This is a genomic window from Kibdelosporangium aridum (genome assembly GCF_900176515.1).
GTDB classification, from domain to species: Bacteria; Actinomycetota; Actinomycetes; order Mycobacteriales; family Pseudonocardiaceae; genus Kibdelosporangium; species Kibdelosporangium aridum.
Genome location: NZ_FWXV01000003.1, coordinates 1 through 57,671 on the forward strand (window position 1 = coordinate 1; position 57,671 = coordinate 57,671).

Genomic DNA, 57,671 nt, shown 5'->3' on the forward strand with positions numbered 1-57,671 from the left:
GATGTCATGAAAGTCATGCTCGGCGAACAGCGACGCCTCCCACAACGCCGACTCCACCAACGCCTCCGGCGTGGCCTTGCCGTACTTGGCCAACAACCGCGGATCCAACGAACCCGCGTTCACCCCGATCCGGATCGGCGTGCCATGATCCCTGGCCGCCGCGGCGATCTCCTTGACCTTGTCGTCGAACTTCTTGATGTTGCCCGGGTTCACCCGCACCGCCGCACACCCAGCCTCAATCGCGGCGAACACGTACTTCGGCTGAAAATGAATATCCGCGATCACCGGGATCTGCGACTTCTTCGCAATCGCCGGCAACGCCTCCGCGTCATCCTGCGACGGACACGCCACCCGCACAATGTCACAACCCGACGCAGTCAACTCCGCGATCTGCTGCAACGTCGCGTTGATGTCCGCGGTCACCGTGGTCGTCATCGACTGCACCGAGATCGGATGATCACTGCCCACGCCGACCGTTCCGACGCGCAGCTGACGGGTTTTGCGGCGATCAGCCAGCACCGGCGGCGGCAGCGCTGGCATGCCCAGTGCGATCGTCACGACGGTTGTCCTTTCTCGACGGCGACCCGGCACGCTTCGACGATCGCTTCGGCGGTGAGACCGAGGTCGGCCAGCAAACGGGCGCGTTTCGCGGTTTCGTGGAACACCTGGGGAATGCCGAGCTCAGTGACCGGTGTGGACGCTCCCGCGTCCCGGATCGCTTGCGCCAAAAGGCTTCCAGGGCCACCGGCACGGCCGCTGTCCGCGGCCACCACCACGGCGCGATGCGCCAGCGCCATGCTGACCAGCGCCGCGGGTACCGGCTGGATCCAGCGCGGATCCACCACAGTCACCCCGATCCCCAGTTCCGCCAGGCATGCCCCGGCTTGCACCGCCGCACCTGCCAGCGGACCGATGCCGACCAGCAGCACGTCGGCACGCGAGCCGCGGCTGAGCACGTCGACCGGCCCGTGCCGTTCGATCGCCTCGATATCCGTGCCCACCGCGCCCTTCGGGAAGCGCACCACGGTCGGAGCGTCCCGCACCTCGATCGCTTCACGCAGTTGGGCGCGCAGCTGCGCGGCGTCGCGCGGTACCGCGACTCGCAGGCCGGGAACCAGTTGCAGCAGCGACAAATCCCACATGCCGTTGTGGCTGGGGCCGTCGTCGCCGGTGAGGCCCGCGCGGTCCAATACGAACGTCACTCCGGCACCGTGCAGCGCGACGTCCATCAGCACCTGGTCGAAGCAGCGGTTCAGAAACGTCGCGTACACCGCCACCACGGGATGCAGCCCGCCATAGGCCAGCCCGGCGGCGGCCGCCGCCGCGTGCTGTTCCGCGATTCCGACGTCGAAACACCGGCTGGGGTACTGCTCAGCGAACGGGGCAAGCCCGGTGGGCCCCAGCATCGCGGCCGTGATGGCGACGACGTCCTCGCGTTCGTTGCCCACCTTGATCATCTCGTCGGTGAACACCGACGTCCAGGACGGCTGCGTCGTCATCGGTACGCCGGTGTGCCGGTCGAACGGGCCGATGGCGTGGTGCCGGTCCGCCGGATCCGTTTCGGACGGCAGGTATCCGGCGCCTTTCCGGGTCACGCAGTGCACAACGACGGGACGGCCCCGGGACCTAGCGTCCCGCAGTGCCACCTCCATCGCGGCGATGTCGTGTCCGTCCACCGGGCCCACGTAGTCCATGCCCAGTGCGGCGAAAACCCCGCCGTCACAAGGTTTTTCGCGCAGTGCCGTCAGGTGCCGGGCCAGACCGCCGACGGTCGGGTCGTACGCGCGGCCGTTGTCGTTCAACACCACCACGACCGGTCGCCCGGCACCGGCGATGTTGTTCAACGCCTCCCACGCCATCCCACCGGTGAGTGCGCCGTCTCCGACGATGGTCACCACCGCGCGGTCTTCGACCTGCCGCACCTCGTGCGCCCTGGCGATGCCGTCCGCCCAGGACAGTGCGGCGGAGGCGTGCGAGTTCTCGATGACGTCGTGCTCCGACTCACTGCGGCTCGGGTAGCCGGACAACCCGCCTGCGGCGCGCAACCCGGTGAACCCGCCCTGCCTGCCGGTCAGCACTTTGTGCACGTAGCACTGGTGGCCGACGTCCCACAGCAGGATGTCGCGTGGCGAGTCGAAGACCCGGTGCAGAGCCAGCGTCAACTCGACAACACCGAGGTTGGGCCCGAGATGACCCCCGGACCGGGAGACCGCGTCCACCAGAAAGGTGCGGATCTCGCCCGCCAGCGCGATGAGTTCGGGCCCGGAAAGCCCATCAAGGTCGCGCGGCCCTTGAATTCTTTTCAACAAAGCCATGCGTCGTCCTCCTCGAGATGAGCGGAACGTACGACCCCGGCACGGCGGGCGACAAGGACGCGAAGTGGCCGCTCAATGTTTCCGCAACAACACGTATTGCCTGGTGTTGCAGCGTTGTTGACCCGGCATTGAGCCGACCGCCGCTGCGCCGTTGGACACCGTTGTCGCCGAGTGCTCGTGCTTTCTACGTTCGGCAGGCTGACGAACTCATCGGTGATGGGACGGTTATGGAAAGCATTTACAGTACGGGGAAACAGGATTTCGGCACGGCGATCCTCGACCGTTCCGACCGGATCGAGTACCTGGTTTCCCTCGTGGGCAGTCACTTGGAGAGCACCTGGAACGGCAAGGGTGTCCCCCTCGAACGGATCTGCCACTACGCGCTGGTGCCCGGCGGAAAGCTGTTCCGGCCGCTGTTGCTGCTCGAGTCGGCTGGCGCGGTGGGGGCGAACATCGCGCTGGTGGTGCCCGCCGCGGCCGGTGCCGAGGCGGGACACGTGGCCAGCCTCATCCACGACGACATCATCGACGGCGACACGATGCGCCGCGGCCGGCCGTCGGTGCACGCGGCCTTCGGACGTGACGACGCGATCGTGGCCGGTGACGCGCTGATCTTCTACTTGTTCGCCGCGCTGGCCGAATGCGGGGAACGCGGAGTGCCGGACGACCGTGTGGCACAAGCGATGGCCGCGGTCGCCGCGGCGGGGATCGACCTGTGCCGCGGCCAGAGCATGGAGGCTCAGCTGTGCGCGGGCTACGTATGTGACGTTCCGTCCTATTTGGAGATGATCAGGCTGAAGACGGCGGCGCTGTTCCGCGCTGCCTGCGCCAGCGGCGCGATCCTCGGCGGTGGCCCGGCCGAATGGTGCGCCGCGCTCGGCAGTTACGGCGAACTGCTCGGCTCGGCGTTCCAGATCCACGACGACCTGCTCGCGTACACCAGCGATGGCGACGCCATGGGCAAAGCGGTCACCAGCGACATCACCAACCAGCGGCTGACGCTGCCGTTCCTGCTGGCGCGCGAACTCGGCGGCGAGCCGGTGGCCAACGAGCTCGACCGGCACATGCGCGACAGCGGGGATCCGGCCGAGCGGCTGGCCGCGGTCTCGGCGCTGGTGCGCGAAGCGGGAGGCGTGGCGGCTGCCACGGATGCCGCGCGGGGCTATGCCATCCGGGCTGTCGAGGTCCTCGACGTGCTGCCCGAATCGCCTAGCAAGGAAACGCTTTCGTACTTCGCCCAGGCGGCTGTGAACCGATGCGGCTGAAGCAGATCGTCTTCGCCCACGTCGAAACGTGGCGGCCGTACACCGCTTGTTACGTGGGTCTGGTGGGGTTGGCCGGTGCCGCGCTGACCGATCCGCACGCGTCGACGCTGCGGTTGTTGTGCGCATGGGCCGTACCGACGGTGGGCTGGCTGGCCGGGCTGTACGGCGGCGACTACTTCGACCGGAAGCTGGACGCGACTGCCAAACCGCACCGGCCGATCCCGTCCGGGCGGATGCGTGCAGGCACTGCGCTGGCCATGCTGATCGGCCTCACTGCCGCAGGTGGGGTGATCGGGCTCGCGGTGAACTGGCGAACTATAGGCCTGGTGCTCATCGCGCTGCTGCTGGGCATCGCCTACAGCGCCTTCTTCAAGGGCCGTGGCCTGGCGGGCAATGCGGTGCGCGGGCTCATCTCGGCGTTCGCTTGTCTGTTCGGGGCGATGACCGTCGCCGACCTCCCGCCGGTGACGGTACTCCCCCTGGCTGCGGCGTTTTGGTTGCACGACACCGGATCCAACTTGGTCGGCGCTTTGCGCGATGTGGACGGTGACCGCGCCGGGGGCTACGAGACGCTGCCTGTGCGCCGGGGAATGGCGGTCGGCGCCCGGGTGGCTACCAGTGCCATCCTGGTGGCCTATCTGTTCGCGGTGCTGCAGGTGGTGGTCTCGACCGAGGTGACCGCCGCGGCCTTTGTGGTGTTCGCCCTTGCTGTCGTGACCGCGATGGCTGCGATTGTTCCACTATGGACGGACGAGGTGACCCGGCTGCGGGCCTACCGGGCGCATACCGTGCTCGTGATCGAGCGGGTGTTGCTTGCTGGCGCGTTCGTCACGCTGGGCTTCGGGTTCGCGGTCGGCATCCCGGTCACCGCGCTGGCGTTGTGCTGCGCATCGGTCAGCCAACGGGTCCTGCGCGCACGGCACGAGCTCACCGGTGAAGAGCGCGCAGAGACAGTCGGCGCTGACACCGTACTTGCCTTTGTGGATAGTCAGGTCGCCGAGCTGGCGGCCCGCCCGGCTGGGCTGCGCGCGCTGACCGGCTGGGAACGGCTGATCGAAGTTCGTCTGTCCGAACCGGACCTGGTGATCGTGTTGAGCACCGCGGGCGGCACGGTACGGCGGCTGACCGGCGTCGAGCCAGAGCTGCCGCGGCTGACGATCACGACCACCGGCGCGGTGTTCGCGGCCATTTTCTTGCACGGCACCAGCAATCCTCGCCGCGCCTACCTGACTCGGGCACTGCGCATGCAAGCGCCACCGCGCGACATGATGCTGCTCAACCAGTTGTTCAACGAGTTCCGCGGACACACCGGCCGGGTCACCACGGCGCCGCGCGAGCCGCTGCCCACCGGTGAGCTGCCCGAACGCGTGGTCATCAGCGACACCACACTGCGCGACGGCGAGCAGATGCCCGGTGTGGCGTTCAGCCCCGCGCAGAAGCTGGATCTGGCGCGACAACTGGTCGCGCTGGGCATCCCGCTGATCGAAGTGGGCTTCCCGGTGGTGTCCGAGGAGGAGAGCGCCGCGATCCGCGCCATCGTGGACGCCGACTTGGACGCGGTGATCCAGGTGATCGCCCGGCCAGCCGACGCCGACGTGGACGCCGCGCTGCACGCTGGGGCGCACAGTGTCGCGGTGTTCATCGGCACGTCCGAGTCACACCTGCGGCACAAGCTGCGTATCGACGTGGACGAGCTGAAACGGCGAGTAGACCGCGCGGTGCGGCGGGTCAAGGCCGCGGGCAGGCAGGCGGTGTTCGCCGCGGAGGACGCCACCCGAACCGACCCGGACGTCCTGGTCGCCGTGTACGACGCGGCCGCCGAAGCAGGCGCGGACGCGCTGGGTCTGGCGGACACCGCAGGCGTCGCCCAGCCGTGGACGATGCGTGAACTGGTGGAGAAAGTGGGCGCGAGCTGCCCGCTGCCGCTGGCCGTGCACTGCCACAACGACCTCGGCCTTGCCACGGCGAACTCGCTCGCCGGTCTGCTGGGCGGCGCTTCGGGCGTGCAGTGCTCGGTGCTGGGTATCGGCGAGCGGGCCGGAAACGCCCCGCTGGAGCAGGTCGTGATGGCGCTGGAGGCAGCCATGGGGCATTCCACCGGCCTGGAGCTGCCGCTGCTGGAGCCGCTGGCACGGCACGTCGCCGGTCTCATCGGCGGCCGGGTGCCGCCTTATGCGCCTGTCGTTGGGGCGCATGCCTTTGTGCATGAAAGCGGTCTGCACGTGGACGGGATTTCTCGTGATCCCAGTACTTATGAGCCGTACTCGCCGGAACTGGTGGGACGGCAGCGCCAGATCGTGCTGGGCAAGCACTCCGGCCGGTCGGCTGTGGTGGCCGTGGCCGCCGAGTGCGGGCTGACGGTCGACACCGCGGACGTTGACGCCGTGTTGGCGGAGATCAAGCGTGGCTCGGTGGACACTGACCGGGTGGCCGAGTTGCTCACCCACGCCCGTGGGTCTGGTGCCGGACAGCTGTGGCCAGTGCGCGGATGCCCCGGGTGATCTGGTGCTCGCTGACGTTGCCGAAGCCGAGCACGAGGGCGGGCAAGTGCGGGTCTTCCGCGTCCCCGGACCGATAATCGGCGAGTCCGTTGACCCGGACGCCCATGGCCGCCGCTGTCTCCACGACGGCCCGCTCGGACGTCCCGTCAGGGAGGCGCAGCAGGGCGTGACAGCCAGCCGCCAGCCCTTGCAGGCGGCCCGGCCCGAAGGCGCGTTCGGCTTCGGCCGCCAGCACGTCCCGGCGTGCCCGGTAGATCTCACGCACGCGTCGCAAGTGGCGGTCGAACCGGCCCGACTCCATCAGCAGCGCCAGCGCTTCCTGGTCCAGCCCGGGGGCGCCGCGGCAGCTGAGCCGTTTCTCCTCGACGATTCCCGGAGTGAACCGCGGTGGCGCGAGCACCCAGCCCAGCCGGATCGCGGGAGCGAGCGTCTTGCTGACCGATCCCAGAGCGATCACGCGGGCCGGGGCGAGGCCCTGCAGTGAGCCCACCGGCTGACGGTCGTATCGGAACTCGGCGTCGTAGTCGTCCTCGAGGATCACGCCGTCGACCTCGTCCGCCCAGGCAACCAGGTCGCGTCGCCGTGATGGGCCGAGCGCGACACCGGTGGGGCACTGGTGGGCTGGCGTCAACAACACCGCCCGTGCCCCCGTTTCACGCAGGCGGCCCACGTCCAGGCCGTGGTCGTCGACCGGAACCGGCACGGCGTCCAGACCCGCGCGGCGCGCGATGACGTCGTGCTCGCGAGGGCCCGGATCCTCCAGCGCGATGCGCTGGATGCCGTGCTGTGCCAGGGTCGCGAGGGCGAAGGCCAGTCCCTGCCGGAAACCGGAGACGACGACGGCATCCTCAGCGACCGCGCAGCCTGACCGAACGCGACGGTGGTAGGCGGTGACAACCTCTCTCAAATGCCGCAACCCAGCCGGGTCCTCGTCACCCAGCTCGGCGGTCGGCAGGGACCGAGTCGCCTCCGAAACTGCCCAGCTCCAGTCGGTCAACGGCACCGAACCCAGATCAGGGATGCCGTACTCGAAGTCGACCTCCGCCGGCCGGGACGGCGAGGCCGCGACGACGTCGGGCGAGTGCCGGACTGGCCCGGCCGGCATCTCAGCCACCCGCGTCCCGGAGCCGACCGTCGACTCGACGTACCCCTCGGCCAGCAACTGCTCGTAGACGTCGACGACCGTGCCGCGGGAGACGCCGAGCAACTCGGCCAGGCGTCGAGTCGACGGCAAGCTCTCTCCGGCACCGAGCCGTCGATCGCGGATCGCTGCCCGCAACTGGTCCTGGATCTGGATTCTCAGCGGACCAGCGCCGCGGTCCAGCACCACCAGAAGGTCGGGGCCACCGCGCGCCCATTCCACCGTCATGCCACCAGTACACCAAATGGTCCGCTCCGCAGGTCCGGAAGTGGACCTTCAGAGTGGACCGCATCGGCCCCAGGCTCGATGCCATGAACCTCGGAATCGTCCTGGCACTCTCGTCGGCTCTGGCATACGGCGCCGCAGACTTCATCGGCGGCGTCGGTTCGCGACGGCACTCCCCGTGGCAGATCGTTCTGGTCGGGCAGGCCGCTGGCGCGCTCGCCATGCTCGTGGCCGGTCTGCTGCTGCCGGGCAACCCGGCGACACCGGACTTCGCCTGGGCGCTGCTGGCCGGAGTCGGCTCCGCGACCGGCAGCATCTTCCTGTTCCGCGGGCTCGCCCGCGGACGGATGGGTCTCGTGGCGCCGATCTCGGCGGTCGGAGCCGCGTTCTTCCCCGTACTGGTGGGAGTTGCCCTCGGTGAGCGTCCCAGTTGGCTGGTCTGGGTCGGTGTGCTCGCCGCACTCGCGGGGATCTGGCTGGTCTCCCGCGAAACCGCGTCGGATCAACCAGCGCGCGTGCGGGGAGCGCTCACCGACGGCGCCATCGCGGGCGCGGGCTTCGGGATCCTCTTCATCGCACTCGCCCAGATCCCGGATGACGCGGGCCTGCTGCCACTTGCCGCCAACCAGCTGATCGGCGCGATCCTGACCATGGGCACCGCGACGCTCCTCGGACAGCCGTGGCGGCCCCGCCGTGGCGTGCTCGGCTGGGGCAGCGCCTCCGGTGTGCTCGGCGCCGCAGGCACCCTCGCGTTCATGATCGCGACCGGAGCGACCAGCCTCGGCATCGCCGGAGTCCTCGCCTCCCTATACCCAGCCGTCACCGTGCTGCTCGCGGCCACCGTGCTCCGTGAGCGGATCAGCACCGGACAGCGAACAGGCATCGGGATCTGCACCCTCGCGATCGCCACCCTGGCGCTCGGCTGAATCATGACGCCGCGCAGGTATTAGGTCAGGAATGGACCGCCTTGGCCTTCCCGGCGCCCTTCTTCGGCGACAAGCTCAGGTTGAGGCCCATCCGGCGGGCACGGGGAATGACCACGGAAGCCTCGCCGAGGAACGTCAGGCCCAGCAAGATGCCCACCATGTCGGTGCCTCCGGCCACGTCGGCGTGCCAGTGCTGGGCCAGCACCACCATGATGACCCGCAACGGGATCAGTGACAGCCAGATGGTCACCGTGAGCCAGTTGTACTTCTGGTGTGGGACACCGTCTTGCTCGTAGAGCCGGATGGTGGCGCCGCGCGCCAGGCCTTCGCCGTACGCCGCGAGCACGAAGACTCCGAGCAGTTCCCAGTCCAGCGCGGTCGCTTTGCCCACGTCGCTCGCGGCCATGTAGATGCCGATGGCGAAGCAGACGATGGGCAGGATGAACAGCCGCTTCGTCGACATCGGCGTCCCGCGCAGGCGGCGCACGATCGACCAGACGATGTACGCGCCACCGGCCACAATGGCCACGATGTCCGAAATCTTGTCCAACGTCTCCAACATCGCGCAGTCCATTTCCTCGGAGTTGATCGCAACGGTAGGAAGCGCACCCCTGGTGAGGCATCAACCCGGGGGTGCAACCGGGGTGGAATCCGGCCTTGAACCCGCGGGTTGACCGCCGCGTTTCACCAGGTCACGACCAACGCCGTGACACCGCCGGTGACAGACTCCGAACGCCGCTGCAGCCGGTCCTCAGCGAGCCGCAGGCCGGGAAACCGCTTGGCCAAAGCGCCAAACACGGCACGTAGCTCAATCCGGGCGAGCGTGCTGCCGACGCAGTAGCGCATGCCGTACCCGAACCCGAGGTGTGGGTTGGGCGACCGGGTGATGTCGAACTCGTCTGGGCGCTCGAACACGCGGGGATCCCGGTTCGCGGCGTGGTACGCGAGCAGGACGGCGTCCCCCGAGGAGATGGTCGTTCCGGCGATCGGGATGTCCTCGGCCGCGTATCGGACGGCACCCCCGGTGTCCTGGATGTTCGTCGTCACCATCCGCAGGATCTCCTCGACGGCACTGGTGACGAGGCCAGGTTCGGCGGTCAGCTTGCGCCACTGCGCGGGATTGCGAGTGAACAGCAGGGTGCCGAGGTCGATCCGGCTCATCGTCGTCTCGTAACCGGCGAACAGCAGCGCGGCCGCGAGCCGGGCGGCTTCCGGGAGATCGGCCTCGCCCGCCAGGTCCGAGAAGACGTCCTCGCTCGGCTCGTGCTTCTTGCGTTCCAGAAGCTCGGCCATGTAGATACCGAACTCGATCTGGGCGGCCCGGCCGGCGTCGGCGTCACCGGTGCCCGACAGCCGCGAGGTCCAGGACCGGAACAGCTCGTAGTCCTGGTGCGGGGCACCGACCAGGGCGCAGATGACCATGGCGGGCAACTGTTCGGACAGCCCGGCGTGCAGGTCGACCGGCGGGGCGGCCAAGCCGTCGAGCAACGAGTCGACCCGTTGTTCGATGCTGTCCTGCAGTGCCAGCATCCGTTTCGCGGAAAAGGCAGGCGTGAGGAGCTTGCGCATGCGCCGATGGCGTTCCAGTTCGCCGTCGAACTCCTCCGTCGGGCCACCCTGGACCACCGAGTTGTTGATCCGCGCGGCCGACTCCGGGTTGCGGTGGCCGCGCCGCAGCGAGCTGCTGGCGGCGAGTTCCCGCACGAGGTCGTATCCGCACACCAGCCACGCTTCGTCGCCTGCGGGCGTGCGGACCTTGGTCAGCGGCTCGTTGTCGAGCAAGTCGTAGTACCGCGGTGGCAGCTTGGCTGAATCGTCACCCGGCGGAAACGGCAATTCGTACACGGCACCTCCACTGTGGACTCGCCTTTCAGCCTCTCCCTTCCACCGGCAGGAGTGCTCGATCGTCCACGCGGACTCAACGTCCACCCAATAGCGGCGCCGTACGGTCGGTTCGACCATTCGTGAGGGGAGGGACCAGGTGAACCTGTACGTCGCGGGTGTCGGCACCTGCCTGCCGGACCGCCAGACAGCCGAGGAAGCGATCGCGGCGAACCGATACGACGCCGAGTCGGCACGGGTGGACGGAGTCCGCTCGGCGTGCGTCGAGACGGAGCGCTATCCGGCTGAGCTCGCCGCCATCGCCGGGCAGGGCGCGCTGGCCATGGCGTCCGGCCGTGACATCGGTACGTTCCGCGCGGTGTTTCACTCCTATGTGGACTATCAGGGTGCGCACTACTGGCAGGCGGCGCCGTACGTCGCTCTGCACACGGTCGGCCGACAGGTGCCGTCTTTCGACGTGGTCCAGGAGTGCAACGGGGCCATGGGAGCGCTCGAGCTCGGCCGCCGTTTCGTCACGGGCCCGGACGACGCCGTGCTCGTCACGACCGGCGACCGGTTCGACAGCCCGTGGGTCAGCAGGTGGTACGGCGACCAGTCGGTGCTCGCCGACGGCGGCAGCGCGCTGGTGCTGAGCGGCGCGAGCGGTTTCGCCCGGATCCTGTCGTTGTCGACGATGGCGGACAACTCCCTGGAAGGGGAGGCGCGCGGCGGCGAGTTCGCAGGCGCCCAGCAGCCGCCCGTCGACTTCGACGCGATGCGTAAACGCTTCCACGCCAAGGATCTCCCCATGCTGGAGCATTACGGCAGGATGGCCGCGTTGTTCTCCTCGTCGCTGCGCCGGGTGCTCGACGAGGCCGGGATCACCGCGGCGGACCTGGCATTCGCGATCCCCGTGGTCACCACCGCGGCCAGGGCAGCGGACATCGCGGACCGGTTCCTCCAAGTCCCGATCGAGCGCACCAACTGGGAGTTCGGCCGTACCACCGGTCATCTCGGCACCGGCGACCAATTCGCCGGTCTGCACCACCTGATCACCACCGGCAAGGCACGCAAGGGCGACCGCATCCTGCTGCTCGGCGGCGGCACCGGCTACACCATCACCTCGGCGGTCCTGGAAATGCTGGAGGACAGCGAGGACATCGCATGACCGATGACGCGCTGCTCGCTCTGTCCACACTCCCGCTGCTGTACTCCCGCTGCGAGGTGGCCATGCAGCCGGTGAGAGCCGGTGGCGTGGTTCGTGAACACACTGGACGACGGGCGACCGGGTTGCCGTTGCGTGCGGCCGCGTTCGACGCCAGGGCGCGGATCCTCGGCGTACTGGCCTCCTGGGCAGGCTTGGTGTCGGCCGAGCGGGAAGTGCCCGCGCCACGCCGCACTGTTCCCGAACTCGCCCGGTTTCTCGCCGCACACCGCGACTGGCTGGCCGGGCATCCCGGCGGCGCCGACTTCGTCGCCGAACTGTCGGAGCTGGTCGCGTCGGCGTACGAGGTGCTACAAGAACCGGGCCACGCGGTGCTCACTGGCCACTGCCCGATCGACGGATGCCAGGCTCCAGTGCGCATCCAGCCGTCCGGAGCGGCCGTCGGATGCGAGGCAGGGCACGAACTTCAGCCGGTGCAGTGGCTTGTCTTGCGGCCGCGAGACGCACAGCGGCGCACCGTCCCGACTAAGGAAGCTGCCCTGGCCGTTGGCGTACCCGAAGCCACCGTCCGGCAATGGGCCCGACGAGGCAAGCTGACCCGTTACGGTTCGGCGCGACGCGCGGAGTACTGCCTGGACGAGCTGACCGCCCTCGCCGACACGACATACGACCGGACGCCGTCGCGGTGAGAAGAACCGGCGTGTCAGCTGTTTCCGTTGCCTGAAAGTCGTCGTGTGACAAGGCTGATCGCGTTCGCGGTGTGATCGCGGTGCCGGTCGATGGTTTCGAGGGTGATGCGTTCGTTCGCCGTGGCTTGGGCGAGGTGGTCGGTCGCGATTTTGAGCGCGGCGTTCATCGCCGCGGCTTGCACCCGGACTTCGAAGGTGTCTGACGGCAGACCCATGCGTTCGGCGAGCACTTCAGTGAACGTGTCTTCCGAGCGTTCGCGCAGCATCAGATACGCGGCGCGCAACGCCGGTTCGTCATGGGTCATCCGGACCACAGCGAGCACTGCTGCGATGTCCGCGCTGGACGAGTCGAGGACGGGCATGTAGGCCGCTCGCAGGTGCTCGATCAGGTCGAGGTCGGGCGGCCATGCGCGCAGGACCGACTGGAAGGCGTCGATCATCTTCGTCAGCAGCGGCTCCACGCAGCTTTCCTTGGTCGGAAAGTAGCGCCACAGCGTGCGTTCGGAAACTCCAGCTGCCCGTGCGATCTGCTCGCCGGAGGTGGCGGCGACTCCTTGTTCGGCGAACAGCCGCACCGCGTGCCGTGAGATTTCGAGGCGTTGCTGCTGCCGTTGCTCATCGCTCACCGGCGGCCGCCCCCGTCGCGGCACGTAGCCGCCGTCCGCCACAGCCTCCACCCGGTGATCTAAGCATGCCTTTTATTGGCAGTGACTGCCAACAAAGTGCTACGGTGAGTGGTAGGAAGATCACCGGAGGAGAACCATGAGCGTTGCCGCCGAGCGTCTGCAGTTGCCGTTCCCCAGGCCGAACGTCCTCGACCTGGCCCCGCTGTACGAGGTGTTGCGCCGCGAGATGCCGATCACGCCGGTCACCACACCGGCCGGGGATCCCGCATGGCTGGTCACCCGCTTCACGGAGGTCCGCGACCTGCTCAGCGACAAGCGGCTCGGCCGCTCCCATCCCGAGCCGGACAAGGCGTCGCGCATCACCACCGCTGCGGTACAGGACGGGCCCACAGGCAACTACGAGACCGAAGAAGCCGACCACACCCGGATGCGCCGGCTGCTGACCCCGGCATTCTCCGCAAAGCGGATGCGAATGCTGCACGACTACATGCAGCAGTTGGTCGACGGCTACATCGACCAGCTTCTCGTCGAGCACGCCGCCGCGCCGGACGGGGTCGTCGACCTGCACACCGGCCTGGCCTTCCCACTGCCGGTGTCGGTCATCTGCCGACTGCTCGGCGTACCCGAGGACGACCGCGAATACTTCCACACGCTGTCCGAACGCATGGCCAACCTCGCCATCGGCGACGACGCCCACAAGGCGCGCGAGGAGTTCAGCCGCTACATGGTGGGCCTGGTGGAGACCAAACGCTCCCAGCTCGGCGAGGACGTCATCTCCGACCTCGTACGAGCACAAAGCGCCGACGAGACCTACGACTACGCCGAGATGATCAGGCTGTGCGTGGGGCTTCTGTTCGCAGGCCACGAAACCACGGTCAACCGCATCGGCCTCGGCACACTGTTCCTGCTCACCCGCCCCGACCAATGGCAGGCTCTGGCCGCCGACCCGGACGGCCGGGTCAACGCCACCGTCGAGGAGATCATGCGGCTCGGCGCGCCCGGCGACCTCGGTCTGCTGCGCTACGCCCACGTCGACCTCGACGTCGCCGGCGTCACGATCAACCGCGGTGACGCCGTGATCCTGTCGGTCAACGCCGCCAACCGCGACACTTCGGTCTACAGCGACGCCGAAACCTTCAACCCGGACCGTCCGGAAAAGCCCCACCTGGGGTTCGGCCACGGCGGGCACTTCTGCATCGGCGCGAGCCTGGCCCGCACCGAGTTGCGCGTCGTCTTCGCCACCCTCGCCCGCCGCCTGCCCGGTCTACGCCTCGCGAAACAGCTCGACGAGTTGGAGGTGCGCACCACCCTCACCGGCGGTGTCACCGCGCTGCCCGTGACCTGGTGATTTCCGCGCAACAGCAACGTTTTCAACAACCGTGAGCCCCTGCTCGGCGAGCAGGGGCTCATTGGTCGGCAGCTCTTCCGACTACCAGGAAACCTCGCCGTCCTGTTCGAAAAAGCCTCCGGTCGGCCCATCGTCCGGCAGCGTGGCGAGGCGAACGATGATCTTGGCTCCTTCTTCCGGCCCGCGTTCCCCGGCGAATTGGCTGAGCGCGCTCTTCACCAGACCCGGGTTCGCGGCATTCACCTTGACGCCGTCTTTTCTGAACGCATCCGCAAGGAGCACAGTGGCGGCGTTCAATGCCGTTTTCGACGTGCAGTAACCGAAGGGCTTGACCATTTCCGCGCCCCAGCGGCTCGACAAAGCGCTGTACTTGCCCCGGCCCACGAGATAGTCGAAACTCCCCGCACTGCTCGAGACATTCACGATCCGAGCCGCCTTGGCCGCCCGCAACAAGGGGGCCGCGAGCTGCACCAGCACGACCGGGCCCCAGACATTGGTCTCGAAAAGAGACTTCACGTCGTCCATCTCGGTGGTCAGGATGTCGTTTCCCACTCCGCTCGCAGCGGCGTTGTTGACCAGCACATCCAGACAGCCGTGATTGGACCGAACGAGCTCGATGGCCGCTTCCATGGTCTCGCGGTCTGTGACGTCAAGACGGACAGGGCGGACATCACCCTCGTCCTTGAGAGTTTCCGCAGCGGCGTGGCCCGCCTGCTCATTGCGGCTACCCAGGTAGACCGTCATTCCGCGGCGGGCGAGTTCACGGACAACCTCGTATCCGATGCTCTTGTTCGCACCCGTCACCAATGCAACCGAACCAGTCATTCTCATCTCCTAGTCTCAATAGGACCGTATGCGCAACAGTCATGCACGTCCACGTCCCATTGAGTCGCGCTCTATTGCCCAGACCGCAATAATTCGGCGGTGGAACTGAGGCACCTGCGGTACTTCCTCGCGGTCGCGGAGACCCTGAACTTCGGGCGGGCAGCGCAACGGCTGCACCTCGCGCCATCGCCCTTGAGCAGGGCGATCCAGCAGCTGGAAGCCGAAATCGGTGGTCAGCTGTTCACCCGGCACACCCGCAAGGTCGAGCTCACGGTCCTGGGCATGGCCTTGGTGCCACGGGCCGAGCGCGCGATCACGGAGGTGGACTCACTGGCCCGTGAGATGCACAAGCGAGCGCGCGGCAGGGCGGATGTCACCCTTGCCTTTCGATCCGTTCCGCACGACGTGCTCCGCCAGATCGCGACCGCTGCCAGCGGCGATGACGCCGAGGTCGACGTGCGACTGCGCCCGTTGATCTCACACACGCAGCTCGGCGCGCTCCTTGCCGGCGACATCGACCTCGGAATCGTCCACGCGCCGGTGGACCATCGAAGTCTGTCGTCCCTGCCCATCCTGGTCGAAACCATGGGAGTCGCGCTCCCCGCGGAGGAGAGGTACACGCAGCTGAGCGCCGCGTCAGTGGAGACTCTCGCGGAGCTGACGCTGCTCCTGCCAGCCGCGACCGACATCAGCAACGCCGCGATGGAACGGTACGGCGCCGCGGCACGGGACGTCCTCGCGGTCGAGTTCGACATCGTCGGCGGGTTCGCGGCCCTGATCGCGGGCGGCGGTCACTGCTGCTTCGTCCCCGTGGACCCTGCTGCGCCTTGGCACCAGTACGTCGTCGTGCCAGGAGTGGTGGTCAAGCCTCTCGCTCCGAGGACAGCCACCACGACGTTCCTAGCGTGGCGTTCGTCCCGCGACAATGACGGCGACCTCGGGCAGGTCTTGCACCGGATCCGTGCCGCCTTCCCCGAGCCGGTCCAGCGATGATCCGTTGCTCGCGGCGCTCAGTGCGTTGTGTCTGATACTGGCTGAGCCGCTTGGGCGATGAGCGCCGTGGTCAAACCGGCGCGGCGAAAGGGAAAAGTGTGCGCACCGGGAACGGTGACCAGCTGCCCGTCTCGCGCGGCGCTGACCAGTTCACGGCACCAGTCATCGGTACTGAAAGCGTCGTACCGGCCTCGCAGGACTGTGACTGGGCAGGCGATGGACCCGATCAGTTGCTCGGGTTCGTCCCGTTGCGCTGACCGGATATACCGCGCCCGTCGAGTGTCCGAACAGGACAACCGGTCGACTGGAGACTGATCGCAACCAGGCGCAGACAAGATCGGTGATGGCAGGCACCTCCGGCGCGCACGGCTTGGGCCCGCGGTAGCCGAAACCGGGCACGTCCACCAGGAACGATTGGGAACGTGCCGAACAGCCGAGCAGCGTGTCGATCAGGTACCCCAGCGCAGCCAGGCCCGGGATCAGCACCACGGGTGGTCCGGCGTGACTTCCAGTGTCCGCGCGGAGACCGACTCACGCCAATTCCGGAAAGTAGAGAGGTTTGCCGCCCACAGCCACGGGTAATCGCGCGAGGTCGCTGCCGTATCACTCGGTTGGAGAGTGCCGTGACCATCGCACCGAAACCTGTCGAGGTTCACTCCGTGACAAGCAGGCCGGTCAAGGGCAAGGCGTTCCTTCAGTGGTTCCGGACGACCGATCACAAGCAGATCGGCGTGTTGTACCTGATGACGTCGTTCGGGTTCTTCATGGCCGGTGGGCTGATGGCGTTGCTGATGCGCACCGAGCTGGGCTGGCCGGGCCTGCAGTTCCTCTCGCCGGAGCAGTACAACCAGCTGTTCACCATGCACGGCACCATCATGATGCTGCTGTATGCGACGCCCAACGTGTTCGGGTTCGCCAACTTCGTGCTGCCGCTGCAGATCGGCTCACCGGACGTGGCCTTTCCGCGGCTCAACGCCATGTCGTACTGGCTGTACCTGTTCGGTGGGCTCATCACGCTGTCCGGGTTCCTCACGCCGGGTGGCGCGGCGGACTTCGGCTGGACTGCGTACACACCGCTTTCGCTGGACACGCATTCGCCCGGGGTGGGCAGCGATCTGTGGAACGTCGGGCTGATCATCGGTGGCCTGTCCACGATCCTCGGCGCGGTCAACATGATCACCACCGTGGTGTGCCTGCGTGCGCCGGGGATGACGATGTGGCGGATGCCGATCTTCACCTGGAACATCTTCTTCACCAGCATCCTCGTACTGATCGCGTTCCCGGTCTTCACCGCCGCGTTGTTCGGGTTGCTGGCCGACCGGCACCTCGGGGCGCACGTGTTCGACCCCGCCAACGGCGGCGCGATCATGTTCCAGCACATGTTCTGGTTCTTCGGCCATCCCGAGGTCTACATCGTCGCCCTGCCGTACTTCGGCATCGTGTCCGAGATCATCCCGGTGTTCAGCCGGAAACCCTTGTTCGGGTACAAGGCCCTGGTGTGGGCGACGGTGTCGATCACGACCCTGTCGGTGGTGGTGTGGGCGCACCACATGTTCGCCACCGGCGCGGTGTTGTTGCCGTTCTTCGCGTTCATGACGTTCCTGATCGCGGTGCCGACCGGGGTGAAGTTCTTCAACTGGAGCCTGACCATGTGGAAGGGCACACTCACCATGCGGACGCCGATGCTGTTCTCGGTCGGCTTCCTGGTGACGTTCCTGCTCGGCGGCCTGACCGGGGTCCTGCTCGCGTCACCGCCGATCAACTTCCACGTGCACGACACGTACTTCGTGGTCGCGCACTTCCACTACGTGCTGTTCGGCACGATCGTGTTCGCCACGTTCGCCGGGATCTACTTCTGGTTCCCCAAGATCACCGGCAGGCACCTGGACGAGACACTGGGCAAGCTGCACTTCTGGACCACGTTCCTCGGCTTCCACATGACGTTCCTCGTCCAGCACTGGCTGGGCAACGAGGGCATGCCGCGCCGCTACGCCGACTACCTGCCGTCCGACGAGTTCACCACCCTGCACGTCATCTCCACCATCGGCTCCTACGTGCTTGGCGCGTCCGTCCTGCCGTTCATCTGGAACGTGGTCAAGAGCTACCGGTACGGCCAACGCGCTGACGCGGACGACCCGTGGGGCTTCGGCAATTCACTGGAATGGGCCACCAGCAGCCCGCCGCCGCGGCACAACTTCCTGGAACTGCCGAAGATCCGCTCCGAACGCCCGGCGTTCGAACTGCACTACCCGCACATGGTCGAACGCATCCGCGCCGAAGCACATTCAGGCAAAGGCCAGAGCAGCCGCGCGGCCGCGCCCTCGGAGATCGGCGCGGCCAAAGCCCAAGGGGACGACGGAGCCGGTGACCCACGCGAAAAGTGACCCGCGGGCGATCAACGATCACCCGACCCCCTGGTCGATCCGAGCGCCGATGGCTGGTTCAGGCAATCTCAGGCCGGTCCGGGCGAGAGCCTCGTCAAGCTGGCCGCGCAACGGCGCCCTGTCCGGACTCATCTTGAGAACCGCTGGCCTTCCGTCAGGCCATTGAGAGCGCCTGACGACAGAAGAGGCTCTCAGGGACCGGATTGCACCCGGGCCACGGCACACCGAGCTCCGGCATGACAAAAACCTGGCTCGTCAAGAACGTTGACGTTGCCGCACGTGGAACCCTAACCTGCGTCTTGAGAGCGCTCTCAAGCTATCGGACCACCCACCCCTGCACCCGGGAGGTCTCGTGTTGAGAGCTGTCCTGCTGCCGCCCACTGTCCTTGCCACCCTTGTGCTCGGCGTCCCGCCCGAGTCCACGTCGCCGCCGCCGGAAGCCCCAGCGATGGTCTGCGACGACTACTACTGCGACACCCGTGATCCCGCGCTGCCGCTCAGTTCGCAGCGATCCGCCTACCGGCCTGACGAACCGGCGGTGCTGGCGGCCACAGTCTGCAACAAGTACTGCGACGCTCGCGATCCCGCGCTGGCGCCCGCCACTCGATTCGCTCAGACGGTCACCGTGAGCGGACGGCAAATCTCCCTGTACTTCAACGACACCGACGCGATGGGCTGGGCTGCGATCGGCGCTGGCGCGCAAGGCGACGCCGTCTGGCTTGACCGGTCGTTCGACGCCGGGGTCAGCTGGAACTCGGGCTCCAAGCTGGGTGAAACGCGCATCCCCGCGGGCGTCACGGGTTGGCGCACGATGATGTACAACGTGGACGACTGGGCCAACCTCGGCGTTGGTCTGTTGCGTGCTTGCGGCCAGCCTGCCGGATCGTCCGCCATCGCGTGCACCAGTTGGTACCGCACAACTTGGAACGCAGCCGAACGCCGGACCGCGGCAGCCACCGCCCTCATGCAGCGCTACAACCTCAGCACAGGCCTGTTCGACACCACTGGATGGTGGAACTCCGCCAACGCGCTCACCGCCATCATCGACAACATCCGAGTGACGGGCATGGGCAGTTATCGCTACGCCATCGCACGCACCTATGACCTCAACCTCCGCGCCTGGCAAGGAAATTTCATCAACGACTACAACGACGACATCGCTTGGTGGGGCCTGGCGTGGCTCGACGCCTACGACTTGACTGGCGACAGCAGGTACCTCAACACCGCGAGGGTGGGCGCGGACCACATTTTCCGCTACTGGGACTCGGTGTGCGGTGGCGGCGTGTGGTGGAGCGCCAGCAAAACGTACAAGAACGCCATCACCAACGCTCTGTACGTCCAATTCAACGCCGCTCTGCACAACAGAATCCCCGGCGACACCGTCTACTTGCAGCGCGCCCGCGCAGGCTGGACGTGGTTCCGCAACAGCAAGATGATCAACAGCTCCAACCTGGTCAACGATGGCCTCACCACAGCCACGTGCGCCAACAACGGCCAGACACCGTGGAGCTACAACCAGGGCGTTCCCCTTGCCGCACTGGTGGAACTGAGTCGGGCGACCGGTGACGCGAGCTTGATCGCCCAAGCACGCACCCTGGCCGACGCCTCGACTTCCAGTACGTTCCTCAACCCTGGCGGCATCCTGTTCGACAACGGCGGCGGCGGGGATGTGCCGTCCTTCAAGGGAATCTACGTACGAGGACTGGCCGCACTGAACAGAACCCTCGCTGACCGCCCGTACACCGCGTACCTGCGCCGCCAGGCCGATTCGGCCTACACACGCGATCGCTCCAGTGCCGACTCGTACGACCAACCGTGGGCTGGGCCGTTCCAACGCAGTGACGGTGCACGACAGCACAGTGCGGTCGACCTGATGAACGCAGCCGACTAGATGGGATGGAATGTGGCAGCACCAAGGCGTGGCAAGATTCTCGCGGCAGCGCTCGCAGTTCTGTTGATCGGCGGCGTGGCCACGGCCCCACCTTCCGAGGCAGCACCCGACTACTCGACTGCGGAGGCGGGCAACCCCTTCGTGGACGGGTGGTACGCCGATCCCGATGTGGCGGTCTACAACAACACCTATTGGGTGTTCCCCACATCGTCGAGGCCATATGAGGAGCAGACCTATCTTGACGCTTTCTCCTCCCCTGACCTGATCAACTGGACGAAGCATCCGAACGTCCTCACCACAGCCAACGTTTCGTGGGCCCACAAGGCCGTATGGGCCCCGGCACCCGTGCAGCGCAACGGCAAGTACTACCTGTACTTCGCCGCCAACGACATCCAGAGCAATTCCGAACTCGGCGGCATCGGTGTCGCGGTCGCCGACAGGCCGGAAGGCCCGTACACCGACGCCATCGGCCGACCGCTGATCAGCCAGTTCGTCAACGGCGCCCAGCCGATCGACCAGGACGTGTTCATCGACTCCGACGGCCAGGCGTACATGTACTACGGCGGCTGGAGACACGCGAACGTGGTCAAGCTCAACACCGACATGACCAGCCTCGGCCGCTTCGACGACGGCACGACGTACAAGGAGATCACGCCGTCGAACTACACCGAGGGCGCGCAGATGCTGAAGCGCAACGGCAAGTACTACCTGATGTGGTCCGAGGACTACTGGGGCGGGCCGAACTACTCCGTGTCCTACGCGATGTCGGACTCGCCGACCGGGCCGTTCACCAGGATCGGCAAGGTACTCAGCCAGGATCCCGCGGTGGCACGGGGTTCCGGTCACAACTCCGTGCTCAACATTCCCGGCACGGACATCTGGTACATCGTCTACCACCGCCGGCCGCTGAGCCGGACGGACATCAACCACCGGCAGATCAGCTACGACCGGATGTACTTCAACGCCGACGGCACCATCCAGCCGGTGACCATGAAGGTCAAGGACAACTTCCAGGACCGCAACGCGGTGGGCTGGACGACTTACGGCGGTTCTTGGTCGGCGTCATCCAGCCGATACGACACTTCAGCCTCATTCGGCGGCAAGGCGTTGTTGGACACCAACTTCTCGAACTTCGTGCATGACGCCGATGTCATTACGAAGTCCGCGAACGGGGACAGCGGAGTCGTGTTCCGGGTGTCCCAGCCCGCTACGGGGACAGACAGCTACCGCGGCTACTACGCCGGGATCAGTGGATCGGGCCGTGTCCTGTTGGGCAAGGCCGACAACAACTGGACCCAGCTGGCATCGGTGCCGATGATCATCAGGCCCGGCACCTCCTACCGACTCCGGGTGGAGGCCGTCGGGTCGTCGATCAAGGTGTACGTCGATGACATGTCCACACCCAAGATCGTCACAAGCGACACGAGTTTCACCAGTGGCGCCAACGGTGTCCGCGTGTTCAACACCGCCGCCAGTTTCGACAACATCTCGATCACGCACAGATGACCTTCACCGAGAAGAAAATGACGGCTTTGACCTGAGAGTCCCAGGTCAAAGCCGTCATGCGGCTGCTTTGGATACGTGATCCTGCCGCAGTCGTTCTCAGCCGATGAAGTCGGCGACGCTCGGCGGCAGGGGCAGCGTGCTGTTGACCGCCGGCTGGGTCTGCACCGGGCAGTGCGTGTTCGGTGGTGGCACGTCACCCTTCAGCAGATAGTTGTGGATGTGGTCACGCGAGCAGGTGTCGCGGAAGTACATGCCGTGACCACCGCCGTCGTAGGTCACCAGCGGCATCTTGCTCTGCTTCGCGACGGCCAGCGCCCACGGGTACACGGTGGCCGGGTCGTAGCGGGAGTTGGTGATCAGGATCGGCGGAACCTTCTTGCTCAGCTTGAGCTTGTGCGGCGGGTTGGTCGGCTTGCCCGGCCAGCCGAGGCAGACCACGGCCCACGTGTTGTAGTTGGTGAACCGGACGTTCGGCGCGACCTTGGCGAGCTTGTCGGTCAGCCTGCTCAGCTCGCCGAAGCTGTTGATCCGGATGTTCCAGTCGTTGCACCAGATCGGCCGGCTCGGCTCGTTGCGCAGCGCGAGCGGCGCGGCGGTCACGTTCATCGGCGCACCCTGCTCGAAGGACTTGATGTAGTCGGCGAGCTCGGCCCACCGCTCGTTGACCACCCACCGCTCCAGGCTCAGCGCGAAGTCGACCGGGTTGAGCTTCCTCGCCGGGTCGCTCGGATCGGTCAGCTCGCCATTGGCGGCCTTGTCGTAAAGCTGCTTCACCAGCGCGGGAACGTCCCTGCCGTGCAGTGAACAGGTCGTTTCCTTCTTGCACCACTCGATGAAGAACCCGAACATCTCCTCGCGCAGGTAGGTCTCCGTACGCATGAAGTCCCAGGTGTTGTCGATGCTGTGGTCCATTGTGGAGTCAAGGACGAGCCGGCCGACCCGGTCGGGGAAGATTTCGGCGTACTGCTGGCCGCGCAGCGTGCCGTAGGACACGCCGTAGTAGTTGAGCTTCTTCTCGCCGAGCGCGGCGCGAATGGCGTCCATGTCCTTGACGTCGCTGATGGTGTCGACGTGGTCGAAGATCGGGCCGGTGCGCTGGCGGCAATCCTCGATGTAGGCCTTGTTCTGCTCCAGCTGCTTGGCGAACTGTTCGGCCGTGGACGGCCAGCTGCGGATCTGGTTGTCGGTCTCGCAGATGATCGGGCTGCTGCCGCCGATGCCACGCGAGTCGTAGCTGACGACGTCGTAGCGCTGGTAGATGGGATCGGTGAAGATCGCACGGGACTTCAGGTCCGCCGCACCCGCGCCACCCGGCCCGCCCGGGCCGTACATCAAGGTGCCGAGCTTGTCCGCGCCCTCAACGGCTTTGCGACGGACAAGCGACAGTTCGATCTTGTCGCCGTCCGGCTTGCCCCAGTCCACCGGCACGGCGAGCTTGGCGCACTCGACCTCCGGCTTGTCGGTACACGGTTTCCAGTCGATCGTGGTGCTCGCCTGCGCCGCAGGCACGACCGTCAGCAGCGGTCCGACGACCAGCGCCGCGGCAGCTGCCGACATGAGTGAAAGTCTCACTGGCATCCCCTTGTTTGTGGTCAAGATCCACCTACAGGAGGGGCCGAGTCTGGCGGGCGACCGCAGGGGCGGACTACCCGCGAAGGTATGGTCGGGTATCGGCCATTTGGCCATTTGTGGGTGGATTGCTCAGCCGATGCCGACGGTCTGTCACTCGGGCTCGCTCCGGCCGACCCAGCGGTGATAAGCATCCAGGTCGACGTTGCTGCCGCAGATCACACTGACGACGTGACGGCCGGCGAAACGGTCGCGATCTTCCAGTACGGCAGCGACACCGAGGGCGGCTGAGGGCTCGACGACCAGGCCCGTGTGCTCCAGAAGCATCTGCATGCCCGCCACGATCGACGACTCATGGACGAGGACAGCGTCGTCAGCCACCGCGAGGAGGTCGTCGAGCACCTCTGGGATCGGGTACCGGCCTGCGACGCCGTCAGCGATGGTGTCGGCCGATTCGGTGGTGATCACGCGGCGCTCGTGGAAGGAGCGGGTCATCGCCGGTGCACCCATGGGCTGCACGCAGATCACTTCGACTCCGGGTGTCAGCGTCTTGAGCACGTAGCCAACGCCGGTGGCCATCGCGCCGCCACCCAGGGCGATCAGCACAGTGTCGACCGGGGTTTCCGCCAGCTCAAGGCCGATCGTCGCGGCGCCCTCGCAGGTCTCGATGTCCAGGCTGTCCTCGAGCAGCCGGATGTCGCGCTGTCGCGCGACTGTCACTGCTCGCTCGCGGGCCATTTCGAAGTCGCCGTCCACCAGTTCCAGCTCCGCGCCCAATGCGCGGATCCGGTTGAGTTTGGCGACGGGTGCCTGCCGCGATGCCACGACCGTCACGTCGAGGCCACGGCGGCGGCCGGACCAACTGAGTGCCTGACCGAGGTTGCCGGCACTGGCGCACACCACTGCGGTCCTGCCCTGCTCGGTCAGCAGGCTCGTGACGAGCTCGGTGCCTCTGCCCTTGAAGCTGCGGACCGGGTTCGCCGTTTCCAGTTTGACGCTGACAGTGCAGCCAAGCTGGCTTCCCAGTGCATCGCACCGGTACATCGGGGTGTTCAGAAACACCGGGTTGATCACGCGGCGTGCGGCGTGGATCCGGTCAAGATCAAGGCGGGTCCGAAGCACGCCGAGACCTTATCGGGGATGGCGGGCTATTCGTCACCGGTTTTCGCTGGTGGGTTGGCCCGCAGCGAACCTGGGTGGGCTTTGGCCGAGGGGTCGCGGCTGGTCTTGATCAGGCTGGCCACGGTCACGATCACCAGGATGGCCAGGATGACGCCGAGGCTGACCGGCGTCGGCACTTCCGGTACTCGCTCGTCGATGTCGACGTGCGCCCAGTGCAGGATCAGTTTGACGCCGATGAAGGCCAGGATCACCGAGAGCCCGGCCGAGAGGTACACCAGCCGGTCGAGCAGGCCTTTGACGAGGAAGAACAAGGCGCGCAGGCCGAGCAGGGCGAAGGCGTTGGCGGTGAAGACGATGTAGGGCTCTTCGGTCACGCCGAACACCGCGGGGATGGAGTCCAGCGCGAACAGCAGGTCGACCCCGCCGATGGCCACGAGCACGATGAACAGCGGAGTGGCCAGCCTGCGCCCGTCGACGCGAGTGAAGATCTTGCTGCCGGCGTACTGGTCGGTGACCGGCACGATCCGGCGTGCGGTGTTGACGACGAGGTTGTTCTCGATGTCGGGGTCTTCGTTGCGGTGCCTGAACAACTGCACGGCTGTGTAGATCAGCAGCAGTCCGAAGAGGAGGAACATGAACGAGAACAACGCGAGCAAGGTGGCGCCGAGCGCGATGAATATCGCGCGCATCACCAGTGCCAGCACGATGCCGAACGTGAGCACCTTGTGCTGGTGCTCTTCCGGCACGGCGAACGTGGTCATGATGATGACGAAGACGAAAAGGTTGTCGACGGACAGGCTCTTTTCGACGATGTAACCGGCGAAGTACTCCGCGCCCGCGCCGCCGCCGTACACGCTCGCGAACCACACTCCGAACGCGATCGCGATCAGGACGTAGAAGATGGACCACAGGCTCGCCTCACGGAACCCGACCCGGTGCGGCCGGACGCTGGCGAGGATGAGATCCACAGCCAGCAGCACAAGGATGAGGCCGATGGTGACTGCCCAGGTCAGCCCGTTGATCTCGAGCACTGTACCTCCGGTTCGCCCGGTTGTGACGCCGTATCCAACCGTAGTGGACACACGATCACGCCGCGCGCCAAGCCAATGACCGGTGGGGCACCGGCACCCGCGAGGGTGACAATGCCCCGGTGCGCTGACCTTGTCAGGGCTGGTAGATCACGCCGAGCTTGTCCACTTCGGCACCGGATCGGCCGGTGAACCCGGTGATCTGCCAGCCGGGCGGTGCCGTGTACGTGACCGTGTCACTGGTCGGCCTGCCAGCGGACAGTGTGCGGCCCTGGTCAGTGGTGAGTGCGGCGGAGAAGATTCTCGTGTGCCCGTTGTGCTTGCCTTGGGAGAGGGTGACTCTGACGATGCGCTCGCCGTGGTTGAGCGTCATTGCCGTTGCTGAACCGCCGTTTCCGCCGTGTGCCAGTACGGTGCCGTCGGTCAAGGTCAGCCCGATGTGATCGAGGCGCTCTCCGCCACGCATCTGGATGGACCGGACACCGACGCCGTCGGCCACCCGGTCCACGTCGGTGAACGCAGTCCCGTGCGGCCCACCGAACTGGTCGCTCATCCGGATCCGGTCGTTGAGCGACCAGTCGAACTGGACCTTGTGGGGATAGTGGTCCGACAGGGGCTTTCCCGCGCTGTCGAGGAACTTCTGGTTCTCGTTGTTGTACTCGCGTGCGGTGAGGTTGATGAACTTGTTGCCACGGTAGAGGATTTTGTCGACCACTTCGCAGGAGTTGGTCACCGCGGCGGGATCGCACACCAGCGCGGGGCTACCGATGGCAGGCGCGTTGCCACCGCGCACGAGTTGGACCCAGGCGTCAGTCAGGCCCGCACTGGAGGCGAGTTCCCGGATGTTGTCCTCGGTTCTGGTGTAGCGGGTGTTCGTGTCGCCGATGACGATCACGGCGTTCCCGGCTGAGTTGGCGGCGATGAACTGGGTGAGCTGGGTGATGTTCGCCCGCCGGGCCGCCAGGTCGGCGGTCGTGGTGCCCGCGTTCGGGTGCAGGTTGTAGAGGTCCACGTACACGCCCTCGGCCAGCCGGATCCGGGAGAGGCTGAACCCTTTGGGGGTCAGGCAGTCCGTGCCGTTGCACTTCCCCCACTTGATCCGGTGGAAGTCGCTGTACGGGAACCGGGACAGGATGTTCAGACCGTCGCCGAACGCGGCGGGGCCACTCGTGGGCGTCCGGAATGGATGGTTGTCGCCCGCGTACAGGGCCGCGTGGTAGTTGAAGTCCTCCTGCACAGCGACGACGTCGTAGCCGGCAAGCCGGGGACTGATCAACGGGGTATTGGTCGCCGGGTTGCCGGAGGACAGCCCTTCAGGCAATCCGGCGACGTTGTAGGTCAGCACTGAGAAGGAATTCACTGCCGCCGCCTGGGCCACCGGCGAGGCCATGGCACCGACTGTCAGCAGAACGGTCGACAGGCAGGTCAGGATCGATCGTTGCATGGACGGGTCCTATGTTCGCGTTAACATTGAACGTGAAACGGGCTCACGTTATCGCCTGGAATCAGGCAGCGCAACAGTGACGGTCATAGGACCTTACCGAGGGGACGCCGGACTGGAGGCGCCGGGACAAGTCCGAAGAGGACGGCTTACTGTCCGCGTTGGCCTACGCCGTACTGGCCGGTGAACAACCGGCGACCAACAGCGTAACGGGTGCCTGCCGGGAAATGTTCTGCTGGATGTCGGCTGCGCCGCGCAGCCGCACGCAATGGAAGCACCCGAGCCGCGGACTCGCTTATCCGCTCCTTAGCACGGCGCCGATAGCTTGCGGACCCGTTCGAACTTGTCGGACACACACCTGATTGGAAGGTGATTCCGTGAGAATTCGACGCGGATCGGCGATCGCCGCCAGTGTTACTGTCTTCTTTGGACTGACAGTCATCCCTGCCGCTGCCGAGGATCCCAAGCTTGCCGCGTTCACCAAGCAGCAGGTCTCCTGGGCACCGTGTGACAGCGGGCCACCACCGCCCGGATTTCCGCCGGAGGAGTGGGAGAAACTGTGGGCCGGCCTGGAATGCGCCACGCTGACAGTGCCGATGGACTACCGCAACCCCGATGACGGCAGGCTCAGTATCGCGGTGAGCCGCCGCAAGGCCAAGAACCCGGCCAAACGTCAAGGCGTTCTGCTGCTCAACCCCGGCGGGCCCGGCGGTGACGGTCTGCTGATGCCCTCCTACCTGACCGGCGAGGCGATCGCCGACAGCTTCGACCTGATCGGCTTCGACCCGCGTGGCGTCGGCCGGTCCACCGAGTTGCGATGCGAGGCTGGGCATTGGGAGCCCGCTCGGACTCGTCCGACGGACGACCAGTTCCCCGTGATCGCGGCGGCCAAGCTCAGCCAGGAACAAGCCTGCCAGCGTGCGGGCGGCGGCCTGCGTCCCTTCATCAGCACGGCAAACACCGCACGGGATATGGACGTGATCCGGGCCGCGCTCGGTGAGAAGAAGATCAACTATCTCGGCTTCTCCTACGGCACCTACCTCGGTGCCGTGTACGGCAGCCTGTTTCCCCGCAACCTCAATCGCAGCGTGCTCGACTCGTCGATGCACCCGGACTGGCTCTACTACGAGCAGTCCAAGCAGCAGGCGGTCGCGGCGAGGCAGAACTTCGACGCCTGGGCGGCCTGGGTAGCCGAACGGGACAAGACCTACCACCTCGGCACCTCGGTCGCCCAGGTCACGGCCACTCTCGACGCACTGGGCAAGCAACTTGCCGTCACGCCGGTGCCATGGCCGGAACACCCCGAATACGGGAAGATCGACCGCAACCTCTTCGACATGATCCTGGGCTACGAAACTGTGTCCCGCCCCGGATGGGCGCTGACCACCGAATTGATTCTCAAGATCAAGGCAGCCGTCGGCGGGACGCTGTCCCCTGATGCGGCCAAAGCCCTTGCGGCGCTGACGAAATACAGCATCCCTGAGACGTTCAACGGTGTCTTTCCGACGGTGACCTGTGAGGCGGACTGGCCAGCGGACCTGAACGTCTACTACGAGCAGATGCGGATCTTCCGGGAGCGGTACCCGTACGGCAGGGGCGCCGGGGCGGCCGAGCCGACTGAGTGCACGTTCCGGTCGTTCACCCCGCCCGAGCGGATCACCGACCTGAAACGCAACGGGTACCCGACCGGGCTTGTGGTGCAGGCCGAGTTCGACCCCTCCACCCAGTACGACGGCGGGCCGGCGATGGCGGCGAAACTCAACAACAGCCTGATCTCCATCGCCGACGAGGGCGCACATGGCTTGTACGGCCGCAACGACTGCGCCACGAAGAAGATCAACGAATACCTGATCGGCGGCGTGCTACCCGGCTCACGGGTGACCTGCCCTGGCGCGCCACGGCCGAACGTGCCCGTTGACGGGCTGGCGACTCAGTCGAGCCGATCGCTGGAGGAACGTGCCCTCGAGCTGATCAAGACCCAGAAGCTCGACCGCGGGTTCTGACGCGATCCCTTCGTATGTCCTCTCGCGACAGTTGCGAGAGGACATACGGCGGCTGCATCGTGACAGACGCACTGTGTGAATGCTGACGTTTGACACCGCCTAGACGCCCCCAGGTGGTGGTCGAGAACCCCGCCGGTATTGCCTACCTTCGAACGTATGATGACCCGTCGGCTCATATTCGCGTGTGCATTCGCTTCGACAATGGCATTGATGACCAGTATTCCGGCGGTGGCCGACACGGTCACCGAGGTGTATCACGGTTCCGGCTACAGCGACTGGGGATTCGCGATCCACTACGCCCGAGCGCAGGCCTGGCAACAGGCGCGGGCCGACGGCTTCGAGCGTACGGACTGCGTCGAGACCGAAACCGTGATCGAGATGTTCGAAGCCCACGTCACCTGGGAATGCACTCACTGAATCAAGCCAAGCGTCCTCTGTAGACGATCCTCTTCTCCTCTCGCCGCAGGCAAGGCGACAATTGAGGGCTTTCGGCCCATAGCCAAAAGGTCTGAACCACGGTTGGCTGTGACTCGCGCCCGGAAAGTACGTTGCCGCCCTGGACGAGTCTCATCGAGAGGATCATCCACACCGTGTTCCGGCGAAAAGGAAAACACCATCTCGGCCTACTCTTAGCGGCCATCCTGGGGATTGCCGTGGTCTCTCCGGCGCAGCGAGCCGACGCCGAACCGATCATGCCGAAGATCGACCAAAGCATCCCCGCGCAGGTCTTCGACGACCGGACAACCGATTTCTTCGTCTTCCTGAAGTCACAGGCGGACCTGACCAAGGCCGGCAGTGCGGCGACGCACGCCGAACGAGCCCGATACGTCTACCAGACCAAGAAAACCGAGGCCGACCGGACGCAGTCCGGTATCCGCCAACTGCTCACCGACCGCAACGCGCCGTTCACCCCGTTCTGGATCACCAACGTCATCAAGGTGACCGGGGACAGCGCCCTGCTCCGGGAACTGGCCCGGCGGGACGACGTCGACCGGATCGTCGCTGACCGCACCTACCCCCTCGTCAAACCGGTCAGGGAGACGCCCGCGGCCGCAGCTCAGGCCGTCGAGTGGAACATCGACCGCGTCAGGGCGCCGGAGGTGTGGAAGACCTTCGGTACCCGTGGTGAGGGAATCGTGATCGGCACGATCGATACCGGCGCCCAGTTCGACCACCCCGCCATCGCCAAGCAATATCGTGGTGCGGCGACGCAAGGCGCCGTGCAGCACGACTACAGCTGGTACGACCCGTCTTCGGTGTGTGGCGCCCCATCGCTCGTACCGTGTGACAACATCGGGCACGGCACGCACGTGCTCGGCACTGTTCTCGGCGATGACGGTAACGGCAACCAGATCGGTGTGGCACCTGGCGCGAAGTGGATCGCCGCCAAGGGCTGCGAGTCGCAGTTCTGCTCGCTGTCGGCGCTGTTGTCCGCCGGGCAATGGATGATCGCGCCGACCGACGTCAACGGCCAGAACCCGCGTCCCGAGCTGGCGCCCAACGTGGTCAACAACTCCTGGGGCGGCGGCGCCGGGGACCCGTTCTACCGCGCTGTCGTCTCCAGCTGGGTCGCCGCCGGGATCTTCCCGGTGTTCGCGAGCGGCAACTCCGGGCCTGGCTGCTCGACCGCCGGCTCACCGGGCGACTACCCGGAAAGCTACTCGGTGGGCGCCTTCGACAGCGGCAATGCGATCGCCCCGTTCTCCAGCCGTGGACCAGGCGGAATCGGCGCCGAGATCAAGCCGGACATCACGGCACCGGGCGTGCGGATCAGATCCAGCGTGCCCGGCAACGGCTACGCCGAGATGGATGGCACGTCGATGGCGACGCCGCACGTGACCGGAACCATCGCACTCATCTGGTCAGCGGCGCAGCCTTTGCGCGGCAGGGTCCAGGAGAGCAAGGACCTTCTCGACACCATCACGAACCCTGTCGATGACGCCACATGTGGCGGCACGTCCGCTGACAACAACGTGTGGGGGCACGGGAAGCTGGATGCGTTCGCGACCGTCCAGCAGTCGCCCCGAGGACCGGTTGGTAGCGCGACCGGTGTCGTGCGTTCCGCCACCGGGCCATTGGCGGAAGCCGACATTCAGTTCGAAGGCCCGCTGTCCCGCAAGACGCGGTCCAACGAACAAGGTGAGTACACCGTGCCGATCCTCTCGGTCGGCGAGTACGACATCACCGTCCGCAAGTTCGGTTACCTCGCGCAGACAACGCGTATCACGATCAACGAGAACCAAGTCGCCAAGCATGATTTCACTCTCGCCGTAGCGCCGCTGCGCACGGTTACCGGCTTCGTCCGAGACAGCAACGGCGGACCGGTAGCCACGGCGTCGGTATCGGTACTCGACACGCCGTTGGCGGCCACGACGGCGCCTGACGGCTCCTACCGGATCGAGTCCGTACCGGAAGGCACATACAACTTCGTCTCAGAACGACCGGGTTGCTTCATCCCCCAACGCAAGCTTGTGAACGTCGTCGGCGACACCACAGTGGACTTCGCACTGCCGATCAAGTCCGACCGGATCGGACACGTCTGTGCAACCAACGCGCCGTCCTGGTTGGACACTCCTACCGTACTGCCCTTGGCAGGCGACGAGAGCACGACGTCTGTGCGATTGCCGTTCCCGGTGAACCTGTACGAGCAGTCCCACCAGTCAGTCACGGTATCCACCAACGGTTTCCTCAGCTTCAAACCACTCAGCTGGTCGTTCCCGGTCAACAGCACACTGCCGTCCAGAGAGGAACCCAACGCGGCGATCTACGCGTTCTGGTACAACCTGGTAGTCGACGGCTTCGCATCGGTACGCAGTGGCCTGACCGGAACAGCACCGAACCGTTCCTTCGTCATCGAATGGCGCGACGTGACGTTCGGCTCGCCGGACAACAGGCTCAGCGTCCAGGTCGTACTGGCCGAGAACGGTGGGATCACACTGCAATACAAAGGAATTGACCGGCCAGAGGAGCATGGAACACAGGCCACGATCGGGATCGAGGACGAGACCGGCTCGGACGCGTTGCAGTACAGCGCCTTCCAGGCTTCGCTGGCCGACGACACCGCAATCGTGTTGCGGGTACCGGGGACATCATTGGTACGTGGGACCGTCACCGACGCCAACGACCGCCTCCCCATCACCAAGGCGACTGTGACCGTGAGCCAGCCGGGTATCGCCGACCAGGTCCTCACGACCGACAACGAGGGCGTTTACCAGGCGAGAGTCAAGCTCGGCGAGGCCCGGTTGCGTTTCACGCAGACCGACTACGTCGATGACCAGGCGGACATCCGTGTGCTCACCGAGGGTGCGGTGATCGGCCGTGACGTGGCGCTGCGAACGCCTCGCCTGGAGACGCAGCCGTCGGGCGTCGAGATCGTCGTACCTCCGGGCCAGACCCGTCAACGCACTGTGACAGTCAAGAACACCGGCACCGCCGACATGTCCTGGCAGGTCAAGGAAGCCGGTGGAGCTGCGATGCGGCAAGCAGGGCCCGTCGCACGACCGGCTTCGTTCGATCCCAATGCCCGCACCGCGAAGGGGCTCCCCTCAGTGGCGGCAGCACCTTCGGTTCCGGGGCAAGTGTTGCGTTCGTGGCCGGTCGCTGGCGTGCAATGGGCGTGGGGTGTCGGCCACCAGAACGGCCCGTGGTTCTCCGATTCCGCCGGGCGCCGCAATACCCACTTCACTGTCGACGGTGTGCCAGGGCAGAGCTGGCCGGCCGGATGGTCAGGCGAGTGGCCTGCCGACATGGCCGCGGTGCCGTCGCGCGGCAGCATCTGTCAGGTCAACGTCGGCGGCAACAACGGGATCTACTGCTGGAACCCCACGAGTGGTGAGGTGACTGACCAGATCGTCGGCGCGTTCCCGTGGTCCAGGATCTCCCAGCGGGGCCTGGCCTACCGGCCTGACGACGACACGTTCTACATCGGTGGCTGGAACGAGGGAATCGTCTACCACATCAAGGGCCTTTCGCACGCCGACCGAGGCGCGGTGATCAGCCAGTGCAGCCCGGCCGATCCGGGGATCTCCGGCCTGGCGTTCAACAGCGCGTTCGGCGTGCTGTGGGCGGCGACCAACAGCCAGAGCGACACGATCTACGGGCTCAACCCGGACACGTGCCAGACACTCAGGACGATCACGCCTCCCGACACCAACTCCTACACAGGTGGAGGGCTGGAGGCAGACCTGCTCGGCAACCTCTGGGCGCTTTCCCAGGGCCCGCAGGCCACCGCGTATCTGATCGACAGCGGCGTGCCGGACTTCAGCGAGGTGCCGTGGCTGCGCACGACACCGGACACCGGTTTGCTGGCCCTCGGCGGCTCGGCCGATCTCACTGTCCACATTGACACGACCGGGCTGTCCCCTGGCGTGTACGGTGCGACGATCATCCTGCTGAGCAACAGCGGCCGAAACCCAGCGACCATGGTGCCCGTCAAGCTGATCGTTCCGGCCTACCAGTCGGGGGTCAACTCCGGCGGCAGCAACCACTCGGACGCCGACGGCGACACCTGGACACCGGACAAGCCGTACACTGAGGGCGGTTACGGCTATCTGGACGACCGCAGATCACGGGTCGTACGGACCACCACACCGATCGCCCGCACAACTGAGCAGCCGTTGTTCCAGAACTTGCGGGAGAACGCCTTCGAGTACCGGTACGACAACGTGCCCAACGGCGTGTACGCGGTCGAACTGAGGTTCGCGGAGCTCCACCACACCAGACCCAACACGCGTCTGTTCGATGTCATCGCCGAGGACAAAGTACTGATCCCCGCACTCGACATCGCCAACGAAGCAGGCACCTTCACTGCGCTGACCCGCACGGTCCACGTCACCGTGACCGACGGACAACTCAACCTCCGGCTGATCAGCCGAAAAGGTGTCCCGATCATCAACGGCATCCGGGTGACCCACCGCCCAGACCGGATCAGCTGACATCCCACCCATCGGGTGGTGCCCCACGGCACCACCCGATGGATGTTCTGGCACCAATGTCCGCGGTGGACCGTTCCATCGTCCCGGCGGTTAACTCACTGTAGTACGCGGTCTTCCAGCACGCGGTCGAGTCGGATCGGCAAGGTGCGGTGGCGGCGGCCGGTGGCGTGCCAGACCGCGTTGGCGATAGCTGCCGCCGTTCCGCAGGTGCCGAGTTCGCCGACTCCCTTGATGCCTGAGGCGATGTCGGGTTCGTGGTCGGGCACGAAGTCGGCTTCGATGTCCGGCACGTCGGCGTGCGCCGAGATGTGATAACCGGCGAAGTCCGCGTTGATGTGCCTGCCCGAGTGGGGATCGCGGACGCTCTCCTCGTGCAGTGCCAGCGACAGCCCCATGATCATTCCGCCGATCGCCTGACTGCGTGCGGTGAGCGGGTTGACCACGCGACCGATCCCGAACATGCCCAGCAACCGCCGCACCCGGACCTCGCCGGTCGCTGGTTCCACGGTCACCTCGGCGAATATCGCGCTGTGCGACTGTCTTTCCTTGTGCGGCATGGCACTGGTCTCTGCTGTGGTGTCCGCCGTGACTGTGACAGGCAACGGCGGACGCGTCGCCAACTGTTCGCGCAACTTCTTCGCAGCGGACGTGACCGCCCACGACCAGGACGCCTGTCCCAGCGATCCGCTGGCGGCCCATGCGTTGCCGAAGTCGCTGTCGGCGATCCGGATACGGATCTTCTCTGGCTTGACCCGCATGGCGTCGGCCGCGATCGACACGAGCGCCGTGCGTGCACCGGTACCGATGTCGGACGCGCCGATGGACACCGTGTAGGTGCCGTCCTTCTCCGCTGTGATCGTCGCGGTTGACGGCAGGGCCAGGGTGAGGAACGACACCGCGGCCATCCCGGTACCGATGAGCAGGTCTCCTTCGCGCCGCCGGCGAGGCCGCAGATCCCGTTTGGCCCAGCCGAACCTGCGTGCGCCCTCGCGCATGCAGCCCACCAGGTTGCGGCTGCTGAACGGCAGACCGGACACCGGACCGACCTCGGGTTCGTTGCGCAGCCGCAGATCGAGCGGATCGATCCGCAGTTTCTCGGCCAGTTCGTCCACAGCGCACTCAAGGGCGAACGAGCCAGGCGTGTTGCCAGGTCCGCGCACCGAGCACGGCGGCAGAACATCCAACGGGACCACGCTCAGGCGGGTGCGGATCGCTTTCGCCGCGTAGATCGACTTGGCCATCTCGGCGCAGTTCTCCACGAACTCCGCGAGCGGTGAGATCGCGAACACCGCCTCGTGCCCGATCGCGCGCAGCCGGCCGTCGCGATCAGCGCCGAGCCGGACCCGTTGCTCGATCACCTCCCGGCCCGACGTCGTCAGGAACACCTGGTTGCGGCTCAGCGTGACCCGGACGGGCCGGTGCATCAGCGTGGTGGCCATGACTGCGAGGATCTGCACCGCGCCGATCATCCCTTTGGACCCGAACCCGCCACCGACGTGCTCGGCGCGGACCCGCACCTTTTCCAGCGGCAGGTGAAAGAGGGTGGCCAAACTGACGGCGATGTAGAAGGAGCCCTGGTTCGTGTCGACGACCTGCAGGCGGTCACCTTCCCACCACGCGGTCGCCGCGTGCGGTTCTATGGCGCAGCAGGTTTCCGGCGGCGAGTGGTACAGCTGGTCGACCACGACGGCCGACGCGGCCAGTTCCGCGTCCAGGTTGCCGACGTTGGCGTCCGGGCCGAAGATCGGGATCGCCGGACGGCGTTGGGGGTGGTCGACCCGGAACTCCGTGTCGTGCGGCAGTTCTTCGTAGGTGACCTTGAGTGCTTTCGCCCCGGCTTGAGCCTGTTCGATGGTCTCGGCGACCACGAGGGCGACGGGCTGGCCAGCGTAGTGGATCTCGGTGTTCTGCAGGATCTGCATCTGGCCGTCCGGGCCGAAGAAGTTCCCGGCCTCCGGGGTTGAGCTTGGGCGCGTTGGTGTGATCCACCACGCCCACCACACCAGGCATCTTCAGCACAGCCGCGGTATCCATCGTCCGGATGCGTCCACGCGCCACTGTGGACAGCACCACAACGCCGTGTGCCGCCCTGGGTAGTTTCAAATCGGCGGCGTAGCGCACGCCGCCCGTGACCTTGCCGTGCCCTTCCACCCGCGGCCGTGGCGTGCCCACGACACCGCCACGAGACGAGGTGACGTCATCTAACGGCTCAGCGGCGGCTTCACCGAAGACCGGTCCCGCTGTCATGGCTGCCGCTGTGACTGTGGCGCCCTTGAGAATCGTTCGGCGGTCCGGCCGGGCCTGGTCGTTCATGGTGCTGCCTCCCATCACTTGACCCGCTTGGCGAGGTCGGTCAGCACGGCCTCGATCAGATTGCGGGCCAACGTCACCTTGTAGGCGTTGTCGTGCAACGGCTTCGCCTTGGCCAGCTCGGCATCGGCCGCCGCCCGGAACCGCGCGGCGGTAGCGGGACCGTCGCGCAGCGCGGCCTCGGCGATCCGGGCCCGCCACGGCCGGGCCGCGACACCACCGAGCGCGATCCGTACATCTTGGACGCGTCTCTTGTGGACATTCAAAGCAGCGGCAATGGACACGGTCGCGAAAGCATAGGACGCACGCTCGCGAACCTTCCGGTACCGCGAGTGCGCCGCGACATCCAGCTTGGACAACGTGACCGCGGTGATCAATGCGCCTGGCGGCAACTTCGTCTCCAGGTGCGGTGTGGTCCCGACCGGGAGGTAGAAGTCCGACAACGGGATCTCGCCGGGACCATTGAGGGTCTCGTACCGCACCACCGCGTCGAAGGCCATCAGGGCCACGCCCATGTCCGAGGGATTGGTCGCGGCGCAGTGGTCGGTCCAGTCGAAGATGGCGTGGTTGTGGTGCACCCCGGCGATCGCGGGGCAGCCGGTGCCGGGCACTCGTTTGTTACATGGCTGGGAAGTGTCGGTGAAGTAGGCGCATCTGGTGCGCTGCAACAGGTTCCCACCGATCGTGGCCATGTTGCGCAACTGGCCGGACGCTCCGGCCAGGATCGCTTGGGTCACCGCCGGATACCGCCGACGTACATCGGGATGGGCGGCAGTGTCGCTGTTGCTCGCAGTCGCGCCGATGATCAGCCCGCCATCGGCGGAGCTCCGGATCCCGTCCAGCGGAAGCTGGCGAACGTCCACGAGTTTCGCAGGCGTCTCGATCTCGTTCTTCATCAGGTCGACGAGGTTCGTACCGCCGCCGAGGAACTTCGCCCCAGTGGTGCCCGCGATCTGGGTCAGCGCGTCCCGAACCTGAGTCGCTCGCTGGTAGCTGAATTCCTTCACTGCGATGCCTCCTGTCGCGCTGTTTCCAGCACCGCGCGCACAATCGAGGGATACGCCCCGCAGCGGCACAGATTTCCGCTCATCCGTTCACGGACCTCGGCGGCGTCCAACTTCGGCGGACGGTCGGGTGAGACATCGTCGGTGACCGCGCTCGGCCAACCCGCTCGGTGCTCGGCCAGCATTCCCACGGCCGAGCAGAGCTGCCCCGATGTGCAGTATCCGCACTGAAAACCGTCCAGCCGGACGAATGCTTCCTGCACCGGCCGCAGCTCACCGTTGCGGGACAAGCCTTCCACTGTGGTCACCTCGGTCCCGTCGGCGGCGACAGCCAGCGTCAAACAGGACACCACCCGTCTGCCGTTGACCAGCACGGTGCATGCGCCACACTGGCCCAGGTCGCAGCCCTTCTTGGTACCGGTCTGGTCGAGCCCTTCCCGCAGGGCGTCCAGCAACGTCGTACGGTTGTCGACACTGAGCCTGCGCGTTCTTTCGTTGACGCGAAGCGAAATTTCGCTGCGGGTATCGCCGGTCATGGTTGTCCTTTCCCCACACGCAGCGAGTCCACGCGGGTGATACCGAAGGTGAACAGGGCGCGATCACGCCATGGCGAGGTCGTCGGCAGTGCCGATATTCAATCAGGCAAAGGAAAGCGGAGGCGCGCCTAAAACTGGCGACCTCGTGCACGATCCTGTCGCCGCGGGGGCAACCTATGAACGAGGTGCCCGCAGCTTCCAGGGATACGGCCGGCCGAGCCGGCGTTGCCGCATCAGAAGTCCAGGCACCAGAACGCCGGTGCAGATGACGACGGCCCGATACGGAGCCTCGATGTACATGAAGGTGTCACCGTTGATCGTTCCCACGATCATCTGCCCGATGAACAGACACCACAGCGCGATCCCGGCGATGATCATCAGCCACTCGACGGTCCGCTCTCCCCACTTGGTGGGTCGTGGCCCTTGGACACGCTTGCCGAACGGTCCCAGTGACCAGAAGTGACGCAGCTGGAGTCGTCGTCTGCGCAACCACAGTCCGAGAGTGATCATTCCCGCCGACGCGATCAAGTAGGCCCACGTGTCCAGCTGGGCCGGCCCGCCCGAGCCGAGTTCGACGAGTCGATCGAGAGTTTCCCAGCTCCCCCAGATCAGCAGGTATCCCTCGACGACGCGGCGTACGCCGGTGTCGAGCGGCACCATCTTGGCCGGCTTCACGTCGGGCGGAAGCGGCGGAGGCGGCGGTGGCAAAGCGACTGGCAAGGCTGGCATGGTCGGCATGTCGAGCACACCGACAGACGCGGCGGCGACGGACGCAGGCGGACGCGGCGCCGACAACGTGTCGCGGAACGGCCGGGTCGGGTCCATCGGGATCACCGCACCGCTGGGCTTGTCCGCCGTGACCAACGGCAGCAACGCCTCGTAGACCTCGTGTGCGGACGCTGGACGAAGCTCGACCCGCTTGGACAACAACCGGGCGATCAGGTCAGCCAGCGCGGGATCGGTGTCCGGCCGCAACGACAACACCGGCCGCGGCGTGTCGCTGAGGTGCCGGTGCATCATCCCGAGCGCGGTCTTGGCGTCGAAGACGTACTGCCCGGTCAGCAGCTCGTAGAGCACACATCCCAGCGAGTACAGGTCGCTGCTCGGGCTGGCCTGGCCGTGCAGGGCCTGCTCAGGGGCCATGTACGCGGGTGTCCCGACGGCCTCGGCGGTGCGGGTGAGCCTGCTCATATTGGGGTCGCGCAGCAGCGCGATGCCGAAGTCGAGGACCTTGATCTCCCCGGTTTCGGTGATCATCACGTTGCGGGGCTTGAGGTCACGGTGGATCAACCCGGCCGCGTGCGCCGCCCCGAGCACGGAGGCGATCTGCGCACCGATGGCCGCCACCCATGACACCGGAACCGGTTCGTTCTCCGCCTGGAACTCCGCGAGATCGGCGCCCGCGATCACCTGCATGACCAGATACAGGTCATCGTTGTCGGTGCCAGTGTCGTAGACGGCCGGAACGCCCGGGTTCTCCAGCTTCGCGGTCAGCCGCGCCTCCCGGTCGAACCTGCTGATCAGCGCGTCGACGTCAGCGAGAGCGGGCAGGGAACTGGGGCGCAGCAGCTTCACCGCGACCTCCCGATCCAGCCGGTGGTCGCGGCCCAGCCATACCTCCCCCATCCCGCCACGGCCGAGAGGCCGGACGAGCTCGTAGCGCCCGTCGACAACACGCTGCACCGACGTCAGTTCCTTTCCGGTCCCCACCCAGCCGGCCTGACCTTGGCAATACGAGTACAGGCGGTGCGACCACCTTAGCGACACAGCCGAAGACGGGATACAACCGGCAAGTAGCACTGACACCTATGCCACGGTTGACCGAGCCTTGAAGTGGTGCCGCGAGAACATCGGGATCCAGAGCAGACATGCCAGAACCGTCGAAAGCGCCCACCCGGTGACGAGATCCGCTCGTACCTCGAGCGACGGGTACGACATAAAAACGAAGTACCTACCGACGGCCTGAAAAACGAGCAATACCGTGATGGCGATCCGGCCCCAGTTCCGTCCCGAATACACGGTCGTGGCCAGCCACACGTAAAGCACAGCGCTGATCGGATGGTAAATGGTGCCCGGGTTGAGCCCTGCGGCCTCCGGCGCCGCAATGAACCGCCATACGTCCTGCACAACCACAGTCAGGTGGTTGAACGCGTGCACACCGATCCCGGCAGTCGCCACCACGATCCAGGGCGGAACCCTTTTCGTTGCAGAGCCATTGTGTTCGACCAAGTCCATCGTGTCCTCCTGGTTGATTCACCTAGAGGACACGGGCACCAGCGCATGCGGCTGTATGAACCAGATCACGTGTCAGGCATGCAACGCTTGGAACACCTTGTACAGCTCGGCTTTGTCCTCGAAGCCGATTCCGGGGGTGTCGGTGAGGCCGATGCGGCTGTCACGAATGACGGCTGAGTCGGCGAATCCACCTGTGGGCTGGAATTCCCCGGGGTAGGACTCGTTGCCGCCGAGTTTCAGAGCGGCCGCGATGTGCAGCGAGAACTGGTGTCCGCCGTGCGGTATGCATCGGCGCGTCGACCATCCACGGTGCCGGAGCATGTCCAGTATTCGCAGGTACTCGACGAGGCCGTAGCTGAGTACCGGGTCGATCTGGATGATGTCGCGATCCGGGCGCATACCCGCGTACCGCAAGAGGTTCCGGGCGTCGGTCAGCGAGAAGAGGTTCTCGCCCGTGGCCAATGGGCCTCGGTATCGCTCGGCGAGCGTGGCGTGCAGTGCGTAGTCCAGCGGATCGCCTGGTTCTTCGTACCAGAACAGGTTGTACGGCTGGAGCGCTTCGCCGTAGCGCAACGCGGTGTCCAAATCGAACCGTCCGTTGGCGTCGACGGCGAGCCGGGAGCCTTCTCCGTCCAGAACACCGAGCACGGCCTCGATGCGGTCGAGGTCCTCGGTGAGGTCCGCTCCCCCGATTTTGATCTTCACTACGTCATAGCCTTGATCGAGGAACCTCTTGATCTCGTCCTGCAGATCGCGGCGGCCTTTGCCAGGAGCGTAGTAACCTCCGGCGGCGTAAACGAATACGTCGCTGTCCGGTTCATCGGTGCCATAGCGGTCGGCGAGCCAGCGGTAGAGCGGTTGCCCGGCCAGCTTCGAGACCAGGTCGAACAGCGCCATGTCGATGACGCCGACAGCAACGGACCGTTCACCGTGGCCGCCCGGTTTCTCGTCACGCATCATGATGTCCCATGCCCGCACGGGGTCGAAAGTGGACTCGTCGTCGGTCAGCAGATCGTCCGGAGAAGCCTGCAGCAGCCGGGGAATGATCCGGCGCCGCAGGATCTCCCCAACGCTGTAGCGGCCGTTGGAGTTGAACCCGTATCCGGCCACGGGCCGCCCGTCACGGATCACATCGCTGACCACCGCGACAATCGAGCAGTCCATGTGCTGGAAGCTGATGAACGCGTTGCTCATCGACGAGCTGATCGGCACAGTCGATTCATGGATGGCGACGATCTTCGGCACTATCTTGTCTCCTCTGGTTGTTTGTCAGCCGTACGTCGTTGCCGGCCAATGGTTCGAGCAAGTTGGTCCTTGTCGATGGCGCCGGGTTCCCAACGGGCGACGGCGATCGCGGCGACCGCGTTGCCCAGCACGTTGGTCATCGCGCGCATGAGGGAAAGGAAGCGTTCGACCGACAGGATCAGCGCCAGACCGGCGACCGGGATGAACTGGACCGCGGCGATAAGGTTCGCCAGCGTGACGAAGGCGGATCCGGTGATCCCGGCGGTTCCCTTTGACAGGAAGAGGAATACCAGGAACAGGGTGAGCTGTTCGGTGAACCCCAGTTCGACGCCGTACACCTGGGCGATGAACACCGCCGACATCGGCACGACAACCGCCACACCGTCCAAATTGAACGAATACCCGGTCGGTACGACCAGCCCGACGACATCCCGCTTGCAGCCGAAGGTCTCCAGCCGCGCCATCAGATGCGGCATCACCGCCTCGGACGACGAAGTGCCCAGCACGATGTACAACTCTTTGCGCAATGCGCGGATCAGGCGGACGAGCGACACGCCGCACAGCCGCGTGACGGTGCCGAGCACCAGCGACAGGAAAACGATCAGCGTGGCCAGCGCGAGCCCGACGTACTTCATCAGCGCGGTCAGGGTTTCCGGGCCGTACTTGCCGACGGTGTAGCTCACCGCGCCGAAGACACCGATCGGGGCGAGCCGGATGACCATACCGACGATCCGGAAGAAGACCTCACTGAGCTTGCCGCACGCCCGGTTGACCGGTTCGGACACGTGCTTGGGCACGGTGAGCAGCGCGATGGCGAACAGGATGGCGAACACCAGCACCTGGATGATGTGCCCGGTGGCGAACGCCTGCACTACGTTGTGCGGCACCAGATCGAGCAGGAACTCGCCGATCGGCTTCTCCCTGGCGCCTTCGACGTAGCTGCCCAGATCACCGGACGCGTCAGCGGGCGGCGCCACACCGTCGCCGGGACGGAAGAGGTTGATGGCCGCGAGCCCGAGCAGCGTGCCGATGGTGGTGACGATCTCGAAGTAGATGATGGCTTTCAAGGCGATCCGGCCGACCGCCTTCATCCCGCCGACCGAGACGATCCCGGTCACCACGACCAGGAACACGATCGGCGGGATGACCAGCCGGATCAGCGCGATGAACACGTCCGCGAGCGGTTTGAGCGTTGCCGCGGTGCCCGGTACGAGCAGGCCGAAGATCGCGGCCGCGACGGCCGCGGCCAAGACCTGGATGCCTGTGTTGGTGGCCAGCCGCTGCCATCGTGGCCTGGCTGGTTTCTCGGTGGTCTCGGTGTCGTTCTGGATCTGACTGCTCATCGGTTTTCACCGCGTTCCTCGGGAATCGATCGACGTTGACCGTGTCCGTCAGTGTTCGGGCACGAGGGTTTCGCGCAGCGCGTCGCGGTTCACGGCAAGGCCAAGACCCGGCAGGTCCGGGATGGCGATGCGGCCGTCGACCGGATGGGGTGCGTCGGGGAACAGCAGCTCGCCGACCTGCACCATGCCCACGTGCCATTCGAGGATCCAGCCGTTCATCAGCCCGGCCAGGGTGTGCATGTTGAACAGCGGCCAGCCGCCGCCGTGCGCCACCGGGAGGTTGTAGATCTGCGCGAGGTGCGCGGCCTTACGCGCTTCGGTGAAGCCACCGCAGTAGCAGGCGTTCGGTTGCAGGATGTCGACCGCCTGCCGTTCGACCAGTTCCCGCAGACGCCAGCGATGACCTTCCATTTGTCCGGCCGCGATCGGGATCCGGGTATGCGCGCGAAGGTCCGCCATGGCTCTGGCGTCGTTCTGGTGCAACGGTTCCTCGAACCACGTGATGCCATAGTCCTCGATGGCCCGGCACAGGAATTTCGCGTCTGCCGGGGTGAACAGGTAATTGGCGTCGATCATGATGTCGACGTCGTCGCCGACGGTCTCCCGCACGACTCGCACGCGGGCCGCGTCTTCCCGCCAGCCGCCCTTGTCCACCCCGACCACCAGCTTCATCGCCCGGAACCCGTGTTCGAGCTGCAGCCGTGCCGCCGCGGCAAGGGTTTCCCTGTCGTACTGGGGAAAGCCGAACGTCACGTACGTCGGCAGTTCGGTGCGAGCGCCGCCGAGCAGACTGGCCACTGAACGCCCGGCGTGTTTGCCGTTGATGTCCCACAGGGCGATGTCGAGCACCGACAGCGCGCTGGACACCACGCCGGTCATCGCGCGCGGGTTGAGCTTGCGCCACACGCGTTCGTGCACGGCCTCGACTTCACGAGGATCCATGTCCGCGACAACCGGCAGGAAGTGGTGTTTCAGCGCGGCGACCACCGACCTCGCCAGGAAGTGCCCGGTCAGCGCGACCCCGGTCAGCCCTTCGTCGGTCTCGACCTCGCAGAAGACGAACTCCTTCTGCTCCTCGCGGCCGTAGCCGCGTACCTTCCCGGCCAGCAAGGGCACGTCGATGGACGTGGTGTGCACGCTCGCCCGGATGTCCTTGATCTTCATCCCGCCTCCCTTCGAGGGGTTCCGGCGGGACGAGTCTGCGCGGCCGAATCGTCAACTGTCAACGATTTGCAATTTTACCGTACGAGGTGCACTATGGGCCGTTTGTCACGGTAAAGACCCGCTAGAGCGCCTTGTTGGCTGGATGGTAAATTGTCGACAGTCGACGAGAAGGTGAGAACAACCGTGCCGGACACCCCGGAGACGATGGCCGCGCTGCAGCGCCGGGTCGCCGAACGGCAAACGACCTCGCTGCCCCATCTGATCGTCGAAGAGCTCGAAAACATGATCATCACCGGCGTGCTCAAGGGCGGCGACCGGATCAACGAATCGGCGCTGGCGATGCGGCTTGGCGTCAGCCGCGGTCCGGTCCGTGAAGCGTGCAGGCATCTCGAGCGCAGCAAGCTCGTCGAGTTCCGGGCCAACCGCGGCATGTTCGTCCGCGAGATCTCCGTCGACGAAGCCACGCACCTCTACGACATCCGCGCCAACCTCTTCGGGCTCGCCGGACGGCTGGCCGCCGCCCGGACCACCACAGCGGACGCCGACACACTGCGAGCGAAGATCGACCAACTCGAAGCCGCGGCCAGCATGGACGACTACTACCCGCTCAACGTCGAACTGCACCGCGCACTCGTCGCCCTGTCAGGCAATCCGCGACTGGCGGAGCTCTACGACGCGATCTCGAAGGAACTACACCTGTTCCGCAGGCACGGGCTCGAACCAGCGCCCGCCCGGCACACCTCCAACGACCAGCACCGGCTCATCGTCGACCACCTGCAGGCCGGCAACGCCGAACAGGCCGCGCACCTGATGGAACAGCACATTCTCGCCGGCAAGAACCGCATGCTCGCCGAACACCGGTAGCGGGTTCAGGGACGTTTGGTGCTCCGGCGCTGAACCACAACGAAACCCGCGCCAACAACAGCAAGCACGACAATCCCGCCGAGCAACCACCACGGCCAAGTCGGCGACGTATGCCCGGTGACAGCAACGATCTCGCCCTTGCCGGGCACCGACGTGATGTCCCGCAGCGTCAGCATCGTGTCGTCCGACGTGAGCAATTCGTTGGTGGCACGGAAATCTTCCAGGTCGCTGTAGGTCCGGCCGGTGCGATCGACAATCCCGACCCTCGTGCCCGGCGCCTGCATCACGTACAACGTCATCAGTTCGAGTGAGCCGTTCTCGTACTTGACCAGAACCGAGCGGCCCAGCAGGAGGGTGTAGACCCCGCCGAAATCGCGGGCCGCCGCCGTGACCGCGTTGTTCAGCTCGCATTTGTTGAGCGGCCAGCTATCCAGCACTTCGTCGCACTCGAACGTCCGCAGCAGCTCGCCCTGTAGCTCGTCGACGGTGTAGCGGGAGGCCAACGCGATCCGCCGAGCCTCCGCCGACGATCCGCGAGTGGGAAATCTGTCGTTCTTCACGGAGGTCGACTGCAGGTACTCCCCGAACAAGTCATCGGCTGAGACCGACGGCTCCGACCCGCATGCTGAGGCCACCAGTGCTACCACTGCCATGACTATTCCCAGACCAGGGCGCATGCTTTGACGCTAGCGGGCCCAGCCGGGACCGCTCCCCCAGCAGTACTACGTTCCGCAGACCGCCCTGCGGTCAGGCTCATGTGGTTGATCCGTCGTGCAGTGCCCGCGTGGCATTCAGCACGATCCCGCCGGGATCGGCGTCGCATTCCCCGCCGCCGGTTCCGCACCGTCCCAGGTGGACACTCGGCCGTCGCGTCAAGAGCCCGGCCCAACCGCTACGCAGCTATCCACGGCTGCATTGCTGCGCCTGCCGGGCTTCAGTCCCGTGCCTCGGCTGGCCAGTCCTGGGCGGCGTCCGTGCCCCAGCTGGTGAGCAGGCGCAGCGCTTCTTCCGACGCTGAGCCGGGTTCGGTGTGGTAAATGGACAGTGCCTGTTCCTGGTCGCCCGGCAGGGTGAAGGTCTCGTAGCGGACGGTCAACTCACCGACGAGCGGGTGCTGTAGCCGCATGCTGTCGTGGGTTTTCCGTTTGACGTCATGGGCTGCCCACATCCGGCGGAAGTCGTCGCTCTTCACCGACAGCTCCCCCACCAGTTCGGCGAGCAGCGGGTCGTTCGGGTGCTGGCCCGCGTCCAGCCTCAACTGGCCGACCACGTCGGCGGCCTTGGTCTCCCAGTCGGCGAACAAGTGCTGGGAATCTTGGTCGAGGAACACGATCCGGGCCCAGTTGCGGTCCTGCGGAGCGCGCGCCGCCCAGTCGCCGAAAAGTGCGGACGCCGTCCGGTTCCACGCGAGTATGTCGGTGCGGCGGCCCCACACGTAGGCGGGGACGTTCTCGATCGCCGACAGCATTTCCATGAGCGCGGGCCGGACCCGCTGACGCTGGGGAGGTGCGGGCCGCCTGCGCTGTACGGGTTGGGCGAGGTCTAGCAGGTGGGCGTGCTCTGTCTCGGAGAGTTTGAGTGCCTTGGCGATCGCGTCGAGCACCTCGCGGGACACGTTGCGGCCGTTGCCCTGTTCCAGACGGGTGTAGTACGCGACCGAGACCCCGGCCAGCTGGGCCAGTTCTTCACGCCGCAAGCCTGGCACACGGCGCCGCCGCCCGTACTCGGGCAGCCCGACGTCGGCCGGCTGCAGCCGGGCCCGGCGGCTGCGCAGGAACTCGCTCAGCTCCGCCCGCGGATCAAGCTGCTCGGTGCTCATGCACCCAGTATCACGCTGAAAAGCCCTGTTCGCGGGGTGTGAGCCTAACCCTGCCAGTAGTAGGCACAAGGGACGTACGCGAAGCGGAGATCTGGGTAAGACCGCGCGGGCGACGCAGCCTGATGTCGTCAACATTCATAGCCGAGGCGGACCACGCCTCACAAGGAGCATCTGGAATGACCCACACGATCACCGCACCGGTCCGCGGCCAGACCCGGCTTCCGGCGATGGCCCTGTTCGGGCTTTTCCTCAGCGGGTTCATCGGCATCCTCACCGAGTGCCTGCCCGCCGGTCTGCTCCCGGAAATCAGCAACACCCTCGGCACGAGCATCGCGGCCACCGGCCAGATCGTGACGATCTACGCACTGGCCACCGCGGTGGCGGCGATCCCGCTGTCGCGGCTGACCTCGATGTGGCCGCGTAAGAACGTGCTGCAGGTCGCGCTGGGCATCGTCGCTGTCACCAACGCACTCACCGCGGTGTCCACCAACTACACGCTCACCATGGTGCTCCGGTTCCTCGCAGGTGTCGGCACCGCGATGATCTGGCCCCACCTCGGCGGTTACGCCGCACGGCTTGCTCCTGCAGGGCGGCAGGGCCGGGCCATCGCCATCGCACTGGCCGGCACTCCGATCGCGCTGGCGTTGGGTGTCCCGGTGGGAACCTGGATCGGCTCCTTCGGCGGGTGGGAGATCGCGTTCTACGCGTCCACCGCTCTGGTTCTGCTGAACATGCTGTGGGTCCAGGTCACGCTGCCGAACCTGCCCGGTCACTCCGTGGACGAACACAAGCTCTCACGAGTGCTGCTCATCCCCGGGCTGCGCACCATCTTGTTCGCGCTCACCGCGTACATGGTCGCGCACAACATCGTCTACACCTACATCACCGATTTCCTCCGGCATGTGGGCATGAGCAGCCAGACCGGGTGGGTGCTGTTCGCCTTCGGTGTCACGTCCGTCCTCAGTGTCCTGGTCGTCGGCGCCCACATTGACCATCACCTGCGCAAGCTCATCGTGGCCAGCACGGTGGTGTTCGCGATCAGTGTGCTCGTCCTGGCCGTCTTGTCCGGGATACCTGCACTGGTCTACGTCGCTGTCGCAGCGTGGGGTCTGGCATTCGGCAGCTCCCCCAGCCTGTTCATCGGCGGTGCGATCAAGGCGACGGGAGAGGCCGCGCACGTGGCCCAGTCGATCGTGATCACCTTCTTCTCCGCGTCCATCGCACTCGGCGGCTTCATCGGTGGCCTGCTGGTCGACGTGGACACCGCGTTGATCACGTGGGCGTCGTTGGCGCTGCTGATCGCCGCCGCCGTGGCCGTGATCGGCGGGAAGAAGCACGCCTTCCCACCGAGCGCGTGAAAAACTCTTGGTGCCACACCGAGAGAGAAAGGTTCACGACGTGACCGACCTCGCCAAGTTCACCGACCTCATTCCGCTCGACGACGGCTTGTGCGTGATCAGCACCCTGCGGGGTGACGGCAGCATCCAGTCGTCGGTGGTCAACGCGGGGGTGTTGAAGCACCCGCTGCGCGACGAACAGGTCGTCGGGTTCGTCGCCGTCGGCGCGACTCGCAAAGTGAAGAACCTCCGCGCCGATCCACGGGCCACGATCGTCGCCCGTGCGGGCTGGCGGTGGGCATGCGTCGAAGGCGACGTCGAGATCATCGGCCCGGACGACCCACACCCGGACGTGGACAGTGAGGCGTTGCGGCTGCTGCTGCGGGAGATCTTCCACGCCGCGGGCGGCACCCACGAAGACCTCGACACCTACGACCGAGTCATGCGCGAGGAACGACGAGCCGCCGTACTCATCACTCCTCGCCGCGTGTACGCCTCCTTCTGACCCAGGACGCCTGCGGCGGCAAACCCGAGCCCCGCGCACCGATGATGCTGTCGTGAAACGCAACAGCCGCAGGCGAAAGCGGCCGGTGCGGCACACGGACGACCGCGATCCGGCGTTCCGTCCGCGGCGCGACCAGCGGCCGATGATCCAAGCCGGCGAACTCGACCAAAGGCAAAACCAGCCCCGGTACAGCCGACACACCGAGGCCCGCGGCCACGAGTCCGGCCACGGCGCTGATGTTGCGGGCCTCGATGGCGTCCCGCGGCCGGGCGCCTGACTCGGCGAACGCGTGGTCGAGGTGCTGGCGGATGCTGGTGGTGCGGTCGAACGCGATGAAGGCCTCGGTCGCGAGGTCCGACCAGGTGATCTCGGCACTGGCGGAAAACCGGTGGCCGGGCGGGAACACGCAGCAGAACCGGTCGGTCGCGACCGGGGTGACCACCAGGTCGTCCACCGGTTCGGTGGTCGCGGACACCACGGTGACCGCGAAGTCGACCGTCCCGGCCCGTACCCGTTCCAGCACCTCGACAGCCAGCGCGTCCTCGATAGACACTTCGACCGACGCGTGTTGCCGCTGGTACGCCGACACTATGCCCGGCAACAGGATCGCGGCCAGCGAAGGCAGCGTGGCGACCCGGACCCGGCCGCGCCTGCCGTCGAGAAAACCGGCGAAGTGCCTGAGGTTCGCCTCGAACATGGCCACTGTGGACCGTGCGATCGCGACGAACTCACGTCCCTCGGCAGTCGGCTCAAGGCGCCGCGTGGTGCGCTCGAACAAGGCGACCCCGAGCCTGCGTTCGACCTCGAGCACGGTCCTCGACAGCGAGGACTGAGCCTGCAGCATCGACTCCGCCGCGGCCGTGAAACTGCCCGCGTCGTGCACGGCGAGCACCACCCGCAGCTGCTGGACGGTCAGATCCATGCGCATAGGACATCAATCTATCGAATGATGATGCTTGCATGCGATAGCCGCAGCGGACAAAGGTGATCACACGCTCGAAGGAGGTCACCGATGCTCGCCGCGAGTGGTTTCATCACGATCGCGCTGTTCCTGGCGGCTGTGCTGTCCCGCAAGGTGTCCGTGCTCGTCGCGCTGACCGCGCTGCCGATCGTCGTCGCGGTGGTCACCGGCTTCGGCGGCCAGCTGGGCACCCTGATCGGCGGCGGCCTGGTCAAGGTCGCGCCGGTGGCGATCATGATCACGTTCGCGGTGCTCTACTTCAGCCTGATGATCGACGTGGGCCTGTTCGACCCGGCGGTCGCACGGGTGCTGCGCTGGGCGAAGGGTGATCCGCTGAAGATCACGGTCGGCACGGCGGTGCTGACCCTCCTGGTGGCCCTGGACGGCGACGGGGCGTCGACGTTCCTGATCACCGTGTCCGCCTTGCTGCCGATCTACCAGCGGCTCGGCATGCGCAGACTGGTGCTGGCAGGAGTGATCGCCCTCGGCGCCGGGGTGATGAACATGATCCCCTGGGGCGGGCCGACCGCACGGGCGATGGCGGCGCTGCACCTGTCCGCCGGCGACGTGTTCCTGCCAGTGATCCCAGCACTGGTCGCCGGAATCATCTGGGTCCTGCTGGCCGCGTTCCTCATCGGCCGCTCGGAACGCAAGCGGCTCGGCGTGATCGAACTCGACGACGTCGTGCCGAAGCCCGAGCCGCGTGCGGGCTGGGACCGATTCCGGTTCTGGTTCAACGTCGTACTGACTCTCGCGCTCGTCGGAGTGCTGCTGGCGCAACTGTTCCCGCTCGAAGTCGTGTTCGTGGTCGCGTTCATCGTCGCGGTGATCGTGAACCGGCCGTCGTGGGCCGCGCAGCAGGAGTTGTTCGCCAAGCACGGCAGCAACGTCGTCCTGGTCACCACGATGATCTTCGCGGCCGGCGTGTTCACCGGGATCCTCGGCGGCACAGGCATGATCGGCGCGATGGCCCGCTGGCTGGTCGGCGTCATCCCGGACGGCGCGGGCGGCGCGCTGCCACTGATCGTGGCGATCACCAGCATGCCGCTGTCGCTGGTGTTCACGCCGGACGCGTACTACTTCGGCGTGCTGCCGGTGATCGCGGAGACGTCCGCGGCGTTTGGCGGCGATGCGGCCGAAGTCGGCCGGGCGGCCATCCTCGGCCAGATGACCACGGGCTTCCCGCTGAGCCCACTGACCGCGTCCACGTTCATCCTGCTGGGTATGAGCGGCGTAGACCTGGGCGCGCACCAGCGGTTCATCTTCAAGTGGGCGTTCGGCACGACAGTGGTGATGACCGTGGTCGCACTGCTCACCGGCGCCATCTCGGTGTAGGAGAAACGTTGCACACCACCAGGATCGGCTGTGGCGCGGGGTTCGCGGGCGACCGGATCGAGCCCGCGGAGGACTTGCTCCGGCGCGGCGCGCTCGCGGACCTCGTCCTGGAATGCCTTGGCGAACGAACGGTCGCGCTGGCACAGCGGCACAAGCTGAGCGATCCCGCGCACGGTTACGAGAAGCGCCTTCCAGCCCGGTTCAACCGGTTGCTGCCGCTGGCCATCGCGAACGGCGTACGAGTGATCACCAATATGGGAGCGGCCAATCCGCTCGCGGCCGGGCGCGTGACCCGGGAACTGCTGGACTCGCTTGGACTTGGCGGCCGGGTCGCGGTGGTCACCGGCGATGACGTACTCGCCGACCTCGATTTGAACACTGTGGCATGGGAGACCGGCAGACCGTTGCGCAATCACGGCGAGATCGTGTCGGCGAACGCCTACCTCGGCGCGGACGCGTTGTTGCCCGCCCTGGACGCGGACGTGGTGATCACGGGCCGGGTGGCCGACCCGTCGCTTTTCCTGGCACCGCTGGCACATCGGCTCGGCTGGGACTTGCTGGACGTGCCGATGGCGGCGGCAGGCACGCTGGTCGGGCACCTGCTGGAATGCGCGGGCCAGCTGACCGGCGGCTACTTCGCCGATCCTGGCTGGCAGGACGTGCCGGACCTGGCCAACCTAGGTTTCCCGTACGCCGACGTGACATCCGACGGCACTGCCGTTCTGGGCAAGCTCCCCGGCACCGGCGGCCAGTTGTCCAAGGCGACCGTGCGGGAGCAGTTGCTGTACGAGATCACCGACCCGGCCGCCTACCTGACGCCGGACGTGACGCTGGACGTCCGGAACGTACGGGTCACCGGCGACATGCGGGTTTCCGGCGCCCAAGGCGCGCCACGCCCAGACTCGCTGAAAGTGAGCGTCGGCTACCGTGCGGGGTCCAAAGTGGAAGCTGAAATCTCTTATGTGGGCCCGAATGCCGCACGGCGTGGCGCATTGGCCGCCGAGGTGGTCAGCACTCGGCTGGCTGGCGTGCCGCTGCGGGCGGAGGTGCTCGGCGGAGAGACCGACTGCCGGCTTCGGGTCGCGGCGATCAGCCATGACCAAGCTGTGCTCGACCGCGTCGGCGATGAGGTCGAGTCCTTGTACACCAACGGTCCTGCCGGTGGCGGCGGCGTTCGGGTGCACGTCACTGAAGTGATCGGGATCGTGTCGACTCTCGTGCCCCGATCAGCAGTCCGGCCCGCGGTCACGTTCTTGGAGGCACCCGATGCTGCTGCATGAACTCGCCCACTGCCGAGCCGGAGACAAAGGCAACGTGGCCACACTGTCGGTGTTTCCCCGCAACGACAACGACTATCCCGTTCTGGCACGCATCCTGACGGTCCAACGAGTGCGCGACCACCTGGCGGAGTTCATCGCAGGCGACGTGATCCGGCATGAGCTGCCCAACCTGTGCGCGCTGCACTTCGTCTGCCACCAAGTGATCGACGGTGGCGTGACCACGTCACTCGCCGTGGACACCCACGGCAAGTCGCTCAGCTCCCGGCTGCTCGCCATGGAGGTCCGGTGAGCAGCAGGCGCGTGGCGACAATTCGCCGCTTCGGCCGGGCGTGCGCGGGGTCACGCCCGGCCGGGCAAAGAGTCAGTCGAGGGGTGCGACGAGCTCGTTGCCTGCATTGCTGAACACCTTGATCGCCTCGACCGGGCACGCCTCGGCCGCGTCGACCACATCGTCGTCATGGTCGACGACGTCGGCCAACGGATGCGAACCGTCGCCTTCGAGGTCGAAGTGGCGCGGCGCGATGCCGGCACATATCCCCGAGGAGATGCACAGGTGCCGTTGCACCTCGATCCGCCACTGCGTGTCGCTCACTCACATACCTCCGACCACGTGACCGGCAGCTCATTGAGGCCACGCACCAGACGACCGTGCCGCCACGGCAGATCCTTCGGGTCCACGGCAAGCGACAGGTCCGGGAACCGCCTGATCAACGTGGACAGCTCGACCTGGAACTCCATCCTCGCCAGCTGCGCACCAAGGCAGTGGTGCACGCCGTGACCGAACGAGATGTGCCTGGCGGACTCCCGGTCGATCCTCATTTCAAGCGGGTCATCGAACCGCCGCGGATCCCGGTTGGCCGCGTCCAGGTCGACGAACACGCCTTCGCCCGCGCGGATCGTCGTGTTGCCCAACTCGATGTCCTCTTTGGCGATCCGGATGAACCCGTCACTCGACGCGAGCGGCGTGAACCGCAGCAACTCCTCGACGGCGTTGTTCACCAGGTCCGGGTTGGCCCGCAGTTTGGCCAGCTCGTCCGGGTGGGTCAGCAGGTTGTAGATGACGTTGCCGAACTGGTACGACGTGGACTCGTGGCCGGTGATCAACAGCATCACGGCCAGCTGAACGATCTCGTCGTGGTCAAGCCGGTCGTTGTCCTCCCTGGCCTGCATCATCGCGGTGAGCAGGTCATCCCTCGGGTCGTCCCGGCGCTTTTCGAGCAGAGCGGACATGTAGTCGTACAGGCTCTGCAGGCCCGCCCTCGCCTCCTCCGGCGTCAAGGCGGTGAGCGCCACCGACGCGTCAGTCCACTCCCGCAACTTCGCGCGGTCCTCGTAAGGAACGCCGAGCATCTCGCAGTTCACCGTCATCGGCAGCGGCCACGAGAGGCCCTCCATCAGGTCACCGGGAGCACCCTTGGCGATCATCTCGTCGAGCAGGGTGTCCACGATTTGTTGTGCGCGCGGCCTCAGCATCTCGACACGCCTGGTCGTGAACGCCTTCAGGACGAGCTTGCGAAGCCGGGTGTGGTCCGGCGGATCCATGTCGAGAATCGAGTGGTCCTCCCGGATCCACGGATCCGACCGCGGCACGTCCTTGCCGATCGCGGCCGACCGGCTGAACCGGAGGTCCGCCAGCACAACCTTGACGTCCTCATACCGGCGCGCAACCCACGCCTCACCCCCGTACGCCAGACGAACCCGCACCAACGGCTCATCGTCCGCGAGCCCATCCCGGACAGATGACGGAACGAGCGCGACGTAGTCATCGGGACCGGCACCCTCGAACGGGTAGTTGATCGGGTTTTCTGTGGTGGTCATCGACCAGCCGCCTTCGAAGTTGTAAGTGCCTGTTTGCGACAGTGTCGCCCTGGCATGCGGGTGTTCGAGTGTCCGCGTTCGACCGTTCGCGGGTCCGCGGTGGCAGCACAGCTGCTAGCGAGAGCCGCTGTGCTAATGCAGATCGTCGGGGTCGGCGGATATACCAAACCCGATAAGGCGCGCGTTCACCCTTGCCGATTCCCTGGGCGCGAACGGCTATTCGGCTGGCGTTCAAGCTTCGCAGGGCACGGGCGAGCCACGCATTTTTCACACACCTGAACTCATCGGATGTAATCGTCTACATTTCTTCTCATCCACCCTTGACTGACCCCAATCCGGTCGGTTTGATCGGATGTCTGATGGGTGACCCGGGAGGGCAGAGGTCATGCAACGTCGCATCCGCACCATCTTGCTGAGTGTTTTCGTCGTCCTGCTTGCGATGGTCGCTCCCGTCGCGCATGCCGAGGTCGAGCATCCGAGACAGCAGTGGTTACGGGCTTCGACGGCCGGGCTTTTCCTGCATTGGGGGATGTTCACCGCGCCGAAGCACCTCGACTGCGCCGAATGGGAGCGCGATGTCACCGGTGGCGGCTGGAACGCCGACTACTGGGTCGACGAGGCCCGCAAGCTGGGCGCTTCCTACATCGTCCTGGCCACGTTCCACAGCAGGCTTGGCTACGCGCGCCCGTGGCCGTCGGCCATCCCGGGCAGCTGCAGCACCAAGCGTGATCTTCTCGGCGAGCTCGTCCAGGCGGGCAAGGCCAAGGACGTCAAGATCATCCTCTACATGACCGACGACCCGCAGTGGCACAGCGAGCAGGGCAAGCAAATGCTCGATTCGGCCGCGTACTCGGCCTACAAGGGCCAGCAGGTCGACCTGACCACGCGGCGCGGCTTCGGCATGTACAGCTACGACTTGTTCTTCGAGGTCATGCGCAACTACGCCGACCTCGCGGGCTTCTGGATCGACAACGACAACGAGTACTGGGAGCAGAACAAGCTCTACGAACAGATCCGCGCGCAAAGGCCGTCCTGGTTGCTGAGCAACAACAACGAGGACACGCCGATCATGGACACGGTCAGCAACGAGCAGAAGACCAGCATGACCCCCTCCTATGACTACCCGCAGGCCGCGTGGACGCCGATGCCGAGGCTGGTCGAGGCTGACTACAAGCTGCCGACCACCGGCGACTGGTGGTACGACGGCCGTGACCACCCGGTTGACTTCCGGTTGTCCACTGGCCGGTACATCACCAACGCCGGTTCGTCGATGAAGTCGTTGATGGCCGAGACCCCGATGGTGAACGGGAAGTTCCCGCCGAGCCAGGCGAAGTTCAACAACTTCATGGCCGAATGGGTGCCACCGATCCGGGAGTCGTTGTACGGCACCGAAGGCGGCGGCTACATGTACGGCGGGATGCAGCCCGGTTTCTGGAACGACGGCGCTCACGGCGTCATCACGGTCAAGCCGGGCGCCAAGACACAGTACATCCACGCCGTCACCAGGCCGAGCACGGACATGCTTCGCCTGCGGGACAACGGTTACTGGGTCACCGGCGTGACAGATGTCCGAACCGGCGAGCGCCTCAAGTTCAACCAGTCCGGCGGATACCTGACCATCCTGAACATCCGCAACTGGGACACGTACGACACGGTGTTCAAAGTAGACACTCCGCTGCAGACCGGCTACTACAACAACGTCAGCGCGACCGCCACCTCCACTCGCGACGGGTTCCCGGCAAGCAACCTCACCGACGGCAGCTTCGAGTCCTATTGGGACGCCAACGACAAGCTCCCCGTCTCCGTCACGCTGGATCTCAAGCACCGCAAGCCCGCCACGCACCTCGCGGTGAACCAGCGAGAGTGGTCTCCGACGTACGCCCGCGTTTCTTTCGGCCGCCCGGAGGATTCCGCGCGAATCAAGGACTACAAGGTCTCGATCAGTGATGACGGCGTGCGCTGGCAGGAAGTGCGGGCAGGTGCGATGCCAAGCGCCCGCGGTACGCAGTTCATCGACATCGGCCAGCAGACCACCCGGTACATCAAGCTGGACGTGCTGAACACGTGGGGCGGCCCGCAAGCGCCGCGCTACTTCGGTGAACTGCAGATCGACGAGATCAAAGTGGGCCACGGCTACCCACTGATCCCCCGCGGCCAGACACCGCTGGAAGCCGAACACGCCCAGCTCAACGGAACCGCGCGCCGGTCGATCTGCTTCGCCTGCTCGGGCACGTCCCAAGTGATCGGTCTCGGCGGCGGCACACGCAATTCCGTGACCTACACCGTGACCAAGGAGGCCGGGGACCACAAGCTCGAGCTGAACACGACTTCAGCCGGGACAACCTCACTCACGGTGACCGTCAACGGTTCAGCGACCGAAGTGCAGATTCCCAAGGACCGGCCAGACGTACCCGCTGACACGGCGATTTCCGTGCCGCTCCAAGCCGGATCCAACACGATCACCCTGTCCAGCAATTCCCCGCGAGGTCCAGGAATCGACCGGATCGCGATCGCCCCGCTGCCGCCCGCGTCGTACACGCCGACGACCACAATGACGGTCAAACCCCATGGCGTGCAATGGATCGGGCCCGGCCAGCAAACGATCAAGGTCACCGCACGGCTCCGGCTCGATGTCGACGACGCCCTCGACAACGTCGAGCTGAAGCCGACGGCACCCGCGGGCTGGACCGTCCACGGCGCACCTGCGACTGTCCAAAAACTACGACTCGGCCAGATCTTGAGTGGCGAGTGGACACTGACGGCACCAGCCCAGACCCCGGCCGTGACCGCACCGGTCACCGCGTCCTTCCAGGTTTTGGGGCGTGCCAAGCAAGTCACGACCAACGTCGACATCAAGCCGCGTCCGGCGGACCGCGTGTTCATGCGTGAAGCCGAGGACTCGCGCAACCAGTTCGGCAGCACCGGTCTGACCGGCTGTGGGCCGTGCTCCGGTGGTGAGAAGGTCCGCAACATCGGCGGTTCGCCGGATGCCTTCGTGCAGTTCGACGATGTCACTGTGGACAGTGCGGGCCAGTACACGCTGTACATCGACTTCACGGTCAACGGGCCGCGGTCGTACTTCGTGTCCGTCAACGGCGCGCAGCCGACGGAGGTGAAGGTCGATGGCCAAGGCAACAACACTCCGTACACGACTACGCTTCCGGTAACGCTGAACGCGGGCGCCAACACGATCAAGTTCTTCAACGACGGCTCGGGCGCACCTGACCTGGACCGGATTTCTCTCGGTACCGGCTGACGGGGAACCTGACCTGAGGCGAGTGCGTTCACGGCACATGACTTAAGGAGGCCGTGTGCGCACTCGCCAGCGGGACCGGGACGTTCCCGCACCGAGGTCACCGTGGAATCAGATCCGGCTCGGCCTGTGGATGGGCGGGCACTACTTCACCGACGATTCGGGCGAGCTGCAGTTCGCCGTGGTCGCTGACCAGTTCGACATGGTCGTCAGCCTGTACAGCAAAGACGGGCACGGGCCTGCGGTGGGCGTCGAGCACCACGTCGCCACGATGCCGGACGGCCCGTTGAACGCCGGTCAGATCGCCAGGGTGCAGGAATTGGCCGCGGTCACCGCGCAGGCGATCACCAACGGCCGGAACGTGCTGGTCCGGTGCCACGCGGGCTACAACAGGTCAGGTCTGGTGGCTGCGCAGGCGCTGATCCACCTGGGGTACGACGCACGCAGCGCCATCCTGCTGATCCGGCGCAAGCGTTCACCATGGGCGCTGCACAACAGGACATTCGAGCTGTACCTGGAGACCGGGTTGGACTTGGCCCATCTGCTGGTGGGCTTGGAGTCCTAACAGACTGGGCCCCGGGTTGCCGCGGTCGCCCGCAGCAGCGACCGCACCAGGTCGAAGTCGATCTTCGCGGGATTGCGGAACCGCAGGCAGCCCTTGCCCATGTTGTGGCCGGCGAGCTGCTCGGCGTGCGCGGCGACGACATCCGTGCGCCCGACGTACAGCGAGATGTACTGCTTCTGGCTGGCGAAGGCGAATTCGCCGACCCCGTCGCGCTGGTAGGTCGGCATTCCGTACTGCATCGTCTCGGTGAACCCGGCCAGCTCGGTCAGGCAGAGTTCACGCAGGCGGCGCAACGCTTCCTGGCGTTCCGGCGCCGCGTCGTCGAGGAACGTCTGTACGTCGGGTGCTGAGCTCGACACCATGCCGGAACCCTAAAACA

The 57,671-nt window shown here is 66.1% G+C and carries 47 protein-coding genes and 1 pseudogene; 21 read left to right on the forward strand and 27 right to left on the reverse strand.

Annotation, left to right across the window (positions count from 1 at the left end; translation table 11 throughout):
• On the reverse strand, positions 1–558 hold a 558-nt coding region (locus B9C43_RS19045; protein ID WP_160096580.1), incomplete at its 3' end, for a flavodoxin-dependent (E)-4-hydroxy-3-methylbut-2-enyl-diphosphate synthase.
• Positions 555–2,315, reverse strand: a complete 1,761-nt coding sequence (locus B9C43_RS19050) for a 1-deoxy-D-xylulose-5-phosphate synthase (protein WP_084428337.1) — start codon at positions 2,313–2,315, stop codon at positions 555–557. The genes B9C43_RS19050 and B9C43_RS19045, both read right to left, overlap by 4 nt.
• Before the next feature lie 227 nt (positions 2,316–2,542).
• Between B9C43_RS19050 and B9C43_RS19055 the strand changes: the two genes are divergently transcribed.
• Together B9C43_RS19055 and B9C43_RS19060 are read left to right on the forward strand one after the other, a co-directional pair.
• Entirely contained in the window at positions 2,543–3,580 is a 1,038-nt protein-coding gene (locus tag B9C43_RS19055; protein WP_160096582.1) for a polyprenyl synthetase family protein, read from the forward strand.
• Positions 3,571–6,081, forward strand: a complete 2,511-nt coding sequence (locus B9C43_RS19060) for a UbiA family prenyltransferase (protein ID WP_084428339.1) — start codon at positions 3,571–3,573, stop codon at positions 6,079–6,081. The genes B9C43_RS19055 and B9C43_RS19060 overlap by 10 nt, the downstream gene beginning before the upstream one ends.
• Here B9C43_RS19060 and pdxR read toward each other — a convergent pair.
• On the reverse strand, positions 6,020–7,450 hold the full coding sequence (gene pdxR, locus B9C43_RS19065; RefSeq protein WP_084428340.1) for a MocR-like pyridoxine biosynthesis transcription factor PdxR: 1,431 nt from the start codon (positions 7,448–7,450) through the stop codon (positions 6,020–6,022). The two genes, B9C43_RS19060 and pdxR, sit on opposite strands and share 62 nt — an antisense overlap.
• Before the next feature lie 83 nt (positions 7,451–7,533).
• On the opposite strand from pdxR, the gene B9C43_RS19070 reads away from it, so the two are divergent.
• Entirely contained in the window at positions 7,534–8,373 is an 840-nt protein-coding gene (locus B9C43_RS19070) for a DMT family transporter (protein ID WP_084429047.1), read from the forward strand.
• A 25-nt stretch (positions 8,374–8,398) separates the two neighbouring features.
• On the opposite strand, the gene B9C43_RS19075 is transcribed toward B9C43_RS19070, so the two are convergent.
• Together B9C43_RS19075 and B9C43_RS19080 are read right to left on the reverse strand one after the other, a co-directional pair.
• Positions 8,399–8,935, reverse strand: coding sequence for a hypothetical protein (locus tag B9C43_RS19075; RefSeq protein ID WP_143446449.1), 537 nt, complete (start codon positions 8,933–8,935; stop codon positions 8,399–8,401).
• Positions 8,936–9,057: 122 nt separating this feature from the next.
• Positions 9,058–10,218, reverse strand: a complete 1,161-nt coding sequence (locus B9C43_RS19080; protein ID WP_143446450.1) for a cytochrome P450 — start codon at positions 10,216–10,218, stop codon at positions 9,058–9,060.
• A gap of 136 nt (positions 10,219–10,354) precedes the next feature.
• Here B9C43_RS19080 and B9C43_RS19085 point away from each other — a divergent pair, with 136 nt between their 5' ends.
• Together B9C43_RS19085 and B9C43_RS58525 are read left to right on the forward strand one after the other, a co-directional pair.
• Positions 10,355–11,362, forward strand: coding sequence for a ketoacyl-ACP synthase III family protein (locus B9C43_RS19085; RefSeq protein ID WP_084428342.1), 1,008 nt, complete (start codon positions 10,355–10,357; stop codon positions 11,360–11,362).
• Entirely contained in the window at positions 11,359–12,048 is a 690-nt protein-coding gene (locus B9C43_RS58525; RefSeq protein WP_235038717.1) for a MerR family transcriptional regulator, read from the forward strand. The genes B9C43_RS19085 and B9C43_RS58525 overlap by 4 nt, the downstream gene beginning before the upstream one ends.
• Positions 12,049–12,062: 14 nt before the next feature.
• Here B9C43_RS58525 and B9C43_RS19095 read toward each other — a convergent pair whose 3' ends face one another.
• Positions 12,063–12,725, reverse strand: coding sequence for a TetR/AcrR family transcriptional regulator (locus B9C43_RS19095; RefSeq protein WP_235038718.1), 663 nt, complete (start codon positions 12,723–12,725; stop codon positions 12,063–12,065).
• Between the two features lie 85 nt (positions 12,726–12,810).
• On the opposite strand from B9C43_RS19095, the gene B9C43_RS19100 reads away from it, so the two are divergent.
• Positions 12,811–14,022, forward strand: coding sequence for a cytochrome P450 (locus B9C43_RS19100; RefSeq protein ID WP_084428343.1), 1,212 nt, complete (start codon positions 12,811–12,813; stop codon positions 14,020–14,022).
• 81 nt (positions 14,023–14,103) lie between these two features.
• Here the strand turns inward: B9C43_RS19100 and B9C43_RS19105 are convergent, their stop codons facing one another.
• Positions 14,104–14,853 (reverse strand): SDR family NAD(P)-dependent oxidoreductase, encoded by a 750-nt coding sequence (locus B9C43_RS19105; RefSeq protein ID WP_327222593.1) that lies wholly within the window; start codon positions 14,851–14,853, stop codon positions 14,104–14,106.
• Between the two features lie 93 nt (positions 14,854–14,946).
• On the opposite strand from B9C43_RS19105, the gene B9C43_RS19110 reads away from it, so the two are divergent.
• On the forward strand, positions 14,947–15,840 hold the full coding sequence (locus B9C43_RS19110; RefSeq protein ID WP_084428345.1) for a LysR family transcriptional regulator: 894 nt from the start codon (positions 14,947–14,949) through the stop codon (positions 15,838–15,840).
• A gap of 162 nt (positions 15,841–16,002) precedes the next feature.
• Here B9C43_RS19110 and B9C43_RS60120 read toward each other — a convergent pair whose 3' ends face one another.
• Positions 16,003–16,329 (reverse strand): alpha/beta fold hydrolase, encoded by a 327-nt coding sequence (locus B9C43_RS60120; RefSeq protein ID WP_143446451.1) that lies wholly within the window; start codon positions 16,327–16,329, stop codon positions 16,003–16,005.
• Between the two features lie 170 nt (positions 16,330–16,499).
• On the opposite strand from B9C43_RS60120, the gene ctaD reads away from it, so the two are divergent.
• From ctaD to B9C43_RS19125, 3 genes are all read left to right on the forward strand, one after another.
• The gene (gene ctaD / locus B9C43_RS19115; protein ID WP_235038719.1) at positions 16,500–18,224 is read left to right on the forward strand and encodes an aa3-type cytochrome oxidase subunit I; all 1,725 of its coding nucleotides are present in this window, start codon (positions 16,500–16,502) and stop codon (positions 18,222–18,224) included.
• Between the two features lie 352 nt (positions 18,225–18,576).
• Entirely contained in the window at positions 18,577–20,115 is a 1,539-nt protein-coding gene (locus tag B9C43_RS19120) for a glycoside hydrolase family 76 protein (RefSeq protein WP_235038720.1), read from the forward strand.
• A 12-nt stretch (positions 20,116–20,127) separates the two neighbouring features.
• Positions 20,128–21,621 carry a family 43 glycosylhydrolase gene (locus B9C43_RS19125; RefSeq protein ID WP_235038721.1) on the forward strand — a complete coding sequence of 498 codons (1,494 nt, stop codon included), beginning with the start codon at positions 20,128–20,130 and terminating at the stop codon, positions 21,619–21,621.
• Positions 21,622–21,717: 96 nt separating this feature from the next.
• On the opposite strand, the gene B9C43_RS19130 is transcribed toward B9C43_RS19125, so the two are convergent.
• The 4 genes from B9C43_RS19130 to B9C43_RS19145 all read right to left on the reverse strand — a co-directional run bounded on the left by B9C43_RS19130 (position 21,718) and on the right by B9C43_RS19145 (position 26,784).
• Complete coding sequence (locus B9C43_RS19130) at positions 21,718–23,178, reverse strand: alpha/beta hydrolase (RefSeq protein WP_051896815.1); 1,461 nt, start codon at positions 23,176–23,178, stop codon at positions 21,718–21,720.
• 165 nt (positions 23,179–23,343) lie between these two features.
• Entirely contained in the window at positions 23,344–24,312 is a 969-nt protein-coding gene (locus tag B9C43_RS19135) for a threonine ammonia-lyase (protein ID WP_084428349.1), read from the reverse strand.
• A gap of 26 nt (positions 24,313–24,338) precedes the next feature.
• A complete protein-coding gene (locus B9C43_RS19140) occupies positions 24,339–25,343 on the reverse strand; it encodes a TerC family protein (RefSeq protein WP_084428350.1) in 1,005 nt (334 codons plus the stop codon).
• Positions 25,344–25,476: 133 nt separating this feature from the next.
• Positions 25,477–26,784 carry a jacalin-like lectin gene (locus tag B9C43_RS19145; protein WP_084428351.1) on the reverse strand — a complete coding sequence of 436 codons (1,308 nt, stop codon included), beginning with the start codon at positions 26,782–26,784 and terminating at the stop codon, positions 25,477–25,479.
• Positions 26,785–27,158: 374 nt separating this feature from the next.
• On the opposite strand from B9C43_RS19145, the gene B9C43_RS19150 reads away from it, so the two are divergent.
• The 3 genes from B9C43_RS19150 to B9C43_RS19160 all read left to right on the forward strand — a co-directional run bounded on the left by B9C43_RS19150 (position 27,159) and on the right by B9C43_RS19160 (position 33,718).
• Complete coding sequence (locus B9C43_RS19150; RefSeq protein WP_200825609.1) at positions 27,159–28,784, forward strand: alpha/beta fold hydrolase; 1,626 nt, start codon at positions 27,159–27,161, stop codon at positions 28,782–28,784.
• Positions 28,785–28,994: 210 nt separating this feature from the next.
• Complete coding sequence (locus B9C43_RS19155) at positions 28,995–29,201, forward strand: hypothetical protein (RefSeq protein ID WP_143446453.1); 207 nt, start codon at positions 28,995–28,997, stop codon at positions 29,199–29,201.
• A gap of 236 nt (positions 29,202–29,437) precedes the next feature.
• Complete coding sequence (locus B9C43_RS19160; protein ID WP_084428353.1) at positions 29,438–33,718, forward strand: S8 family serine peptidase; 4,281 nt, start codon at positions 29,438–29,440, stop codon at positions 33,716–33,718.
• Between the two features lie 95 nt (positions 33,719–33,813).
• Here B9C43_RS19160 and B9C43_RS19165 read toward each other — a convergent pair whose 3' ends face one another.
• From B9C43_RS19165 to B9C43_RS19200, 9 genes and pseudogenes are all read right to left on the reverse strand, one after another.
• Complete coding sequence (locus B9C43_RS19165) at positions 33,814–35,721, reverse strand: xanthine dehydrogenase family protein molybdopterin-binding subunit (RefSeq protein ID WP_235038722.1); 1,908 nt, start codon at positions 35,719–35,721, stop codon at positions 33,814–33,816.
• 10 nt (positions 35,722–35,731) lie between these two features.
• Positions 35,732–36,046, reverse strand: a pseudogene (locus B9C43_RS60125) (hypothetical protein); the annotation flags it as partial.
• Positions 36,046–37,035: an FAD binding domain-containing protein gene (locus B9C43_RS19170; RefSeq protein ID WP_084428354.1), complete on the reverse strand. Its 990-nt coding sequence runs from the start codon at positions 37,033–37,035 to the stop codon at positions 36,046–36,048. The gene B9C43_RS19170 and the pseudogene B9C43_RS60125, both read right to left, overlap by 1 nt.
• Entirely contained in the window at positions 37,032–37,568 is a 537-nt protein-coding gene (locus B9C43_RS19175; protein WP_084428355.1) for a 2Fe-2S iron-sulfur cluster-binding protein, read from the reverse strand. Before B9C43_RS19175 ends, B9C43_RS19170 begins: the two co-directional genes overlap by 4 nt.
• A gap of 174 nt (positions 37,569–37,742) precedes the next feature.
• Positions 37,743–39,278 (reverse strand): serine/threonine-protein kinase, encoded by a 1,536-nt coding sequence (locus tag B9C43_RS19180; protein ID WP_084428356.1) that lies wholly within the window; start codon positions 39,276–39,278, stop codon positions 37,743–37,745.
• A 96-nt stretch (positions 39,279–39,374) separates the two neighbouring features.
• On the reverse strand, positions 39,375–39,803 hold the full coding sequence (locus B9C43_RS19185) for a hypothetical protein (RefSeq protein WP_084428357.1): 429 nt from the start codon (positions 39,801–39,803) through the stop codon (positions 39,375–39,377).
• A 72-nt stretch (positions 39,804–39,875) separates the two neighbouring features.
• Entirely contained in the window at positions 39,876–41,048 is a 1,173-nt protein-coding gene (locus B9C43_RS19190; protein ID WP_327222594.1) for a mandelate racemase/muconate lactonizing enzyme family protein, read from the reverse strand.
• The gene (locus B9C43_RS19195; RefSeq protein ID WP_084428358.1) at positions 41,048–42,391 is read right to left on the reverse strand and encodes a cation:dicarboxylate symporter family transporter; all 1,344 of its coding nucleotides are present in this window, start codon (positions 42,389–42,391) and stop codon (positions 41,048–41,050) included. The genes B9C43_RS19190 and B9C43_RS19195 overlap by 1 nt, the downstream gene beginning before the upstream one ends.
• A 48-nt stretch (positions 42,392–42,439) precedes the next feature.
• Positions 42,440–43,555, reverse strand: a complete 1,116-nt coding sequence (locus B9C43_RS19200; RefSeq protein WP_084428359.1) for a mandelate racemase/muconate lactonizing enzyme family protein — start codon at positions 43,553–43,555, stop codon at positions 42,440–42,442.
• Positions 43,556–43,738: 183 nt separating this feature from the next.
• Between B9C43_RS19200 and B9C43_RS19205 the strand changes: the two genes are divergently transcribed.
• Positions 43,739–44,419, forward strand: coding sequence for an FCD domain-containing protein (locus tag B9C43_RS19205; protein ID WP_235038723.1), 681 nt, complete (start codon positions 43,739–43,741; stop codon positions 44,417–44,419).
• Positions 44,420–44,424: 5 nt separating this feature from the next.
• Here B9C43_RS19205 and B9C43_RS55675 read toward each other — a convergent pair whose 3' ends face one another.
• A complete protein-coding gene (locus B9C43_RS55675; protein ID WP_143446454.1) occupies positions 44,425–45,072 on the reverse strand; it encodes a hypothetical protein in 648 nt (215 codons plus the stop codon).
• Positions 45,073–45,353: 281 nt separating this feature from the next.
• Entirely contained in the window at positions 45,354–46,238 is an 885-nt protein-coding gene (locus B9C43_RS19210; protein WP_084428360.1) for a helix-turn-helix domain-containing protein, read from the reverse strand.
• A 176-nt stretch (positions 46,239–46,414) separates the two neighbouring features.
• Between B9C43_RS19210 and B9C43_RS19215 the strand changes: the two genes are divergently transcribed.
• Together B9C43_RS19215 and B9C43_RS19220 are read left to right on the forward strand one after the other, a co-directional pair.
• Positions 46,415–47,596 carry an MFS transporter gene (locus tag B9C43_RS19215; protein ID WP_160096584.1) on the forward strand — a complete coding sequence of 394 codons (1,182 nt, stop codon included), beginning with the start codon at positions 46,415–46,417 and terminating at the stop codon, positions 47,594–47,596.
• A gap of 40 nt (positions 47,597–47,636) precedes the next feature.
• Positions 47,637–48,080, forward strand: coding sequence for a TIGR03618 family F420-dependent PPOX class oxidoreductase (locus B9C43_RS19220; protein ID WP_033388662.1), 444 nt, complete (start codon positions 47,637–47,639; stop codon positions 48,078–48,080).
• Here the strand turns inward: B9C43_RS19220 and B9C43_RS19225 are convergent.
• A complete protein-coding gene (locus B9C43_RS19225; protein ID WP_235038724.1) occupies positions 48,049–49,002 on the reverse strand; it encodes a LysR family transcriptional regulator in 954 nt (317 codons plus the stop codon). The genes B9C43_RS19220 and B9C43_RS19225 overlap by 32 nt on opposite strands.
• Before the next feature lie 90 nt (positions 49,003–49,092).
• Here B9C43_RS19225 and B9C43_RS19230 point away from each other — a divergent pair, with 90 nt between their 5' ends.
• From B9C43_RS19230 to B9C43_RS19240, 3 genes are read left to right on the forward strand one after another with little or no spacing between them, the layout of a single operon-like run.
• Entirely contained in the window at positions 49,093–50,376 is a 1,284-nt protein-coding gene (locus tag B9C43_RS19230) for a CitMHS family transporter (protein ID WP_033389457.1), read from the forward strand.
• Positions 50,377–50,384: 8 nt separating this feature from the next.
• Positions 50,385–51,656 (forward strand): acyclic terpene utilization AtuA family protein, encoded by a 1,272-nt coding sequence (locus tag B9C43_RS19235; RefSeq protein ID WP_084428363.1) that lies wholly within the window; start codon positions 50,385–50,387, stop codon positions 51,654–51,656.
• The gene (locus tag B9C43_RS19240; RefSeq protein WP_084428364.1) at positions 51,643–51,945 is read left to right on the forward strand and encodes an AtuA-related protein; all 303 of its coding nucleotides are present in this window, start codon (positions 51,643–51,645) and stop codon (positions 51,943–51,945) included. The genes B9C43_RS19235 and B9C43_RS19240 overlap by 14 nt, the downstream gene beginning before the upstream one ends.
• Positions 51,946–52,017: 72 nt before the next feature.
• Here B9C43_RS19240 and B9C43_RS19245 read toward each other — a convergent pair whose 3' ends face one another.
• Both B9C43_RS19245 and B9C43_RS19250 read right to left on the reverse strand, forming a co-directional pair.
• On the reverse strand, positions 52,018–52,248 hold the full coding sequence (locus tag B9C43_RS19245; RefSeq protein WP_033389454.1) for a ferredoxin: 231 nt from the start codon (positions 52,246–52,248) through the stop codon (positions 52,018–52,020).
• Positions 52,245–53,474, reverse strand: a complete 1,230-nt coding sequence (locus B9C43_RS19250; RefSeq protein WP_033389453.1) for a cytochrome P450 — start codon at positions 53,472–53,474, stop codon at positions 52,245–52,247. The genes B9C43_RS19245 and B9C43_RS19250 overlap by 4 nt, the downstream gene beginning before the upstream one ends.
• Before the next feature lie 385 nt (positions 53,475–53,859).
• On the opposite strand from B9C43_RS19250, the gene B9C43_RS19255 reads away from it, so the two are divergent.
• Together B9C43_RS19255 and B9C43_RS19260 are read left to right on the forward strand one after the other, a co-directional pair.
• Entirely contained in the window at positions 53,860–56,730 is a 2,871-nt protein-coding gene (locus B9C43_RS19255; protein WP_084428365.1) for an alpha-L-fucosidase, read from the forward strand.
• Between the two features lie 55 nt (positions 56,731–56,785).
• Complete coding sequence (locus B9C43_RS19260; protein ID WP_033389450.1) at positions 56,786–57,292, forward strand: protein-tyrosine phosphatase family protein; 507 nt, start codon at positions 56,786–56,788, stop codon at positions 57,290–57,292.
• On the opposite strand, the gene B9C43_RS19265 is transcribed toward B9C43_RS19260, so the two are convergent.
• Positions 57,289–57,654 (reverse strand): iron chaperone, encoded by a 366-nt coding sequence (locus tag B9C43_RS19265; protein WP_033389449.1) that lies wholly within the window; start codon positions 57,652–57,654, stop codon positions 57,289–57,291. The genes B9C43_RS19260 and B9C43_RS19265 overlap by 4 nt on opposite strands.
• Positions 57,655–57,671 lie beyond the last annotated feature (17 nt).

Excerpts from the sequence above, each read along its gene's own strand:
- B9C43_RS19240 (WP_084428364.1), top strand. The coding sequence starts at position 51,643 with ATGCTGCTGCATGAACTCGCCCACTGCCGAGCCGGAGACAAAGGCAAC.
- B9C43_RS19155 (WP_143446453.1), top strand. The coding sequence starts at position 28,995 with ATGACCAGTATTCCGGCGGTGGCCGACACGGTCACCGAGGTGTATCAC.
- B9C43_RS19175 (WP_084428355.1), bottom strand. The coding sequence starts at position 37,568 with ATGACCGGCGATACCCGCAGCGAAATTTCGCTTCGCGTCAACGAAAGA.
- B9C43_RS19130 (WP_051896815.1), bottom strand. The coding sequence starts at position 23,178 with ATGTCGGCAGCTGCCGCGGCGCTGGTCGTCGGACCGCTGCTGACGGTC.
- B9C43_RS19145 (WP_084428351.1), bottom strand. The coding sequence starts at position 26,784 with ATGCAACGATCGATCCTGACCTGCCTGTCGACCGTTCTGCTGACAGTC.
- B9C43_RS19250 (WP_033389453.1), bottom strand. The coding sequence starts at position 53,474 with ATGACCACCACAGAAAACCCGATCAACTACCCGTTCGAGGGTGCCGGT.
- B9C43_RS19215 (WP_160096584.1), top strand. The coding sequence starts at position 46,415 with ATGACCCACACGATCACCGCACCGGTCCGCGGCCAGACCCGGCTTCCG.
- B9C43_RS19195 (WP_084428358.1), bottom strand. The coding sequence starts at position 42,391 with ATGAGCAGTCAGATCCAGAACGACACCGAGACCACCGAGAAACCAGCC.
- B9C43_RS19265 (WP_033389449.1), bottom strand. The coding sequence starts at position 57,654 with ATGGTGTCGAGCTCAGCACCCGACGTACAGACGTTCCTCGACGACGCG.
- B9C43_RS19055 (WP_160096582.1), top strand. The coding sequence starts at position 2,543 with ATGGAAAGCATTTACAGTACGGGGAAACAGGATTTCGGCACGGCGATC.
- B9C43_RS19225 (WP_235038724.1), bottom strand. The coding sequence starts at position 49,002 with ATGGATCTGACCGTCCAGCAGCTGCGGGTGGTGCTCGCCGTGCACGAC.
- B9C43_RS58525 (WP_235038717.1), top strand. The coding sequence starts at position 11,359 with ATGACCGATGACGCGCTGCTCGCTCTGTCCACACTCCCGCTGCTGTAC.
- pdxR (WP_084428340.1), bottom strand. The coding sequence starts at position 7,450 with ATGACGGTGGAATGGGCGCGCGGTGGCCCCGACCTTCTGGTGGTGCTG.
- B9C43_RS19230 (WP_033389457.1), top strand. The coding sequence starts at position 49,093 with ATGCTCGCCGCGAGTGGTTTCATCACGATCGCGCTGTTCCTGGCGGCT.
- B9C43_RS19255 (WP_084428365.1), top strand. The coding sequence starts at position 53,860 with ATGCAACGTCGCATCCGCACCATCTTGCTGAGTGTTTTCGTCGTCCTG.
- B9C43_RS19075 (WP_143446449.1), bottom strand. The coding sequence starts at position 8,935 with ATGTTGGAGACGTTGGACAAGATTTCGGACATCGTGGCCATTGTGGCC.
- B9C43_RS19185 (WP_084428357.1), bottom strand. The coding sequence starts at position 39,803 with ATGGACTTGGTCGAACACAATGGCTCTGCAACGAAAAGGGTTCCGCCC.
- B9C43_RS19100 (WP_084428343.1), top strand. The coding sequence starts at position 12,811 with ATGAGCGTTGCCGCCGAGCGTCTGCAGTTGCCGTTCCCCAGGCCGAAC.
- B9C43_RS19210 (WP_084428360.1), bottom strand. The coding sequence starts at position 46,238 with ATGAGCACCGAGCAGCTTGATCCGCGGGCGGAGCTGAGCGAGTTCCTG.
- B9C43_RS55675 (WP_143446454.1), bottom strand. The coding sequence starts at position 45,072 with ATGGCAGTGGTAGCACTGGTGGCCTCAGCATGCGGGTCGGAGCCGTCG.
- B9C43_RS19070 (WP_084429047.1), top strand. The coding sequence starts at position 7,534 with ATGAACCTCGGAATCGTCCTGGCACTCTCGTCGGCTCTGGCATACGGC.
- B9C43_RS19200 (WP_084428359.1), bottom strand. The coding sequence starts at position 43,555 with ATGAAGATCAAGGACATCCGGGCGAGCGTGCACACCACGTCCATCGAC.
- B9C43_RS19060 (WP_084428339.1), top strand. The coding sequence starts at position 3,571 with ATGCGGCTGAAGCAGATCGTCTTCGCCCACGTCGAAACGTGGCGGCCG.
- B9C43_RS19105 (WP_327222593.1), bottom strand. The coding sequence starts at position 14,853 with ATGAGAATGACTGGTTCGGTTGCATTGGTGACGGGTGCGAACAAGAGC.
- B9C43_RS19050 (WP_084428337.1), bottom strand. The coding sequence starts at position 2,315 with ATGGCTTTGTTGAAAAGAATTCAAGGGCCGCGCGACCTTGATGGGCTT.